Genomic DNA, 54,492 nt, shown 5'->3' with positions numbered 1-54,492 from the left:
ACTCGGACCCCATCCCTTGCGCAGACTTCCAATGCACAGGAATCATGGGACACGCAGCCATTGCGTTTCAGCAAGCTCAAACTGACCGGCTTCAAAAGCTTTGTTGATCCGACCGATTTGATCATCGCGGACGGGTTGACCGGTGTGGTGGGCCCGAATGGTTGCGGCAAATCCAACCTTCTGGAAGCTTTGCGTTGGGTGATGGGCGAAAACCGCCCCAAATCCATGCGCGGTGGCGCGATGGAAGACGTGATCTTTGCCGGGGCCGCCACGCGACCCGCGCGCAACTTTGCCGAAGTTGTCCTGACCATGGACAACTCGGAACGTCTGGCACCGTCAGGGTTCAACGACAGCGATCAACTCGAAATCGTTCGCCGCATCACCCGCGATGTGGGCAGCGCCTACAAGACCAACGGCAAGGATGTGCGCGCGCGCGATGTGCAGATGTTGTTTGCGGATGCTTCGACCGGTGCGCATTCGCCCGCTTTGGTCGGGCAGAACCGCATTGCCGAACTGATCAACGCCAAGCCGCGTGCCCGTCGGCGCATTCTGGAAGAGGCCGCCGGGATCTCGGGCCTGTATCAGCGTCGCCATGAGGCCGAGCTCAAGCTGAAAGGCACCGAAGCCAACCTGACCCGCGTCGATGACGTGCTGGAGCAGTTGGGCGGACAACTGGCCCAGCTTGCGCGTCAGGCCCGTCAGGCGGCCCGCTATCGTGAAATTGGCGAACAGCTGCGTCAGGCCGAGGGGATGCTGCTTTATCGACGTTGGAAAGAGGCCGACATGGCCCGCCAGCAGGCCGAAGAAAAACTCCGTGAGCGGATCACCGAAGCCTCCCGTGCCGAGGCTGAAGCCCGCGCCGCCGCCGCAAAACGTGCCGAGATCGAGGAAACCCTGCCGCCGCTGCGCGAGGAGGAGGCCATTGCCGCCGCCGTGCTGCAACGCCAGCAGGTGCAGCGCGATCAATTGTCCGATCAGGAAACCCGCGCCCGTCAAACGATCGAGACGCTGACCAACCGGATTCAGCAGCTGGCCAACGATATCGAACGCGAAGCTGGATTGAACCGCGATGCGGGACAAATGATTGAACGGCTGGAATGGGAAGCGCGCGAATTGGCCAAGGCAGCAGAAGGTCACGATGAGAAAGTGGCCGAAGCGGCGGAAATCGCCCGCGAGGCAGCCTCGATCTTACAGGAACGCGAAGACCACCTGTCGCAGCAAACCGAGGATATGGCCCGTCTTGTCGCCCGGCACCAGTCCGCCCAGCGTCTGGTCGAAGACAGTCGCAAGACACTGGCTCGATCCGAGAGTGAAGAAGAAGAAGCCCGGAAAGCCGTGGACGAGGCCAAGACGGCCCTGATCCGCGCCAGCGAGGCGTTTGAAGACGCCCAATCGGGCGAAGAAGAAGCCCGTGAAGCGGTGGAAGCCGCCGAAGAGGCGCTTGCCGCGGCGGATGAACTGCGCAACGAAACGCAAGCGCGCGAGGCCGAGGCCCGGGCAAGACGGTCCGAGGCAGAAGGCGAGCTGGGCGCGATCCGGGCCGAAACCACGGCGCTGGCCAAGCTGGTGGAGCGCGACACGGCGGAAGGCGGTCAGGTGCTGGACCTGCTGCGCGTCGAACCTGGTTTTGAAAAGGCTTTGGGTGCTGCTCTGGCCGACGATCTTCGCGCGCCGCTGGTCGAGGGTGACGGGCCATCCGGCTGGGTGCAGGTGGCTGGATATGACAGCGACCAGCCATTGCCTGAAGGGGCCGAGCCTCTGGCGCTTCATGTATCGGGCCCCGATCGTCTCAGCCGACGCATTGCGCAGATCGGGTTGGTGGATGCGGATCAGGGCGGACGGTTGCAGGCATCGCTGAAGCCGGGCCAGCGGCTCGTGTCCCGCTCGGGCGACCTTTGGCGCTGGGACGGGTTCCGTGCCTGGGCCGAAGACGCGCCAAGTGCTGCTGCTCTGCGGTTGGAGCAGCTCAACAGGCTGGAAGCACTGAAACAGGACCTTGCCCGTGCCGAAGCACAGGCTGACGGTGCCCGGGCCGCGCATGAGGCGCTGTCACAGCAATTGGCGGACGTGACCGAAGCAGACCGGCGCGCGCGTGAGGCCCGCCGTGCTGCTGATCAGCGCATGGCCGAAACCGCGCGCGCACTGTCGCGGGCCGAGGCCGACCGCAATCTGGCCCAGGGCAAGCTGGAAACCCTGACCCTCGCCGTTGACCGCCACAAGGACGACGCCATGGCCGCCCGCGCGCAACTGCGCGAGGCCGAAGCGGCTTTGGCCGGTCTGGGTGATCTGGACAGTGCCCGCGCGCAGGTCGAAGACATCAAGCAGACGGTCGAGGCGGCGCGGATCACCATGCTGACCCACCGCTCGACCCATGACGAGCTGCGCCGTGAGGGGGACGCCCGCACGCGTCGCACCCAGGAGGTCGCGAAAGATCTCAGCGGGTGGCGCCACCGTTTGGAAACGGCTGAAAAGCGGATTTCCGAACTTGCCGAGCGCAAGGAAAGTTCGGAAGAAGAGCTGACGGAGGCCATGGCCATGCCCGGCGAAATCGCCGAGGCGCGTGAGGAGCTGAACGAACAGATCGAAGCCGCCGAAGCACGGCGCGCCGAAGCCGCCGACAAATTGGCCGAAGCCGAGGCTATGCACCGTGAAATCGTTCTGGCCGAACGGGAGGCCGAGCGTCTGGCATCAGAAGCGCGCGAAAGCCGTGCCGCGGCCGAGGCGCGTTGTGACGCGGCCAAGGAAAGTGTTGTCGCGGCGGCCGAACGGATTGCCGAGGATCAGCAACTGACCCCAAACCAATTGCTGAACCAGCTGGACGTGAACCCCGACCAGATGCCAGCTGCGGACGTTCTGGAATCCGAAGTGAACCGTCACAAACGTCAGCGCGACGCGATGGGGGCCGTGAACCTGAGGGCCGAGGAAGACAGCAAGGAAGTTCAGGAAGAATTCGATACGCTCAGCAGCGAAAAAGCCGATCTGGAAGAGGCAATCAAGGCGCTGCGCAGCGGGATCGCTAGCCTCAACCGCGAAGGGCGCGAGCGGTTGCTGACTGCGTTTGAACAGGTGAATTCAAACTTTGCGATGCTGTTCAAGCATCTATTTGGGGGTGGCGAGGCCAATCTTGTGATGGTCGAAAGTGACGACCCGCTGGATGCGGGCCTTGAGATCATGTGCCAGCCGCCTGGCAAGAAACTGTCGACTCTCAGCCTGCTGTCGGGCGGAGAACAGACCCTGACGGCGACCGCGCTGATTTTCGGCGTCTTCCTTGCCAATCCAGCTCCGATCTGCGTGCTGGACGAGGTTGATGCGCCTCTAGATGATGCAAACGTGACGCGTTTCTGTGATCTGCTGGACGAGATGTGCCGCCAAACTGACACGCGGTTCCTGATAATCACTCACCATGCGGTAACGATGGCGCGCATGGATCGCCTGTTCGGTGTCACCATGCAGGAACAGGGCGTCAGCCAGCTGGTTTCGGTCGATCTGAAGAAGGCCGAACAGATGGTCGCCTGACCGCTCACTGCAAATTTATGACGATTGCGGCTTTATCGCGCTAACCTGAGCGCATGACGCGCTTTCTGATCCCCGCCCTCATCGCCGCCGGCCCTGTCTTTGCAGCCGACTGGCCCGTCAAAACCGGGGATACGCCCCTTACAGCCGCAGAGCTTGATGCTTTGGCGGGGCAGACGCTGACCTTTTTCGACGACGGACAGGCCAAATTCTCGGCCGGGGGCGCCTATTCCTATACATATGCAAGCGGAGATTCTGCCTTTGGAACTTACGCGATTGCCGATGATGGCAGCGTGTGCATCGCTTACCGCAATGGGTTCAGCCGATGCGATTTGTACGTACGCAACGGGGACAGGTTGATCCTGATTGACGAAAAAGGCGATCGGTATCCGGTGCGTAGTAAGTGAAATTGATCTGAGATTCTTGCAGTTTCTGCACATTTGATTGGGGAAATCCGAAAAATCAGATAATGTATGGGAGAAAATCTGATAACCAAGGTGGTATTGTCCCAAAAATTATTACTGACGGACGGAGACAGGCAATGTGCCGATTCTTGGCTTGGGTTGGGCGGCAGCGATACCTGGACGAACTGGTCCTTGAGCAAGAACAATCGCTTGTCATTCAAAGCCGAAATGCATTGATCGGAAAAACGCCGGTAAACGCGGATGGGTTCGGTCTGGCATGGTATTCTGATCGTGATACGCCGTGTTTTTACAAGGACACCCATCCGGCGTGGTCCGATGCCAATCTGAAGCAATTGGCGCATCACACGAAATCCCGGATGTTTCTGGCCCATGTACGGGCCTCGACGGGTACAGCGACCTCGCGCAACAACTGTCACCCCTTTGGCGTCGGCAGGTGGAGTTTCATGCATAACGGTCAGGCCGGGGGTCATGAACGAATCCGGCAAGAGCTTGATGCCATGATCCCGGCGCATCTGTACCAGCATCGTATGGGCGCAACCGAGAGCGAGGCGATCTTTCTCATCGCTCATGGCGAAGGGCTGGACACCGATCCTGTGGGTGCAATGGCCCGTGCGGTCGGTCGGGTCGAAGCCCTTTCCAGGCGCCGCGGAGCATCACCCTATCTTCGGTTTGCCGCCTGCTGGTCGGACGGCAAACGGGTTTTTGCGGCCCGTTATGCCTCGGATCGGTTTGCCCCCAGCTTGCACTACAAGGCCTGCAAAGACGGTATCATCATTTCGTCCGAGCCATTGGATGCCAACAACGAGGGATGGCTCGAGATACAGCCCAACACGGCAATCGAAACCGAGGGTGCCACGGTGACGACGCACGCCTTTGCGCCCTGTGTTCCGCAGCAACGGGAATGGGTCGCGTAAGCGTGGTTGCCGCCTAAAGCCGGTTTAACAGATCCACTGTCGGCCATGCATCGGCCGGCAGGCCAAGCCGCTTCTGTTCCGCCTGCACGGCCGCCCGCGTGCCAGCGCCCAGGATCCCGTCGACCTTGCCAACGTCATACCCCTTGGCCTGAAGCTTGCTTTGCAGCTGCTTCATCTGTGCACCGTTCAGACCCTGTGCGGGATTGCCGGCATCATAGATCTGTGCCCCTTCCAGACGTGTCCCGAAATAGGCGGCGGTCAATACATAAACAAAGCTCTGGTTCCATTCGAAATAGACGTCGAAATTCGGATAGGCCAGAAAGGCCGGGCCCTGGTGCCCCTGGGGCAGGATCAGCGAGGCAGGCAGGTTTGCCAGCGACCCGCTGCGTGCCTGAACGCCCATGGCCTGCCAATCGGCCACCGACCGGGGCTTGCCGGGGCCGGACAGCGACCAGTCCATCTGCGCGGGCACAGTGACCTCTTGCAGCCACGGTTCGCCTGCGCGCCAGCCCAGATGCGACAGCATCTTGGCGCCAGACATCAGTGCATCGGGGGCCGAGGTTTTCAGGCGGACATGCCCGTCGCCGTCACCATCGACACCGTTTTCAAGAATGTCCTGCGGCAGCATCTGGACCATACCGATTTCGCCGGCCCATGCGCCCGTTGTGCGGGCCGGGTCGAAATCACCATTCTGATAAAGTTCGATGGCGGCGAAGATTTGAGGGCGGAACAGGTCGGGGCGACGGCAGTCATGGGCCAACGTCACCAGCGCATTGCGGGTGTTGAAGTCGCCCTGAAATGATCCGTAATCGGTCTCGAACGCCCAGAAGGCCAGCAACACCCCGCGTGAGATTCCGTATTGCTTTTCGATCCGGTCAAACACCGCGTCGTATTTGCGTGACATCGCTTGCCCGCGTTCGATCCGGTTTTGCGAAATCAGACGACGGGAAAACTCGATAAAGGGTTTCTGAAACACCCCTTGCGCCCGATCGGCCTTCAGCACGGCGCTGTCCTGCTGCACGCCTTTGAAAAACGCGTTCACGGTGGATTTGTCAAAGCCTTGCTGCGTGGCCTCGGCCTTTAGCCCTTTGACAAAGGAATTGAAGCCGCCACCACATTGGGCCAGGGCAGGTTGGGCAAACAGGGTGGCGGCGATCAGGCCGGAAAGAAAACGCATGACAAATGTCCGTCAGTAAATCAGGTCGATCCCAACCGACACCGACACGAGCCCAAGCGCAAGCCCCCAAACACGCCACAACATGCGACATGCGCGGAAAATGTCCAAGGCTCCGATTTCGCGCTGAGCATTGCCATTGACCCATGCCAGATCCCGCACCTTGCCGTCATAGCTGCGCGGCCCGGCCAGGGCGACGTTCAAGGCGCGGGCCATGGCGGCCTCGGGCCAGCCCGCATTGGGCGAGATGTGACGGTGCGCATCAGCCAAGATTTCGCGCCAGCGCGACCACTGGCCCGACAGCGCCACGATCATCACGCAGGTCAGGCGGGCCGGGATCAGGTTCATCAGGTCGTCGAACCGGGCCGAAGCCCAGCCAAACGCGCGGTACGTTTCATTGCGATACCCGATCATGCTGTCGGCCGTGTTCACCGCCTTGTAGACCAGCAGCCCCGGCAACCCGGCAATCAGAAACCAGAAAGCAGGCGCGATGACGCCGTCGCTGAGGTTTTCAGCGGCGCTTTCGATGGCCGAGCGTGCCACCTGTGCCTCGGTCATGTCCTGTGTATCGCGTGAGACGATCATGGCCACCCGTGCCCGCCCCTCTGACAGCGAGGCCATCAGCCCTTCGCCCACGGCGCGCACATGGGTGACCAACGATTTTTGCGCCAACAGGATCGCGCAGACCAGGATTTCAATCACCGGCCCCAACAGGGACAAACCCCAGCCAAGCGCCCCTGCGCCGCAAACCAGCAGGACAAGCACACCCACCCCTTTTGAACGGCGCACGGCCCCGTGGTTCAAGCGTGTATCCAGCCAGCCGATCAGGTTGCCGATCATCACCGCCGGATGCCTGATGCGCGACCAGAACCAGTCGGGTTCCCCCAGTGCTGCGTCCAGACACATGGCACAGACCAGCATCAGGCCAGGGCTCACAGGGCGGCCTCCAACCTGTTCCATCCATCCTCGGGCGGGAGCCCAAGGCGCAGATAGGTTTCAGAATAGGGGAAGATGCGGCTCCAGATGTGGGACCGTGCCAGACGACCTTGCCAATGGGCGGCGTTGTCGACCTGATAAAGTCGGAACAGGCTGGTGCCGCCGATCACTTTGGCCCCTTTTCTCGTGACCAGCGCATCCAGCCTTGAGGCCTCGTCAGCCAGACGCGCATGCGTGGCTTCCGCCCAACGGTTGTCCATCAAAGCCTGTGTGCCGATCCGCAAGGCCGGACCGGATACCGACCAAGGGCCGGTCAGATCGTTCAACCGGCTGATCATATCCGGCCGTCCGATGGCAAACCCCAGCCTTACCCCGGCCAGCCCCCAGAATTTGCCAAAACTCTTCAGCACGATCACGCCGGGGCGGTCTGCCAGATGGATCAGGGACTTGTCAGGCATGACGTCGCAAAAGCTTTCGTCAATCACGGTAAGTGGTGCCGATACGTCGCTTTCCTGCCAGATACGCCCGTCCGGGTTGTTTGGATGTACGATCACGCGGGCGTCGCTGGGCCCGTCTTGCCGTACCTTCCACCCCTGCGCCGAAAAGGCGGCGGCGTGTTCGTTATAGGTGGGCGGCGTGATCTGTACCGTACCCGTCGCGGCCAGAGCCGGCAGACGCGCGATGATCGCCGACGCTCCGGGCGCGGGCAGGATCGCGGCACGCTGCGGCACGTTCCAGAACCGGCGCGCGGCATCGCTGAGCCGTTCGAACGCCCCGTGATCCGGCAATTCGGCCCAATCCCCGGCCGTCAGGCCGGACACGGGATAGGCATGTGGATTGATGCCGGTGGACAGGTCGATCCAGTCGGTGCGTTGCCCACCATATTTGACAATTGCCTTGTCCAACCCGCCGCCGTGGTCACGAACCGCGCGTGGATTCAGACTTTCATCGAATGTGCTCATCTGCTCTCTCTGCGAGAAATTACCGCTTTTGGACCGCTTCAAGCGGATTTTCGCCTCTTACACAAGCAAATCCGCCTGTTCACGGGCCTGTGGGGCTGCTGTTAACACTTTGTTAAGGAAATAACGAGATCACGGACCATGGGGGTCGGCACCACTCACCATACCAAGTGCCGAGGTTGTTGCAAATGAAAGTTCTGATTGTTGAGAGTAATCCCGACCTTGGTCGGGTCTGGAAAAGGCATCTGGAACGGCAGGGCGCCGAGGTCACGCTGGTCGAGACGCAGGAAGCCGCCATTCTGGCGCTGTACGGCACGGATTTCGAAATCATCGTGCTGGATCTGGTTCTGGAAACTGGCAGTGCACTGGCTGTGGCCGATTTCGCAAGCTATCGCCGCCCCCAGGCGCGGGTGATCTTTGTCACCAACACCACCTTCTTCTCGGATGGATCGATATTTGCCCACAGCCCGAACGCCTGTGCTTATGTGCAAAGCGAAACACCGCCAGAGGATCTGGCGGCGATGGTCGAGCATTACGCAGCAGGGCGCTGATCGCGGCGGTGCGGTTCTGTGTAATCCAGCACCGGGTTAACCGGAATGATCCGGTGCGGATTGATGCTGTCATGGCTGTAGTGATAGTGGCGCACGATATGGTTCATGTTCACCGTGGGCGCCACGCCGGGCCATTGGTACAGTTCACGCGTATAGGCCCATAGGTTCGGGTAATCGATCAGGCGCCGCTTGTTGCATTTGAAGTGCAGATGATAGACCGGATCAAAGCGGATCAGCGTCGTAAACAGCCGCCAGTCAGCCTCGGTAATCCGATTACCCATCAGGTAACGGTTCCGGGCCAGACGATCTTCCAGCCAGTCCAGCGTGTCAAACAACGGGCCCACGGCGGCGTCATAGGCCGCTTGCGAAGTGGCAAAGCCGGACTTGTAGACGCCGTTGTTGACGTCTGTATAGATGCGCGCGTTGACCTCTTCGATTTCATCGCGCATCGCTTCGGGCCAGTAGTCATCGGTATTGCCGGTGACCCCGTCGAAGGCCGTATTGAACATGCGGATGATTTCCGAGCTTTCGTTCGACACAATGGTTTCCTGCCGCTTGTCCCACAGGATCGGCACGGTCACGCGCCCCGAATAGGCTGGATCGGCTTTGGTATAGATCTGGTGCGCAAAACCCAGCCCGTAAAGGTCATCTCCCGTCGCGCCGTGAGCGTCTGTTTCAAAGGTCCAACCCTGATTCAGCATGTCCGGATGCACGACCGACACCGAGATCAGATCGCTCAGCCCTTTCATCTCGCGAAAAATCAGCGTGCGATGGGCCCAGGGGCAGGCATAGCTGACGTAAAGGTGATAGCGCCCGGGTTCTGCTTTGAACCCGCCTTTGCCTGATGGCCCCGCCTCGCCGTCAGCTGTCAACCAATTGCGAAACTGCGCTGCGCTGCGCTTGAATGCACCGCCCGTGGACTTGGTATCATACCAGGTATCGTGCCATTTTCCGTCGACCAGCAGGCCCATGTCTTTTCCTCCGCATGTGCGTTTCGAAAAACATAGGGCCAGGGCTTGCATCTTCCTATGCGAGCGCCCGCGCAAATGCTCTGCATCCGCGCACAGTCGAGTTCGGGATTTCTGTGCAACAAACCTCGGCTGGATCGTGTTTCTGTGACGTGGTTCACTGGATTTTTACAACTTATCCCGCACAATAGAAGTCATTCACGGGGGAACGGATTAATGAGTACCTATGTTTCAAAGGAAATACGCGCCGAGTTGGACGCGGCCCGAATCGCCACATTGAAAAAAGCCAGCCGTTTACGAGTGGAGATGGGCGACAATACCTACAAAATACTCAAATTGTGGAAAGACGGTTTTACGGTTGAGGCGGAAACCACGCCGCGCCTGCGCGGGCTCGTCGATATCTTTGACGGGGCCAACCACCTCTATCAATGCCTCATCGTCGCGGATGAGGATGAAGGCGGTGAGATGCGGTATGAATTCAAACGCAGCACGGCCGCCCATGACAGCGCGCCGCTTGACTTTTACCGCGCGCCCGATGCGCCGATCGCCCTGCTGGGGCGGGACGACTAGGGGCGAATTTCAACCGGTATTCCGATTTGGCCCGGGTTTGGTCGATGCCAAAAGCCAGCGGTGCCAGCCTAAAGACAGGCACGCGCGGGCCAAAGCGGCCTCAACCAAGTCAACCGGCACCTGTGAAAACAGGGCAGGGCTTTCAAGCTCTGGCCGGCACGTACTTATTGCAGATCCCCGAAAGCACGTTTCAGCCGCAGGCAAGCTTCCTCGACCCGCGCCCGTTGAGTGGCGAGGTTGAACCGTTCAAACGTTTCTCCTCCAGTGCCGAAACCCGGACCTGACGATGTGGCGATCCGCGCGTCCTCGCGCAATCGGCGGACAAATTCAGCGTGATCCATGCCGGTGCCCGAGAAATCGACCCAGGCCAGATAGGTCGCCTGCAAGGGCATCGACCAGAGCCCCGGAATCTCGGTGATGGTCTGATCGAACAGACGCCTGTTTCCCTCCAGATGCGCGATCTGGGCATCTACCCATTCGGCCCCTTCGGGGCTGTAGGCGGCGGTGATCATCGCCACGCCCAACGCGCCGGGATCGTAATCCAATGTTTGCAGCCGTTGCTTCATGGCCGCGCGCAGTTTGGGATCGGGAATGATCATGTTGCCGGTCCGCTGCCCGGCAATGTTGAAGGTCTTCGACGCCGCAGTCAGCGTCACGGTCCACGGGCGTGCATCCGGGGCCGCCACGTCCATCGGCACAAATTTGGCGCCGGGATAGACCAGATCGTGGTGAATCTCGTCCGATACCAGGATCAAACCGTTCCGTTCGGCAAACGCAGCAACGGCTTGCAACTCGTCGGGCGTCCAGACACGACCCGACGGGTTTTGCGGCGAACACCACAGCAGCATCTTCTCGGACCCGTCCAACCGGGACTGGGCGTCGTCCAGATCCAGGCCGTAACTTTCCCCGTCCCGCACCAAAGGGCATTCCACGACCCGGCGGCCGGATTTGTTCACCTTGTGGGCAAACTCATGGTAAACGGGGGTAAAGATCACGATGCCATCACCGGGATCGGTCCAGACATCCAGCGACAGGGCGATTGCATTGCCCAAGCCCTGGGTGGTCAGAATCCAATCCGTGTCGATTTCCCAATCGTGGCGGGTTTTCATCCACCATTGAACCGAGGCCAGATAGTCCGGGTGCATCCATGAATAGCCGAACACGCCGTGATCTGCGGCTTTGCGCACGGCCTCGATCACGCAGGGTGCCGTTTTGTAATCGGAATCGGCCGTCCACATGGCCAGACCGTCCTCGGGCGAGACGCCATACAGCATCTCCATCTTGTCCCATTTTGAACTGTTGGTGCCCCGGCGGTCGATCAGGTCGTTGAAAGTCATGTCTGCTCCATTTTCTCGACCGAAAGCTAACCGCAAATCGGGCAGGTGCAAGGGGGGCGTTGCGGCGCGGGGCGGGATGGCCTAAATCAGCCTCATGAAACGCACTATCCTGATCCATCCCGATCCCCGCCTGAAAAAGGTCTGCGCGCCCGTATCCGACCTGACGGACGAGCTGCGCACGCTGGCTGACGACATGCTGGAAACCATGTATGACGCGCCCGGGATTGGCCTTGCCGCCCCGCAGATCGGTGTGCTGGAACGGTTGATCGTGCTGGATTGCATCAAGGAAGAAGGCGAGACCCCGCGCCCGCTGATCATGTTCAACCCCGAGGTCATCGCCTCTTCCGAGGAAACCAATGTATACGAAGAAGGATGCCTGTCGATCCCGGATCAATATGCCGAAGTGACCCGCCCCAAGGTGGTCGATGTCACCTGGATGGACGAGAAGGGAAACCTGCGACAGGAGACGTTCGACGGTCTTTGGGCCACTTGCGTGCAGCATGAAATCGACCATCTGAACGGCAAGCTGTTCATCGATTACCTCAAACCGCTGAAACGGCAGATGATTACCCGCAAGATGCAAAAGCTCAAACGTGAACGGGCGCGCGCATGACCGTCCGCACCTGTCTGCCCTGGCCTGACAAACGCTTGCGCACAAAGGCGGATGAGGTGACTGAAATCACCGATGACATTCGCCGGATTTGGCAGGACATGATCGACACGATGGAGGCGATGCCCGGTGTCGGTCTGGCCGCGCCGCAGATCGGAGTGATGTTGCGTCTGGCCGTGGTCGATGGGTCGGCCGAGCGGGGCAAGGCCGTGCGTCTGGCGAACCCGGAAATCCTGCACAGCTCGATCGAACTGCGTGAACATGAAGAAGCCAGTCCGAACCTGCCGGGCGTGTCGGCCAAGGTAAAACGCCCGCGCGCGGTGACTGTCAAATTCCTGAACGAGCAGGGCATGGTGGACCGTCGCGATTTTGTCGGCATCGAGGCCACCAGTGTCCAGCACCAGATCGACCATCTGAATGGCCGGATGTATTTTGACCGGCTCAGCAAGGTCAAACGCGACATGCTGCTGCGCAAAGCCAAGAAATAGGGTTAAAGATGCGCGTTGTTTTCATGGGAACCCCTGACTTCTCGGTGCCGGTTCTGGATGCGCTGGTCGAGGCCGGGCATGAGATCGCCGCCGTCTATTGCCAGCCCCCGCGCCCGGCGGGGCGGGGCAAGAAGGATCGCCCGACACAAGTCCACGCGCGGGCCCTGGCGCTGGGTCTGGACGTGCGTCACCCAACCTCGCTGAAACCGGCCGAGGAGCAGGACAGTTTTGCGGCACTGAACGCGGATGTGGCGGTGGTTGTGGCTTATGGGCTGATCCTGCCCCAGCCCATCCTCGATGCGCCGGCTCATGGCTGCCTGAACATTCATGCTAGCCTGCTGCCGCGCTGGCGCGGGGCGGCTCCGATCCACCGCGCGATCATGGCGGGCGATGCGCAAACTGGCGTCTGTATCATGCAAATGGAGGCGGGCCTTGATACCGGCCCCGTTCTGTTGCGGCAGGCCACCGATATCGGGCCCGAGGAAACCACTGCGAAACTGCATGACCGGCTCTCGGCGATGGGCGCGGCCTTGATCGTTGAGGCGTTGGCAAAGCTGCCCGGCCTGACCCCTGATCCGCAGCCCGAGATTGGTGTCACCTATGCCGCCAAGATCGACAAGTCCGAGGCCCGCGTGGACTGGTCGCGCCCGGCGGTTGAGGTCGATCGGCAGGTCCGCGGGCTGTCGCCCTTTCCCGGGGCCTGGACCGAGATCGACGGCAACCGGGTAAAACTCCTCGCTTCGCGTCTGGCCGAAGGGCAGGGCGCGCCGGGCGAAGTTCTGAATGACGATCTGTATGTGGCTTGCGGGCAGGGCGCCATAGAACTGCTGCGCTTGCAAAGGGCGGGCAAAGGCGCGCAGGATAAGGAAACGTTCCTGCGGGGCTGGCCAATCCCGATCGGCACCCGGATGTCTTCGGAGTAAAGCCATATGTTCATGGTGATGATGGGCACTGTCGTGATTGCCGGGATCGTCGGGTATCTGTCCGAACAGACCGGTTTCACCCATAACGGCTATTTGCAATCCATCATCATCTGTGTGGGCGGGGCGTTCCTGTTCTATTTCGTCCGTATCATGTTCGGTATCAGCTTTGGTCCTCCGGGGCTGGATGCGGTGATTTCCTCTGTTGGTGCCCTGATCATCGTGCCGACCCACTGGAGGAAGTGACATGCCAATCGTCGCCCTGATCATCATCGGTGCAGCGGCAGGGTTTCTGGCCACCCGCCTGATGCGGATCGAGGCGGATATCCCGACGACCATGTTGATCGGTATCGTGGGGGCCCTGATCGGAGGGGCGCTGCTGCGGTTTCTTGTTACCGTTATGGGGTGGCTGTCTGGTTTTGTCGGGGCGGTTCTGGGCGCGTTGCTTGTGATTTGGATCTGGCAGACCTACCTGCGCCGCTAACCCCTTGACCCGGTGCCCTTCCTCCGTCCAGATCACATTCAACGAAAAAGGGGAATGATGATGCCGTATGATTTGAAGCCGGGTGATGTCGCTCTGATGGGTGTTCCTTTGGATCTGCATTCCTCGTTCCTGCAAGGGCCGGCCTTCGCACCCGGACGCATCCGCGAAGCGCTGCATTCCGGTGCCGCCAACCTGACCGCCGAAGATGGTACCGATCTGGGTGAAAGCGCCAAATTCAGGGATACCGGCGATCTGGATGTGTTCGAAATGCGCGGGCAGGAACCGATTGACCGGATCGAGGCCGAAGCGGCGAAGCGGATCGCAACCGGCGCACGCCTGTTGTCGCTGGGCGGCGACCATTCCGTGGCCTATCCGCTGATCAAGGCCCATGCAGATCGGTACGAAGGCCTGAACATCCTGCATATCGACAGCCACCCGGATCTGTACGACACGCAGGATATCGGCCCGCTCGGCCATGGCTGCCCCTTTGCGCGGGTGATGGAGACCTGCCCGGTCAAGCGTCTGGTGCAGGTCGGCATCCGCACCATGAACGCCCATCAGCGCGAACAGGCCAACAAGTTCGGCGTCGAGGTGATCGACATGCGCAACTGGCGCCCCGACTTGCAGATTTCATTCGATGGCCCGGTCTATCTGTCCCTTGATCTGGACGCGCTGGACCCGGCCTTTGCCCCGGGCGTCTCGCACCATGAACCCGGTGGGCTGAGCACGCGCGAGGTTATCGACCTGATCCACCGGTTCAAAGGTCAACTGGTCGGGGCGGATATCGTCGAGCTCAACCCGCATCGCGACCCCTATGGCATGACGGCGATGGTGGCCGCGAAATTCGTCAAGGAAATCGGCGCGCGCTTGCTGAACGGTTGACTTACCGTTCGTCGCACACCGTCGCAGACCCAAGTGCCGGAGCACCCCTGGTGGTCAAATCGAACCGGTTCGCCTCGGCGGCGGTCATCCAGTGGATGCTGTCGGCCGGGGCTGCGAACAGAGTGTACCAGTAAAACTCCTCGTCCACGCCGATATCCTTGAAATAGTCCAGGTATCGGTCATGTTCGGGATCGTTCTCGGGCAAGTCGGTGGCCACCAGACCCGACCCGGCCCAGCTGTGGACACCGACACAAGCCCCCGGTTGCAGCACGCGGCGGTTTCCGGCCAGGAACAGATCGGTGCCGCCGCTGGCAACCAGACCGTTCGATGGAACAACGGTATCGAACCCGGCCCTGTGCACTTCGCGGGCGAAGATGACATTGGCGTCATCATCAACCGATCCTTCAATGTATTGCAGAACCAAAGTGCGGGCTTCGGGGTTTTGGGCTGTCACTTCCTCAAAGGCAGACAGCGTTGTCTCGTCAATCGTGCCCGAGGCGATGATCTGGTCGCCCTGCGCAACAAAACTGACAGGGGTGTAATACGCGCCGCATGAGGCGAGCAGGGCCAGGCAGGCTGTGATGGATGCAAGTCTGAATGTCACGTTGGCCTCCGGGCTGTGCTTTCAAAAGGGGTATCAGCCAGCCGCTTTGGCGTCCACTATCGGGCTCAATTGCGCGGCGGCCGGCTTTTGTAGACCGGCAATTGCCAGCCAAACATCAACGACCCGGCACGCAACGCCCAGCACACCAAGGCGCAGAGAGCCAGAGAAAACGCAGGCTCTGTCCCCAATCGGGCAGCCAGAACCGCCGTCAGGGCACCTGTAAAGGCGCAGGACACATAAAGCTCACCTTGTTTCAGCACCAGCGGCACTTCGTTGCAGACCACATCGCGCATCAGCCCGCCCAGGCATCCGGTCGTCACACCCATCAAAACGACAATGACCCCGGACTGATCCAGCGACAATGCCGCGCCGGTTCCGGCCGCAACAGCCACTGACAGTGCAAAACTGTCCAGCCAGACCAGCCAGTTATAGCGGCTTTCCACCAGATGTGCGGTAAAGAACACCAGGACCGACGCCGCGACTGCGATCAGGATGTAATCCGGCTGCCCGACCCAAAAGATCGGGTGACGGTCCAGCAAAAGGTCTCGTACAGTGCCGCCCCCGACGGCAGTCAGGCAGGCCATGAAGGCAAATCCCACCAGATCCAGCTGGGCACGGCTGGCCACCAGTGCCCCCGTCAACGCGAAGATCAGAACCGAGGCATAGTCCAGCAGCGTCAGCGCGGTCACGCCTGTGCCTTTTTCGGTTTGAACGGCGCCATTCCGGCCCGGGCCAGCTCATCAGCTTTTTCATTCTCGGGGTGGCCTGCGTGGCCCTTGACCCATTCCCATGTCACATCATGCCGTTCCTGCGCCTCATCCAGACGCTGCCAAAGATCGACATTCTTGACCGGTTTCTTGTTCGAGGTTTTCCAGCCGTTGCGTTTCCAACCGAAAATCCAGCCGGTGACGCCGTTCTTCACATAGGCGCTGTCGGTGACGACGGTTATCTTCGACGGTCGCTCCAGCGCTTCAAGGGCGCTGATGGCGGCCAGCAATTCCATCCGGTTGTTGGTCGTCTCGGCCTCACCCCCGTTCAGCTCACGCTCTTTCAGAACGCTGTCCCCGTCCATCGCGCGCAACAGCACGCCCCAGCCTCCGGGGCCGGGGTTTCCGGAACAGGCACCGTCTGTATAGGCAAACAATTCAGGCATGGGCGAACACCAGGATATATCCGTCATACGATCCGGCCAGGCCTTTGCCCATGCCATGGACTGCGCGGTCAATCGTGAACCCGGCCTTGTTCAAGGCATCCTCGATCTCGGCCTCCGTGTAATAGGAATAATAACGATCCAGATCATCCCGATGTTCACCAGTGCCCAGCTTCATCCCCAGAAACAGCTGTCCACCGGGTTTCAGAGCCCTGTGGATCGCATTCAGATGCCGCTGGAAATCAGCGCGCGGCGCGTGCAGCAGGGAAAAGCTGGCGTAAACACCGTCATATTCGGCTGTCTCGGTGACGTCATCGAACGTACCCAGATAAGCATCCACACCGTTTTCCCGCGCATGTTCGACAAAGGCCGGCGTTGCATCCAGCGCGCGAACCTTCAGCCCCTGACGCATCAGGAACCCGCTGTCCGATCCCGGCCCGGACCCCAAATCCAGCACATAGCTGCTTGGGCCGACCGCATCAGCAAAAGCCTGTCGGGCCTCAAGCTGCTCGGGCGGCAGAGGGATCTTCAGATATTCCGCCACCCTGTTGGTATAAGCGGTGATCGTACGTTCATCGGTCACAGATAGACTCCGACTGCAAGACTGGCCAATACGACCGCGGTCAGCAGGATGCGCAACCGCATCCACCAGACCGGTGTCAGGCGCCAGTAGGAAAACAGGGCATCCAGCAACAACAAACCAGCGAACCCATACATCAGATTGGTGCCCGCATTCACCGGCCCACCACCTGTCATGGCAAAGGCCCAAAGCGCGGGCAGAACCGACAACAGATAACACAGGGCCGCCTTGCTGCCCGATGTCTTGGTGGCAAAACCCCAGAGTACACCGGACATGAAGCTGAGGATGACTGATCCATAGAACAGTTGCACATAAGGGCCCACGAAACGCGGGCCAAAGGTTTGCGCGCCCCAGGCATTCAGATCGCCATTCAGATAGGTCAGGGCGCCCCAGATAAACGGGATCAGTCCCGCCAGCCCCAGATAGAGAGGCGCTTTCGGCACTCCGTTCACGCCGGTTGCCTCAACACGCGGGGAACTTTGAACTCGACGTTTTCAACGGCGGTCTCGACCGGCTCGACGGTGACATCATAATGCGCGCTGAACGCTTCGATCACCTCGTTTACCAGAACCTCCGGGGCCGACGCGCCTGCGGTGACAGCCACGGTCGAGATACCCTCGAGCGCGCGCCAGTCAATCTCGGTGGCGCGCTGGACCAGCTGCGCGTACTGACACCCCTCGCGCGAGGCAACCTCGACCAGACGGCGCGAGTTCGATGAGTTCGGCGCGCCCACTACCAGCAAGGCATCCGCCTTGGGGGCCACGGCTTTCACCGCTTCCTGCCGGTTGGTGGTGGCGTAACAGATATCTTCCTTGTGCGGTCCGACAATGGCCGGGAACCGGGCCTGAAGGGCGGCGATGATATCCTTGGTGTCATCGACCGAAAGGGTGGTTTGGGTGACAAAGGCCAGCTTATCCGGGTCACGCACCTGCACCGTGGCCACGTCGTCCACGGTCTCGACCAGCAGCACATCGCCCTCGGGCAGCTGCCCCATGGTGCCCACGGTTTCGGGGTGGCCCTTGTGGCCGATCATGATCATCTGCAACCCCGCGTCCGCGTGGCGCTGCGCCTCGACATGCACCTTGGAAACCAGAGGACAGGTGGCGTCCACATAGATCATCTCGCGCTGGGCAGCCTCGGCGGGAACGGATTTCGGAACACCATGGGCGGAAAAGATCACCGGGCGGTCATCGGGGCATTCATACAGTTCTTCGACAAACACAGCCCCTTTGGCGCGAAGGCCGTCGACCACGAATTTGTTGTGCACGATCTCGTGGCGCACATAGACCGGTGGGCCCCATTTCTGCAAAGCCATCTCAACGATTTTGATGGCACGGTCCACACCGGCGCAGAACCCGCGTGGGGCGGCAAGGTATAGTGTCAGTGGCGGCTTTTTCATCAGGCTGTCTCCTTGTGGCACAGGTAAGTCTTTTCCCGGCCTTGGTCCAGACAGGACATCGTCATTCATCTGACACGAATCGTTGTTACTCGGGTGATGTTTAAGCACCTGTACCTTGTTAAAGAAGCGCGGCCAGGACTGATGTCCTGACCGCGCAAATTTTTTCCCCATCATGACAGGCTTGTCGCCTTGTCAGCTGTTGCTGGCAACAGCGACGCTGCGATGCTCCGTCGGCATTTCACGCGGCGGGCGACCGATGACATCGCGCAGATCTTCCAGTTCGATGAAATTGTCGGCCTGGCGGCGCAGTTCGTCCGAGATCATCGGCGGTTGGCTGCGGATTGTCGAAACCACCGATACGCGCACGCCCTGCCGTTGCAGGCTGGCGATCAGCGGGCGGAAATCCCCATCACCCGAGAACAACACGATATGATCGACGCGCGGCGCCAGTTCCATGGCATCGACGGTAAGCTCGATATCCATATTTCCTTTGACTTTCCGACGCCCCATGCTGTCGGTGTATTCCTTGGCCGGTTTCGTGACCATGGTGAAGCCGTTGTAATGCAGCCAGTCAACCAATGGGCGGATCGGCGAATACTCGTCGTTTTCCAGCAGCGCTGTATAATAGAAGGCCCGAAGAAGCTTGCCGCGGCGCATGAATTCCTGCCGCAGAAGTTTGTAGTCAATGTCGAAACCGAGTGCTTTTGCCGCAGCATAAAGATTCGAGCCGTCGATGAACAGCGCTAGCCGTTCGTCTTTATAAAACATAAATGTTCCCTTCCGGTATAATCCAGTGCGTGCCGCGTTACGTGAGTGAGTGAGTGATAAAATGACGCGCTCTGGTACGCCCATAATTAGAACTTCTGTCGATTATCGCAAGTATGCAATGGGTCGAATGTAGGGTATCACATGAGCAAATCCATGCCAAATGCCGTTGTTGCGCTGGGCGCAAATCTCGATTTGAGAGGAAATGGTCCCGATGTAACACTTCAGAACGCGCTTGACGCGTTATCGCGTCACGATGTGGTGATTCGCTCCGTCAGTCGTTTTTTTTCCACCCCGTGCTTTCCCTCCGGGGCCGGCCCGGATTATGTGAATGCTGCGGCGCTGATTGCGACCGAGAAATCTCCGTCGCAGCTGTTGCAGGTGCTGCACGAGGTGGAACAGGAATTCGGGCGTGAACGGGTGCAGCGCTGGGGGATGCGGACGCTGGATCTGGATCTGGTCTGTTTCCAAGATCTGGTCCTGCCGGATCGCGCCACGTTTGATCGCTGGCGGACCCTGCCGACCGACGCGCAAAGGCAAGAGGCACCGGATCAATTGATCTTGCCGCATCCGCGCCTTCAGGATCGCGCCTTTGTCCTGGTGCCGATGGCCGATATCGTGCCCGACTGGCGTCATCCGGTTATGGGTCGCACGGTCTGCGAGATGATCCAGACCCTTCCCGCGGCAGAGGTTGCGGCGGTCACGGCGCTGTGATCCGTGCAAATGCAGCATTTCCTGCTTGTCAAGGCGCGGATTCGCGCTTAGATAAACCCCTTCCTGACATGGATTCAGAAACGGAGAGCGCCCAATGGCCCGCGTGACGGTTGAAGATTGCGTAGACAAGGTTCCAAACCGGTTCGAGCTGGTGATGCTCGCCGCCCATCGGGCGCGTGAGATTTCCGCCGGTGCAGCGATTACCGTTGACCGCGACAACGACAAGAACCCTGTCGTGTCTCTGCGTGAGATCGCCGATGAAACCCAAAGCGCGGACGAACTGCGCGAGCGCCTGATCGAGGCCAACCAGACCCAGATCGAGGTTGATGAGCCCGAAGAAGATCAGATGGCGCTGCTGATGGGTGCCGAAACGGACAAACCCGCCATGGACGACATGTCGGAAGAGAAGCTCCTGCGCGCTCTGATGGAGGCTCAAGGGCAGGGGTAAGCCCTGAAGACGAAGGTGCGGACCGGATGATTTCTGCTGACGATCTGATTGCGCTGGTCCGCAACTACAATCCCAAGACGAATGCTGACCGCATTGCGCTGGCCTATGAATTTGGCCAGCAGATGCACGAAGGGCAGTTCCGCCATTCCGGCGAGCCCTATTTCACTCATCCCGTTGCCGTTGCCGCCATCCTGACCGAACAGCGTCTGGATGATGCGACCATAATCACGGCGCTGCTTCACGACACGATCGAAGACACCAAGGCCAACTATGGCAAGGTGGCTGAACTTTTCGGGGATGAAGTCGCCAAACTGGTTGACGGCGTCACCAAGCTGACCAATCTGCAACTGTCCAGTCGCGAGACCAAGCAGGCCGAGAACTTCCGCAAGCTGTTCATGGCCATGTCCAAGGACTTGCGCGTCATTCTGGTCAAGCTGGCCGACCGTTTGCACAACATGCGGACGATCAAGGCGATGCGTCCCGAAAAACAGATCGTCAAGGCCCGCGAGACGATGGACATCTACGCACCGCTTGCGGGCCGGATGGGTATGCAGTGGATGCGCGAGGAACTGGAAGACCTGGCTTTCCGTGTTCTCAATCCCGAAGGCCGCCAGTCGATCATCCGTCGCTTTATCACCCTGCAACGCGAAACCGGCGACGTGATCCATCGCATCACTGGCGACATGCGGCACGAGTTGGAAAAGGCCGGGATCGAGGCCGAGGTGTTCGGCCGAGCCAAGAAACCCTATTCGATCTGGCGCAAGATGCAGGAAAAGGATCAGGGCTTCTCGCGCCTGTCCGACATCTATGGGTTCCGCATCATCACCCAGACCGAGGAAGACTGCTATCGAACCCTGGGGGCCATCCACCAGCGCTGGCGCGCGGTGCCGGGGCGCTTCAAGGACTACATCAGCCAGCCCAAATCGAACGGTTACCGCTCGATCCACACCACGGTGTCGGGCCGGGACGGCAAACGGGTCGAGGTCCAGATCCGCACCCGCCAGATGCACGACGTGGCCGAAACCGGGGTCGCGGCGCATTGGTCCTATCGCGACGGTGTGCGCACCGAGAACCCGTTCGCCGTCGACCCGGCCAAATGGATTTCTAATCTGACCGAGCAGTTCGACAACGAGGAAGATCACGAAGACTTCCTCGAGGCCGTCAAGCTCGAGATGTATTCGGACCAGGTGTTCTGTTTCACCCCCAAGGGCGACGTGGTGAAGCTGCCGCGTGGCGCGACGCCGATCGATTTTGCCTATGCCATTCACACCCGGATCGGTCACGCCTGTGTCGGGGCCAAGGTTGACGGGATCCGCGTTCCGCTCTGGACGCGGCTCAAGAATGGCCAGTCCGTGGACATCATTACCGCCGATGGTCAGACGCCGCAGGTCACGTGGCTGGAGATTGCAGTCACCGGCAAGGCCCGTACCGCCATTCGCCGCGCCCTGCGCGAGGTGGATCGGGAACGATTCATCAAGCTGGGCAAGGAACTTGCCCGTTCCGGGTTCGAGCACGTGGGCCGCAAGGCGACCGACAAGGCGCTCGATACCGCAGCAAAACACCTGCGCCTGAAAGACCGGCACGAGCTGCTGGCCCGCCTTGGCAGCGCCGAACTGACCGCACATGAGGTGGTTCAGGCCGTCTATCCCGAACTTGCCAAGGACGACGGCGACGCCATTCCGCTGCGCCGTGCGGTGATTGGCCTGGAGCCGGGGCAGAAGTTCGACCGGGCCCCCTGCTGTCAGCCGCTGCCGGGGGAACGTATCGTCGGTATCACCTATCGGGGCAAGGGCGTGGTCGTGCATGCCATCGATTGCGATCGGCTCAGCGAGTTCGAAGGCGAACCTGACCGGTGGGTCGATCTGCACTGGCATTCGGGCACGCACCCGGCCGTCTATGGCGCGACGCTGGATCTGACCATTGGCAACGATGCCGGGGTTCTGGGGCGTATTTGCACATTGATCGGCGAGAAAAAGGCCAATATCTCGAACCTGGAATTTGTTGACCGCAAACCGGATTTTTACCGCCTTCTGATCAATGTCGAACTGCGCGACCTTGAACAGCTTCATTCACTCATGCTGATGCTGGAGGCGGAAAGCGACGTTGCAGCGGTCGAACGTTATCGGGACCGGACCAAAACCGCGACCGCGGCTGGCTGAGAAGGGGTGATCACGGGTGGTATTCAAGCGCCGAGACCGACGCTCTCCAGTCCAGATTGCATCGGATTTCGTCTATCCGCGTGGCGGATGGACCCGCGCCTTCCATTACGTGAAACACCGCGTCCGGCGCTTGCCGGATACCCCTGACCGGATCGCGCGCGGTATAGGGGCGGGTGTTTTCGCGGCCTTTACGCCGTTTTACGGGTTGCATTTTCTTGTCGCCGCCATCGGTGCCCGGCTGATCAAGGGAAATATTCTGGCCGCGCTCAGCGGCACGTTTTTTGGCAACCCGCTCACCTATGTTCCGATCGGGGTGATCTGTCTTCAGACTGGGCATTTCCTGCTGGGGACAGAATACGAAGAAGGCGACACACAAGGGCTGATGGGCAAATTCGCCAGCGCTATAGGGGACCTCAAGAACAATTTTCTGGCGTTGTTTACGGATCGCCTGGCCGACTGGCACGGGCTGTCGCAGTTCTACGATGACGTCTTCTATCCCTATATGATCGGTGGGATCATTCCGGGCGTCGTTGCGGGGGTGATCTGCTATTACCTCAGCCTGCCGCTGATCCTGACGTATCAGCAGCGCCGCCGCGCCAGGATCAAGGCGAAGTTCGAGGAAATCAAGCGTTTGGCCGAAGATTCGGCTGCCGTTTCTTCGGCAGAGCCTCTAGGCTCGGGCAGAAACATGCAAAAGGAATCGAGTGATGTCTGAGAACCATCTGCGTCTGGGTGTGAACATCGATCACGTGGCCACCGTGCGCAATGCGCGGGGTGGGGATTATCCAGATCCGCTGCGCGCTGCCAAACTGGCGGAAGAAGCGGGGGCGGATGGCATCACCGCGCATCTGCGCGAAGATCGACGCCATATCTCGGACGCCGATATCGACGGGCTGATGGAGGTTCTGTCGGTGCCGCTGAATTTTGAGATGGCCGCGACGCCCGAGATGCAGAAAATCGCCCTGCGCCACAAGCCTCACGCGGTCTGCATCGTGCCCGAAAAGCGCGAAGAGCGCACGACCGAAGGCGGGCTTGAAGTCGCGCGCGAGGAAAACAAGCTGGCGCATTTCATCGCGCCCCTGCGTGAGGCCGGCTGCCGCGTGTCGATCTTCATTGCCGCCGATCAGCGTCAGATCGAAGCCGCGCATCGCATTGGTGCCGAAGTGATCGAGCTGCACACCGGCGCCTATTGCGACGCCCATGCCGAAGGTCGCATGGAAGATGCCGAACGCGAGCTTGAGTCGCTGCGCCAGATGTCCACCTTCGCCCATTCGCTTGGGCTCGAGGTTCATGCGGGCCATGGCCTGACCTATGACACCGTAAAACCGGTTGCCGCTTTCCCAGAAGTAAAAGAGCTGAATATCGGTCATTTCCTGATTGGCGAGGCGATTTTTCTGGGCATGACCCCGGCCATTCAGGCAATGCGTCGCCTGATGGACGAGGCGCGCGCGTGATCACCCCCGGCTTTGTCGCCATCTGGTTCGCCTGGCTGATGGCAGGGGGCTCTCCGGGCCCCGCCACGATGGGCATTGCCGGAACCGCCATGAACGAAGGCCGCCGCGCTGGTCTGGTCTTCGCGCTGGGCATCTGTGCCGGGTCCGCCGCCTGGGGCATTGCTGCAGCGCTTGGCCTGTCGGCGATCATGCTGGCCAATGTCTGGGTGTTCGAAGTGATCCGCTATGTCGGCGTGGCCTATCTGGGTTGGCTGGCCCTCAAGGCCCTGCGCCGCGCGATGACCGCGGATGAGGTCGCTTTGGGCAAACCGGTCACGGGCGCGCTGCCGACGATCTTCGCCAAAGGTGCCGCCATCCACCTGACGAACCCCAAGGCGATCCTCAGCTGGGGCTCGATCTATGCCATCGTCGCCCCCAGCGATGCCAGCCTGTCGATGCTGCTGGGCTATTTCGCCATGCTCTATGCTGGATCGTTGATAATTTTTATCGGCTATGCGTTTCTGTTTTCCTCCGAACGCCTGGTTCGAACCTACCGCCGCGCCCGCCGCTGGTTCGATTTCGCCTTTGCCGGGTTCTTCGGGGTGGCGAGTTACAAGATCCTCACGGTGCGGTTGTCATGATCCTCGGAATCGGCACAGACCTCGCAAACATCGACCGCATCCAGGGCACGCTCGACCGGTTCGGCGACCGCTTCCGCAACCGGGTCTTCACCGACACCGAACAGCGCAAGGCCGAACGCCGCGCCGATACGGCCGGAACCTATGCCAAACGCTGGGCCGCGAAAGAGGCCTGTTCCAAAGCGCTCGGCACCGGCCTGCGCATGGGCATTTCGTGGAAGGACATGGCCGTCACCAATCTGCGCACCGGCCAACCGGTGATGCACGTGACCGGCTGGGCCGCCGAGCGCCTCAAGGAAATGACCCCCGACGGGCACGAGGCGATCATCCACGTCACCCTGACCGATGATCACCCTTGGGCGCAGGCTTTTGTGGTGATCGAGGCGCGTCCGGTTCAAGATCAGCCCGCGCAGCCTTGACTTGCCCCCATCCCCCCCGCATGTAGCAGCGAAGCCAAGCAAAGAACTGGAGCGAGCAGAATGGCCGAGGACGCCAAAACCGGAAATCCCGTCTGGGAGACGATCAAGACCATCGTCTACGCGCTGTTGATTGCCGGCGTGTTCCGCACCCTCTTCTTTCAACCGTTCTGGATCCCCTCGGGCTCGATGAAGCAGACGCTGCTGATCGGCGATTTCCTCTTCGTCAACAAGATGGCCTATGGCTATTCCTACGCATCCTGCCCCAGCCTGATCATCCCCAGCGTCGGCCTGAACGTGGATGCCGAAGATATCTGTGGCTGGATGCAGGGCGAAGACAATACCCGTATCTGGGGCGGTGATCCCGAACGTGGCGATGTCATCGTCTTTCGCCATCCGGTCACCGGGCGTGATTATATCAAACGCCTGATTGGGTTGCCTGGCGACCGGATCCAGGTCCGCAATGGCCAGATCATCCTCAATGGCACTCCGGTTCCTCAGCAGCCCGACGGCGTGTTTACTGAAATTGCCGAACCGCAAGGCCCGCAGCGCCTGCGCCCCCGCTGTGAAAACGGCCCTGTTGGAATCGGTGGTACCTGTGAAAAGTCGCGCCTGATCGAAACCCTGCCCAACGGTGTGTCCTATGACGTGCTGAATATCGGCAACCAGGCATCGGACAATACCGGCATCTATACCGTGCCCGAGGGTCATTATTTCTTCATGGGTGACAACCGTGACAATTCCAGCGACAGCCGTCTGCCGCAATCTGCCGGTGGTGTCGGATACGTGCCTTACGAAAACCTGATCGGTCGTGCCGACCGGATCATGTTCTCGTCCGCGGGCCGTTCGATGCTGTTCTTCTGGACATGGCGCGGTGATCGGTTCTTCAAGGCGGTCAATTGAAGCTCTCGGCTGAAATAAAGGCGTTCCAGCGGCGATTGGGGTATGAGTTCAAAAACCCCGAACTGCTGGTGCGCGCGCTGACCCATGGCTCGGTGTCTTCGTCCACCCGCCCCGACAATCAGCGGCTGGAGTTTCTGGGAGACCGGGTGCTGGGCCTTGTCATGGCCACTGCGCTGCTTGAAGCTGACAAGAAGGCGTCCGAGGGTCAGTTGGCCCCACGGTTCAACGCACTGGTCCGCAAAGAAGCCTGCGCTGATGTGGCCCGCCAGATTGACCTGGGCGCGGTGTTGAAACTCGGCCGGTCCGAGATGCTGTCCGGTGGCCGTCGCAAGCAAGCGCTGCTGGGCGACGCGATGGAGGCCGTGATCGCTGCCATCTATCGGGATACGGGGTTTGAGGCCGCCCGCGATGTCATCCTCGCCCTCTGGGGGGACCGCATCCATAAGGTCGAGGCCGACGCCCGCGACGCCAAAACCGCGCTTCAGGAATGGGCGCAGGCGCGCGGCCAGAAACCACCCAGCTATGTCGAGGTCAAACGCAGCGGCCCCGACCACGCCCCCGTCTTCACCATCGCCGCCCGCCTTCAGGACGGAACCGAGGCACAAGCCACGGCAGGTTCCAAGCGCCAGGCCGAACAGGCGGCCGCCAAGGCCTTGCTGGAGCGGGTCGGCTGATCTCAGTTTAAGCTCGGCCTGTCACAAACTTCAATCTAACTTGAAGACTATAGAAGCCACGACAGGCGACCTGTATCTGGGTATCAGTCGTTTTGGCACCAGTCAGGCTACGGCAGGTCAAAGCACTCAGAAAACAACATAAAAAAGGCAATCTAATGCAACGTGCAAAACTCTCGCTCGTCAATATCGGCTTTCTGTTCATTGCCGGGTTTGTGGCAACCATGGCCTTCGATTTCTGGGGGCAGGTTGTCAGTCCCGGGATCGGCTGGGCCAACCTGTCACCCGAAGGTCTGGCGCAGAGTTTGCTGTCCAGTCTGGGCCTGCCCAGCAACGCTTTTCTGGGCTTCTTTGTGCATTTCTACATTGTCGGCCTGATTGCCTATCCTTTGGGTTGGTTCCTTATTTTCCAGCCAATCTGGGTCAAGGTTCTGGGTCCGGCCCACATCTTTGTAGCCTCGGCAATCTATGGTTTCGGTCTGTGGGTGTTTGCTATCGGAGGTGTCACGACCTTTGCCGGTCTGCCACCGTTCCTGAACTTTGTCGGCATCACATGGGTCGCGCTGATCGGACACGTTTTGTACGGTATCGTGTTTGTGGCCGTGCTGAACCCCATCCTGCGCCGTCACCCGTGATCTGACCCGTACTATCCGTCGGTCCGGTGTCGGGCCGACGGTTTTCATTGATCACTCCACGCGAATGAACCCGGTCAGCCCGGTTTTCTGATGTTCGATCACATGGCAATGAAACGCCCAGTCGCCGGGGTTGTCCGCCACCAGTGCGATATCCGCCACCTCATCCTTCAACAGCAGCATCGTGTCCGTCATCAGCGGTGGCAGGGTGCGCAGGTTGGATCGCAGCGGCACGAAGGCCAGCCCGTGCAGGTGGATCGGGTGCAGATTGGGCGATTCATTGCGCAATCGCAAAACATAGCTCTTGCCCCGTTGCAGCACTGCCAGCGGCCCGGTTTCCTGCGCCGCATCGCCCGGCCAGGGTGTGCGGTTGATCGACCAGAAACTATAGCCCAACGACCCGCAGAACCCGTCATTCGGGGCGCCGCCTTCCGGGGTCCAGCCGAACACGAATTCATGCAACTCGGCCTGATCAAGATCTGGGCGCGCGACAGGGTTTGCACGCAATGGGCGCAGCTCTCTCAGATCGCGCGCCGCTGATGTGCCGGTCGCCCGCAAGCGCGCCATGGCGCGATGTGGTTGACCGGGAAACTTGGCTATCAGGTCCGCCGACTGCCCTTCGCCCTCGGGCATCCGGACGGCAATATCCACCCGTTGACCGGGGCCCAGCAACAGCGGTTCGTCCGCCGTTGGCACCGGCAGATCGATCTCGACCGGATGCCCGTCCCAGGCGATGATCCGGGTCTCGGCCCCCTCAGGATGCAACCTATAGATGCGGGTCGTGTCCGTGTTGACCACCCGCAGCCGCACCAGACTACCCGCCGTGTGTTCATAGACCGCCTCGCTCTGCCAGTTGGCGGTCTGCACCGTGCCAAACGTGCCCGCCCGCGCCGCACCTCGCGCCGTATAGGCCGGCAGGAACGCGTCATTCTCGTCCAGACGGAAATCCCGCAGATTGACCACCTGCTCGCTGTCGAACCCCGGCTCGTCCGGCTCGGCAATCACCATCACGCCGGTCAGCCCGCGCGCCATCTGGTCCATCGTCATGCAATGGGGATGATACCAATACGTGCCCGCATCCGGCGGCGTGAACTCATAGGCGAAACTTTCGCCCTCGCCGATGGGCATTTGGGTCAGGTAGGGCACCCCGTCCATCCCGTTTCGAATGCGCAGCCCGTGCCAGTGCATCGAGGTATAATCCGGCAAGGTGTTGCGAACGCTCAGCCGCATAGGCTCGCCCTGCCGCCCATACAGAATCGGCGGCGGCGCATCGGGCGACAGGCTGACCATCCCTGTGGTCAGCCCTTCGCGCAGCCGGTAACTGGCGGGTTGCAGCACCAGCTCCTGCGCCGCATTGCCTGCCGCCAGCGACCATCCGCCCAACCCAAACGCACCAGCGGCGGCACCGCTTCCAAGAAGAAACTCGCGACGTTTCATGACAACCTCACTGAAAGGATTTGCTGCCGGGCTGGAACTGGCTGGGCATCTAATCCTGTCCTGCCACTGCAAGCGCAGGGCTGCAATGCGACAAATCCCTCTGGCCCGCCGCCCCTTTCTGCTATAGGGGGGCGCAGTTGCAGACAGGATTGCCAGACACATGACCACACGCGCCGGATTTATCGCCCTGATCGGAGAGCCCAATGCGGGCAAATCCACCCTCCTGAACCGCATGGTCGGGGCCAAGGTGTCGATCGTGACGCATAAGGTGCAGACCACCCGCGCGCGTATCCGCGGCGTGGCGATGGAAGGCGACGCGCAACTGGTCTTCGTCGACACGCCGGGCCTGTTCAAACCCCGCCGCCGACTGGATCGCGCCATGGTCGCCGCCGCATGGGGCGGGGCCGCGGATGCCGACATCGTTGTGCTCATGGTCGAGGCGCATCGTGGCATTACTGAAGGCGTCGAGCGCATCCTTGAAGGTCTGGAAGAGATCGGGCAGGGCCGCACGATCGCGTTGGCCATCAACAAGATCGACAAGGTGCCGTCCGAGAAGCTGCTGGCGCTGACCAGTGACCTGAACGCGCGCTACCCGTTTGCCGAAACCTTCATGATCTCTGCTGAAAAGGGACACGGCGTCGAGGACTTGCGCAAGTGGCTGGCCTCTGAACTGCCTGAAGGCCCGTGGTTGTATCCCGAAGACCAGATCGCCGATCTGCCCCTGCGCATGATCGCCGCCGAAATGACGCGCGAGAAGCTGACCCTGCGTCTACATCAGGAATTGCCCTATCAACTGACCGTCGAGACCGAAAACTGGGAAGAGCGCAAAGACGGCTCTGCCAAGATCGATCAGGTCATCTATGTCATGCGCGACGGCCACAAGGGCATCGTTCTGGGCAAGAAGGGCGAGACGATCAAGGCCGTCAGTCAGGCCGCACGGGCCGAGCTGGAAGAATTCCTCGACCGCAGGATTCACCTGTTCCTGCAAGTGAAGGTCCGGCCCAATTGGCTGGAAGAATCCGAGCGGTATTCGGAAATGGGGCTGGATTTCAAAGACGGAAACGCATGACGCGGCTGACGGCGGAATTCTGGGTTCACGCCTATCTGGCGCGGCTGCGATTTCAGGATATCCCGGCCTATGTGGTTGCCCATGGCGATGACACCGCAGGCGCAGTTCTGGTCAAGCTGAACACGCTGGACGGGCAGGCCGTTGCCTTCCAACGCAGCTTTGATCTGATGAGTGGCGAACGGAAATGGGTCGAACTCTCGTCCGGCCTTGAAGGTGACGTGGACCAGGCCATTCAGCGCCAACGCAGCTTTGACCCCGACCTCTGGGTGATCGAGGTCGAAGACCGGCAGGGGCGGCACCTGCTGGGCGAAGAAGGGCTGGAGTGACCACGGTACAGACGGGTCTTTGACGCAGAGACCAAAATGACTATTTTACCCCGGCAACTACACTGGCAGGGCTGGCTTGCCCTGTGGACAGGCGCAACCAAGAGGTGCTTTCGTGGCTAAAACGCTTGCTGAGAAACTGGAAAAATCGGAACTCGGCCACTGGATGCAGCGTTTCGAAAGCTTCATGGTCTTTGTCGGGGTTGTTGGTCCTTTTGCCACGCTTCCGCAACTGATCAAGCTCTACTTCACCCATTCCGAACACGCTACTGGTCAGTCGCTTCTGTCCTGGTCGCTTTATGCCGGGCTGTCCTTCCTGTGGTTCGCATATGGTCTGGTGGTCGGCAAGTTGCCCATCTATGTGGGCAACGGTATCTCGATGGTGCTGAACCTGCTGATGGTCATAGGAATTCTGGTTCATGCGGGTGTGACGTTCTGAACTTCACGCTGGCTTGGGTCTTTCTTGTTCGCGGTCGCAGACGATGCTCGGGGCCATCAATCCGCGTCGCCAAAATAGACAAAGCTCATCTTGTTCCCATCGGGGTCGCGTGCGTAGGCACCAAAAAAGTTTGGGCCATATTGGGGGCGGTCCCCCGGATCACCTTCGTTTGTTCCGCCATTTGCAAGCGCGGCCGCGTGCGCCTCACGCACTTCCTCTGTGCTTTGGCACAGCAGGCCAACCATGTTTCCGTTGCCGATCGTCGCGTCTTTTTTGTCGAACGGTGTCGCGACCCATATGCATCCGCCGCCGCGCAGCTCATAACATACGGCATGCGGCATATACTCAGCGACGACCTTTCCGCCGATCCGGGGCATAACCGCGTCGTAATAGCTGCGTGCCTTGGCAACGTCGTTGGAACCGATCATGACATAATTAAGAGACATTTTTTGGAATCCCACTTTAAGAACATAAGTAGAACATTAATACCTGAACTGGTTTCAAGCAACGCGTTTTTCGGAATAGTTTTGGCGACCCCCGACCTACCCGAACAGGGCAACTGACGGGGTTTCCATCGACCAAGGGGCAGCAGGCGCGTTCTGCCGGGGCACATTGGTGATCTGAGGAATGGCGGCGGGTTCATGTTGAGGCACAACGGAATCCACCGTGGTCAGGTCTGATCGCTATATCGGACTGGACCGTTGCAATGAAAAGCCGATGCTCTGCCCTTCAGTCTTTGCATGTCTTGGGATTACGCGCCATGTCCGCCGTTCCACCCGTCTTCGTACTCGCCCAACACCCTGGACAGGTGCAGCAGAGAGGCAGAAAAGCGTGCGTAGACATCCCTCGACAACATCGGCTTGTTGTCATCCAAAACCTGCACAAGTTCGACGATGGCTGACGCAAATGTCTCATAGACCTGCATGTCTGCCGCCGTTGGATCCGGTGTCCAGATTTCGAGTTCGTCGTAATATGTGGCGGGTTTCGGTTCGTCATCGATCATGCTGCGGCCCCTTTTGTTGAAGCGCAGTTGGGGGTCATAAAAAACACGTACAAGCCGGGTGGCGCGAAGTCACAAAACTATGGCAGCTTCGGAAAAGAACACGCGCTGAAAAGGGATTGAAGCACTTCCGCTCTTGCGTGCCAACGTCGCTTGGGATTTTCTGCGAACCAACCAAACCAGCAACAGGGTCAGGTTTTGGACTGGCGCGATCACGGAATACTCCTGACATTACGCCGCCATGGTGAAACAGCGGCGATCATCGAGGTCTTTACCGAAGGCCACGGGCGCCACGCAGGTGTGGTGCGCGGCGGGACCAGCCGCAAGATCGCGCCGATCCTGCAACCTGGGGCGCAATTGGACGTGCTGTGGCGTGCGCGGCTGGAAGAACATATCGGCACCTTTCAGGTCGAACCCCTGCGGTCCCGTGCGGCAGCCGCTTTTTCAGGGCGGCTGGCCTTGTCCGGGCTGAACGCGGTCGTTTCGCTGTTGTCCTTTTGTCTGCCCGAACGGGAACCACACCCCGCGCTTTATTCCCGGACGGAACAGTTGATGGATCTGTTGGGGCAGGACGAGGTCTGGCCTCTGGCCTATCTGCGATGGGAGCTCGCGTTGCTTGACGAACTTGGCTTTGGCCTTGATCTGACAGCCTGCGCCGTGACCGGTGTGACCGAAGGATTGATCTATGTATCCCCCAAAACAGGCCGTTCCGTCAGCGCCAATGGCGCCGGGGAATGGGCTGACAAGCTGTTGCCTCTGCCGCCTTGTCTGCGAGGTGAGGGCACTGCGCCCGATGCCGAGGTCGCAGAGGCCCTGCGCACAACCGGATATTTCCTGGAGCACCGCGTTGCTCCGTCTTTGGGGCATAATCCGCTGCCCGAAGCGCGGGCTCGGTTCGTGGATCAGGTCACTCGGCGGCTGTGAACACCATCTCGTGCCCATCCTCGTTTCGCAGAATCAGAACATTGCCTGACACCTCGGATTGGGTCATGGCCATGAGGGCGGCAAAGTAGACCCCTTCCGCCTCGAGTCCCGCGCAGGCGGCGCGCGTCGCGTTGAGGTTCTGAACCTCAAACCAAGGGTAAGGCGCGTTGAGTGTTCCGTCATAGCTGTTGCACGGAGCGTTGCCGGCAATCCTGCCTTCTTCCGGAAACCGCAGCAGAGCGCTCGCCTCATAGGGCTGACCATCGATCTCCTGCAGCACCCAAATCTGGTCCGCCGCACCATAGGCGGCGACGGTTTCGTCCTTGTCGCATTGGAACAGTGCCAACAAGGGCAGGGTCAGGATCAGACGAGTCATGGCTGGGTCTTAGCGCATAGGGGATGTTGTTGGAACCGGATCAGTACGGAAGAGACCCGTTCAGCAGTTGCGCACGCACTTCCTGCCGGGGTTTCCAGTTATAGCGCGTATCTTCACGCACCGGCGCCCAGAACAAGGCACCGCTGTTGCGCCATGGGTCGAGGATGATACCGTCATACATTGTGTCCCCCTTGGCGCTGATCGATGCCGAATGGTGGATGATGCGAAACGGGGTCGGCGGCGACGTGGCCCAGTTCAGGTCCAGCGTCTGGAAATTTTCCTGCCGCAAGCGTTTGGTCATCGCTTCGGCCCAGTCATTGCACAGGCCCTTTTCGCGGAACCCGTTGATGACCTTGGCGTTGTGGATGATAGCCGGGTCGGTGACATTCCAATCCCGTGCCAACTGCTGCGAGTAGGAATAGGCGATTGTGGCCGCCCTCTGAGCCTCGGCCGGATCGACATCCGACCCGAGCGCCTGGATCGACTGAGCCAGCGCATCAATATCGTTCCGGCTCACCGTCGGTTGAGACGTGGTGCAAGCCGCCAGAGCAAGAGCTGCAAGAACAGCACACATGGCAAGGAAAGATCGGGTCATGCGGTATCCCAAAAGTTAATTTCGACGTCTCGTGTCCGGCTGATGCTCTAACGGTGAAAGGGGCGGGATCAAAGGGGGAAGTTTTGAAACACGTGGGTCATTTGTGACCGTCACGCGGGCTACGAGGGGCGATGGTATGTTTTGTACAAAACACACTCTGCATGGTTCGGACCGCGTACAGATTGTACGAAACAGGAAAAAGACCCGGCGCAAGCGCCGGGCCAGTCGGGGAAACAGGGCTGCCGGAATGGGTCACCCGAGCAGACGTCGTGCGATGACCTGTGCCTGAATCTCGGCCGCCCCTTCGAAAATGTTGAGAATACGTGCGTCGCACAGAACGCGGCTGATCTTGTATTCCAGTGCAAAGCCGTTTCCGCCGTGGATTTGCAGCCCGTTGTCCGCCGCAGCCCAGGCCACACGCGCGCCAAGCAGCTTGGCCATACCGGCCTCTAGATCACAGCGCTGGCCGTGGTCTTTTTCCCACGCGCTGAAATAGGTCAGCTGGCGCGCGATCATGATCTCGACCGCCATCATTGCCAGCTTGCCCGAGACACGCGGGAAGTTGATCAGCGATTTGCCGAATTGCTTGCGGTCGATAGCATATTGCATGGCGATATCCAGCGCACTTTGCGCCACGCCGATGGCGCGCGCGGCGGTCTGGATACGGGCACTTTCAAAGGTTTCCATCAGCTGTTTGAAACCCTTGCCTTCTTCACCGCCCAGCAGGTTTTCACCCTTGACGTGAAAGCCGTCAAAGCCTAGCTCGTATTCCTTCATGCCGCGGTATCCCAGAACCTCGATCTCACCACCGGTCATGCCGGGGGTGGGGAAGGGATTGTCGTCCGTGCCGGGTGTCTTTTCCGCCAGGAACATGGACAGGCCGCGGTGATCGGTGCTGTCGGGATCGGTCCGCGCCAGCAACGTCATGACATGGGTCCGCGCGGCGTGGGTGATCCAGGTCTTGTTGCCGGTGATCCGGTAATCACCGTTCTCGTCCTTCACGGCACGGGTGCGCAGGCTGCCAAGATCCGAGCCGGTGTTGGGTTCAGTGAAGACAGCCGTCGGCAGAATTTCAGCGCTGGCCAGTTTTGGCAGCCAGTTGGCTTTTTGCTCGTCAGTACCGCCGGCAATGATCAACTCGGCCGCGATTTCCGAACGCGTGCCCAGCGAGCCGACGCCGATATAGCCACGCGACAGTTCTTCGGAAACGACGCACATGGATGCTTTGGACAGTCCGAAACCGCCAAACTCTTCCGGGATGGTCAGCCCGAAAACGCCCATTTCCGCCAGTTCTTCGATGATTTCCAGCGGGATCAGCTCATCCTTGAGGTGCCATTCATGGGCATACGGTTCGACCTTTTCCTGCGCATAGCGGCGGAACTGGTCGCGGATCATTTCCAGTTCTTCGTCCAGGCCCGACGCGCCGAACATTGTGGCGCCGGCCTGATCTTGCATCAGCTCGACCAAACGGCTGCGTGCGGCTTGTGAATTCGCCTGCGCCATCAAGGTCTGTACTTCGGACGACTGAAAGCCCGACAGCGCATCCCAGCCGAGACCCATGTCCTGAAGGCGCACGACCTCGCCCTGGTTCATCGGGATGCCACCTGCGACCTGATGCAGGTACTCGCCAAAGGCGATCTGGTGAAGCAACTGCTCGAGCTCGCCGAACTTGCCTTCGGCCTGAAGTGCTTCGGCCCAGCGCTGCATTTGTTGCAGCGACTGATTATACGTGGCCAGCCATGCCAGCCCATGCGCGGCGGTCTGGTTTGCCTCGATCAGAGCGCCAGAGATACGGCCATCCGCCGAGACCATGTCGCGCACGGATTCACGGGCTTTTTCAAAAACAGCTTCTACCGCGGGTAGGGCAGCCCGGGTCAAATTCAGAAGATCGGGCAAAACTGCAGCAGTTGTCATCTCGGTCATATCCTGTCCGTCGTGGGCCATGAATCGCGTCCTTTCCTCGGTCGTCTGGTCATATCATGCTGCACGTGCAGCGCAACAAAAATACTTATTACGCTGCGAAAAAGTTCAAAAATTACCCCACCATTTTTGCAATGCAGAAGAAAATCCAGATGATATCTAGGGGGCATGACCCTGTTTTCCATTCTTTCCCCGCAGGAACTGTTGTTGGCCATGGCAATCGCGTTTGCCTCTGGTTGGGTCAAGGGCATGGTTGGTTTCGCGATGCCCATGATTTTGGTATCAGGGTTGAATTCATTTCTGCCGCCGGATCTGACCCTGGCGGGACTTATCCTGCCGACGCTGGTGACCAATGGGCTGCAGGCCCTTCGCGGTGGCCGTGTCGCCGCGTTTGCCTCGATTCGGCGCTTTCGGGTCTTCCTTGTTGTTGGCGGTCTTCTTCTGCTGCTGAGCGCACAGTTGGTCGCATTGATCCCAGGGTCTGTCTTTCTGGTTCTGATGGGCGGCTTTGTGTCAGTTTTTGCGCTGTTACAGGTTCTGGGGTTCAGAATGGCGCTGAACCAACCCTCGACCGCAGTCGAGGCTGTGGTTGGTGGCTTGGCTGGGTTTGTTGGCGGCATGTCAGGAGTTTGGGGGCCTCCGACAGTTGCCTATCTGACGGCGCTGAACACCCCCAAGACCGAACAGATTCGAATTCAGGGCGTAATCTACGGTTTGGGGGCGGTTTTGTTGCTGGTCGCACATCTTGGATCAGGCATTCTGTATGCAGAAACACTTGAGTTTTCGGCAGCCCTGATCGTTCCGGCCCTGGCCGGGATGTGGATCGGCATGAAGCTGCAGGACCGTATTGATCAGGCAAGCTTTCGCAAGGCGACCTTGTTGGTATTGCTGATCGCGGGCCTGAACCTGCTTCGACGCGGTTTGGTGGGGTAACACGTCAGCCCGAGCGCTTGTCGGCAAACCGGAAAGCAAAATACAGGCCCAGCATCAGAAAGAACAAACCCGAGATATCGCCGATCAGGAATGCGATATATTCCACCGTCGCGCTGCCAAAAGCCAGGTTGGTCAACCCGGAGACAAGGAAGGACGTTACGATTCCGATGCCCATCACACATATCCAACAGGGTTTGCGATCCGGACGGGGAAACAGATCCCACCCGATTGCCTTGAGAAGATAGAACACGATCGGGGCCGTCAGAACCGCAATCGCCATGGCCATCAGGCGGCTGGGCAGGAACACATCCGTTTGACCCAAATAGGCAAAAACGATGAACACGCCGGGCAACAATGCGAAAACGGCGCGCCACCCCAACAGCCACGCCGACAGAACCCGCACGCCATGCGGCAGAAACAACAGGCTCGCCCTGCTTGGGTATTCCGGGAAAAACACGTTCTGCAACGGCATGAGGACGGCGAATGTAAGGAACGACGCCAGCACATAGGCCAATGAGGCCAGAAGCGTTTCAGTAGCCCACCCGCGCAAAGTAATCACGGCCTCTTGCGCGGGTGGATCGCATCATTTGGGTGCATGAACGATATACCGTCCCCGGTTGGCGCTGCCGCTTTGAGAAAGATAGCCTTTTTCGACCAGCGACTTCAGTGCGCGAAAGAATGTTGGGCGCGAAACACTTTGAACCAACGTGTGCTCGATCAGGCCGAATGTGCGCACTTCCTGATCGGACTTGGAAAGCTCTTCGGCGGCATAGTAGATGTCGCGTTCAACCGGAGATAGTTTTTCCAGGCCTAAAGTGCGCTCCATGCTTTGCATCAATTTGCGCAGTTCGGTGAGTTTCGAGATCTCAGTCATAATGTTACCTATCGTTTGCCGTGTCATTTGCCGCCTAATTGCGACTGTTTGAGCCATGCTGAATGACGCGCAAGTCAGCAGGTCTCGTGTTGACACTCATCCCCATTTACTTAGACTAGGTGACTGATTAGGTTGCTCAATCCAGCGTTGTGAGTGTGCGCACATGAGCGACCCCCAATCTAATTTCAGTCAGTGCCCGGCGCAAAAGTGCCGGGTTTTTTCGTCTCAGCGATTATCAGGGCTAGCGCAAATTTCATTTTGAAACAACGCAATTGTATGTGCTTTTTGCGACAAACAACCTTAGGGAGAAGCACAGTGAGTGTAGTAAAAAAGGGGCGCTGTGGCCCCTTTTCCTGATTTATCCGATTGCGACGGCTTTGATGTCATCGTCAATGAAGGGCAGATATTGTTCAAAGTTCTCGGCAAACATCTGCACCAGTTTTTCGGCCTGTTTGTCAAAGGCTGCCTGATCGTCCCAGGTACGGCGCGGGTCCAGCAGAACTTCGGCAACCCCCGGGACAGAGACTGGAACGTCAAAGCCGAAATTGGCATCCTTGCGGAACTCGGCGTCGCGCAGGGACCCTTCCAGAGCGGCGGTCAGCAAGGCGCGTGTCGCGCGGATCGGCATCCGGCTGCCCACGCCATAGGCGCCGCCGGTCCAGCCGGTGTTCACAAGCCAGCAGGTCGCGCCGTGCTGGGCGATCTTGTCCCGCAGCAGATTGCCGTATTCCTCAGGGCGACGGGGCATGAACGGCGCGCCGAAACAGGTCGAGAATGTCGGCTGCGGCTCGGTGATGCCGCGTTCGGTCCCGGCGACTTTTGACGTGAAACCCGACAGGAAGTGATACATGGCCTGTGCCGGCGTCAGCCGCGCGATCGGAGGCAGAACGCCAAACGCGTCGCAGGTCAGCATGATAATATTCTTCGGGTGACCACCCAGTGCGCTTTTGGATGCGTTCGAGATATATTCAAGCGGATAGGCGCAGCGCATGTTGGCGGTCAGCGAGTCATCGTCGAAATCCAGTTCCTTGGTTTCGGGGTCGAAGACCATGTTTTCGATCACGGTTCCGAACTTCGAAGTGGTGGCATAGATTTCCGGCTCTGCCTCGGCATTCAGGTTAATGGTCTTGGCATAGCAACCGCCTTCGAAGTTGAAGGTGCCGCGATCGGACCAGCCGTGCTCGTCATCCCCGATCAGTATGCGCGAAGGATCTGCGGACAAGGTGGTCTTTCCGGTGCCGGACAGGCCAAAGAACACGGCCGTATCGACCGGGTTGCCAACAGCATGGTTGGCCGAGCAGTGCATCGGCATCACGCCTTTTTCAGGAAGCATGTAGTTCAGCAGGGTGAAAACGGACTTCTTGTTTTCACCGGCATATTCAGTGCCGCCGATCAGGATCAGTTTGCGGTCGAAGTTCATCGCAATCACAGTCTCGCTGCGGCAGCCATGCTTTGCCGGGTCGGCCTGAAAGCTGGGGCAGTTGATGACAGTGAAATCGGCCGTGAACTCATCCAGATCTTCGCGGTCCGGGCGACGCAGAAGGTGGCGGATGAACAGGTTGTGCCACGCCAGCTCGGTAACCATTCGTACATTGATTGCGTAAGCCGGGTCCGCACCACCGACGAGGTCCTGCACGAAATAATCGCGGCCCTCCATGTGAGCCAGCATGTCTTCGTACAGCGCGTCAAAGCCCTCGGGGCTCATTTCGGCATTGTTTTCCCACCAGATGGTGTCGGCAACGGTGTCGGTCTTGACGACGTGTTTGTCCTTTGGCGACCGGCCGGTGAACTTGCCTGTGGTAACCAGGAACGCTCCACCATTGCCAAGCGTGCCTTCGCCGCGCTTCAGCGCCTCTTCGATCAGCGCCGGCTCCATGAAGTTGTAATAGACATTGCCCAGACCCTCGATGCCCTGATCTTCGAGGCGGAATTGCGGGTTAACCCGTCCAGATGTCATGTGTGTCTTCTCCTGTGGCGGCGCGAAGGTCGTTGGCCGTTGCGCCTTTGGGGCAGTGAGCCGGGAAAACCGGCGGCTGAGCGCGTCTTATCACGGTCGTTCATGGCATGAACAGGCGGGTTTGACGCAGTTAGCGCAACCAAGTCCGGGTTTAGCGCCATCAGAAATTCAATGTCGGAAAAGCGGGCAGATTTTTGCGGGCATAAAGGCAAATTTGCCGCAGACCTGCCGCAACAAAGGCATGATTCGCAGTTACGGATTGATTCGGCGTCTTAAAACCGCCAACAATGCCTTACAAATAAGCGAATTATTGCGCGAGTGAGCAGGAATAGGGGTGAGCCCGATGTCAAAGATTGCACTTGTGGATGACGATAGAAACATTCTGACGTCTGTATCCATGACCCTCGAAGCCGAAGGTTTCGAGGTTGAAACATATAATGATGGCCAGGCCGCGTTGGATGCGTTCAACAAGAAACTGCCGGACATGGCTGTTCTGGATATTAAGATGCCGCGGATGGACGGCATGGATCTGTTGCAACGGCTGCGTCAGAAGACGCAAATGCCGGTGATCTTCCTGACCTCGAAAGACGATGAGATCGACGAGGTTTTGGGCCTGCGCATGGGCGCGGATGACTATGTAAAGAAACCTTTTTCGCAGCGTCTGCTGGTCGAACGCATTCGGGCCTTGCTGCGCCGGCAAGAGGCGACAAGCGGCGATGCGGTCGCATCCAACAGCAATGACACCAAAGTCATGGAGCGCGGCGACTTGCGGATGGACCCGCTGCGCCATGCGGTCAGCTGGAAAGGTAATGATGTGTCCCTGACCGTGACCGAGTTCCTGCTGCTTCAGGCGCTGGCCCAACGTCCGGGATTCGTCAAAAGCCGCGACCAGCTGATGGATGTCGCCTATGATGATCAGGTCTATGTGGATGACCGGACGATCGACAGCCACATAAAGCGTCTGCGGAAAAAGATGCGCGCGGCTGATCCCGAGTTCTCGGCGATCGAAACCTTGTATGGTATCGGTTACCGTTACAACGAAGAATAGGCGCGGCCGCCTGCAAGAGGTAATGGGGTCTCGTGCGCGACACCGAACAAGCCAGCGAATTGCGCGACGGTGACGTCGTTCTTGGGGATGACTGGGTCATTCCCCAGGACCCCGAGTCAGCGGAGCTGAGGGAAAAGCGATCGCGGAGAAACCTGTTTTCGCTGCGTGGTTCTCCTCTGGCGCGCAAAATCATCACGTTCAATCTGATCGCTCTGGTGATCCTGGTCACTGGGTTGTTGTATCTGGACGACTCGCGAAAAGAGAAGGTTCAGCAGACCGCCCGCAATCTGCTGGGCGATGCGCAACTTGTCAGCAACGTTTTTGAAACCCAGTTGCGTCAGGGCGCACAGCAATCCGGGCAGAATGCCGGGAACCTGGACGTCAAGGATACCCTGTCTGGCCTCACCTTACCCGAAGGGGGCGAGGTTTTTGTTTATGACGCCAGTGGCACGCTGATCGGCTGGACACGTGGTGCCCCGCAAGCCTCTGACATGCCGGTTCTTCTGCAATCCGAGGCCGAGATGCAGACCGGCAGTACGGTGATCAGCGACACGCTGAATGCCGTTTGGACGGGTTTGTCAAACCTGCTGAACTGGTCGACTGACACCGAGGCACCGACGTTGGCGCAGCGTGTTCAGACCATTATTCCACAAGCGATTGCCGGTCAAAGCCAGGTGCAGGCGGTACAAGATGGCGAGGGTGAGACGGTCATCGTGGCTGCGGCACCAGTTCTTTATCAGGATGTACCCGCCGGCGCGGTGGCGATTACCGGCCCGGCTGGTGAAATCGACGCGCTTGCCCGCCGCGAGCAGGAGCGCATTCTTCAGATGTTTGTCGTGGCCCTGCTGGTTTCCGTGGGCCTCAGCCTTGTCCTGGCCTCGACCATTGCGAACCCGCTGGCCGATCTGGCGTCCGCGGCAGAGATGGGCAAAGACCGGGGCACGGGTGTCAATCCCGGGCGCATCCGCATTCCCGACCTCAGCGCCCGTCCTGATGAAATCGGACGTCTCAGCCGCGCTTTGCGGGGTATGGTGACCGCGCTCTACAACCGGATCGACGCAAACGAACAGTTTGCCGCCGATGTCGCCCATGAAATCAAAAACCCGCTGGCCAGCCTGCAATCCGCCGTGGGAACGCTGCGGATGGTCAAGCGCGAGGATCAGCGCGACAAGCTGCTGGACGTGATCGAGCATGACGTACGGCGTCTGGACCGGCTGGTCAGCGACATATCAAATGCGTCGCGTCTGGATGCGGAACTGGTCAAGGAAGAAGAGCAGCCCTTTGACCTGCTTAAGCTGCTGGGCAATCTCGGCCAGTATCTGGGTGAAGATGCACGCTCCAAGGGCATCGATTACATTACGGATCTGCCCTCTGAGCCAATTGTGATCAACGGGCTGGAAGCGCGTCTTGCGCAGGTCTTTGTCAATCTGATCACCAACGCCATTTCGTTCTGCGAGGAAAATGACGCAATTCGCGTTTGGGTCCGGCAGCGGGACAACCGCGTGCTGGTGGTTGTCGAAGACACTGGCCCGGGGATTCCCGAACAGGCGCTTACCAAAGTGTTCAAGCGTTTCTACTCGCAGCGTCCGGCGGAACACTTCGGCAATAACTCGGGTCTCGGCTTGGCGATCTCCAAGCAGATTGTCGAAGCGCATGGCGGGGTGATCTGGGCTGAGAACATCCGCCCGACAGAGGCCGATATCACATCGGATCCGCTGGGTGCCCGCTTTGTCGTGGGGTTGCCCGTCTAAATCCATGCATATTGATTCGTTGTCACTCGCGAAAGATCAGGACAGCGCCTGTGTTCATGCCTCCTGCGTTTCGGTTGCCGGACGCGGGCTTTTGATCATCGGTGCGTCCGGCACAGGGAAATCCGGGCTGGCGTTGCAAATGATGGCGTTCGGCGCGAGACTGGTCGCCGATGACCGAGTCAATCTAGAGATGCAGCAGAATCGGGTGATCGCTTCGGCCGTATCGCAGATCCGCGGTTTGATCGAGGCGCGCCAAATTGGCCTGATCAAAGCCGAACCCAGTGGTCCGGTTCCGCTGGATTTCGTGGTGGATCTGGATCAGCCTGAGCCCGAGCGTCTGCCCGACCCTTTGACGGTTTCCGTGCTGAGGCAAACTGTTCCCTTGCTTAGGGGCGCGGGCGTGCCCAACTTGGCTGTAGCGATGATGCAGCTTCTAGGAAATGGGCACGTAAACCCGGAATGGCCGAACACATGACATCGCAAAGACGGATCGTACTTGTCACGGGGCCCTCTGGGGCAGGCAGATCCACAGCCATTCATGTGCTGGAAGATCTGGGCTTTGAAGCCATCGACAATCTGCCGATGGGTCTTTTGTCGCGCTTGCTCGACAGTGCTGACAGCGACCGTCCGATGGCTTTGGGTATAGATGCCCGCAACCGTGATTTTTCGACGATCGGTTTCATAGAATTGGCTGAAAAGCTGGGCCGTTTGGCGCAGGTCGATCTGACGGTTCTGTACCTGGATTGCAGTGATGATGTTCTGGTGCGTAGGTTTTCAGAAACCCGAAGGCGGCATCCCGTCGCCAAGAATGCCAGCCCGGAAACCGGCGTTCAGCGCGAAAAAGAGCTGCTGGCGCCGATACGTGAGATTGCGGATACACTGATCGACACCAGCCTTCTGAACGTGCATCAGCTGCGGGAAGAGGTCGAGAACTGGTTCGCCCCGCAAGGCGGGCGGCATCTGGCGGTTTCCATCGAATCCTTTTCTTACAAACGCGGTCTGCCGCGTGGATTGGACATGGTGTTCGATTGCAGATTTCTGGCGAATCCGTACTGGCGCCCGGAATTTCGCGCAGCGGATGGTCGAAACCTTGACGTTGCGCACTATGTGCAATCAGACGCTAACTACTTACCGTTTTTTGAACGTGTGCTGGACTTGCTGACCCTGTTGCTGCCGGCTTTTCGGGCCGAGGGCAAAGCGCATCTTTCCGTGGCGTTTGGGTGCACAGGGGGCCAGCACAGATCAGTTGCCCTGGCAGAGGCCGTTGCAAAGGCCCTTGCGGAAGACGGGCAGCAGGTGGCAATTAGGCATCGCGAGATGGAACGTCGGTCGTTGAATGTGAGGTCGGATTGATCGGAATTGTGATCGTTGCACATGGTGGGTTGGCTCAGGAATACCTGGCCGCCACACAACACGTGGTCGGACCACAGGCCAGCCTCGTGGCGGTCGCGATCGAGGCTGACCATGATCGGGACGAAAAACAGGCCGAAATCTGCCGTGCCGCGGACGAAGTGGACACCGGAGATGGTGTCGTTGTTGTCACCGACCTCTTTGGCGGAAGCCCCTCGAATCTCAGCCTGCGTGCTTGCGCGCCTCAGGATCGGCGTATTCTGTATGGGGCAAACCTGCCGATGCTGATCAAATTGGCCAAAAGTCGCCACTTGCCCATTGGTGATGCCGTCCGTCAGGCAATGGAGGCTGGACGGAAGTACATCAATGCGCAGAATGTGACATTGGATTAAAAACGGATTATTGAATATGACGAGCCGAAGCCTGAAAATTATCAATGAAAAGGGCCTGCATGCACGCGCCTCGGCAAAGCTGGTTGAGGTTGTCGAGGGGTTTGATGCACATGCCGAGGTGTCAAAAGACGGACTTTCTGCATCGGGCGACAGCATCATGGGCCTTTTGATGTTGGCAGCATCGCGCGGAACAACTATTGACGTCGAGACGTCCGGGCCGGATGCTGAGGCATTGGCAGAAGCTCTGGAAACGCTTGTGAACGACAAGTTCGGAGAGGGGTTCTAAGCCACCCCGCCGGGACAGGAAGAACGGGAAGACCAGGAATTGGCGGAAACGACGCACGAGACCAAGACAAACCCGGTGGTGGATGGGACCACAGATCAGGGTGAGATCTACGACCGTAGAACGCTGACCTATGCGAATTCATTCGACGATGCCTGGACAGCGACCGCCATTCGGGCCATCGAGTGGTGCACAGGCAAGCTGACCATTTTGCGCATGGTCAACAAGTTCGAAAAAAAGAACGAATACTATCGCGGCCAGCGGTTCTGGGGCGGTGCCCTCAAGACTATGGGAATCGACCTGACCACACCGCAGGAACAGATTGACCGCATTCCCAAGACCGGCCCGGTTGTTGTTGTCGCGAACCACCCGCACGGTATGGTCGATGGCATGATTTTGGCAGAACTGATCGGCCGGGTACGCAGCGATTACCGCATCCTGACCCGTTCGGTCCTGACAGGGCTGGACGAAGCGGCCACGTCATTCATGATTCCGGTTCCGTTCCCACATGACCCCGAGGCGCAGGCCAAGATGCTGGAAATGCGCGGCAAAGCCATGGAACATCTCAAAAACGGCGGCGTTGTGGCGCTGTTCCCATCCGGTGTTGTGATGTCCTCGGATGATTGGTTCGGGCCTGCGATCGAGCGGGAATGGAACGTGTTCACCGCCAAGATGATCCGCCGTTCAGGCGCGCGTGTGGTGCCGATTTTCTTTCCGGGCAGCAATTCGCGCTGGTATCAGATCGCCAACCGTGTCTCTGCAATTCTCCGGCAGGGATTGTTGCTGCACGAGATCGTCCGATCCTGCAACAAACCTCAGTCGCCGGTGATCGGCGAACCGATTTCAGACCGCGACATGGAACTGCTGGAACGCGACCCGCGCGGTTTCATGGCCTGGCTCAGAAATCACACCATGTCTCTGGGCAAGTCGGAACAGACCTGACCCGCGTCTTCATCTGGCCAAAAATATCCCGGGGGTGAGCCTGGACAAAGTCCGGGCGAGGGGGTTGGCCCCCTTCAGCGTGTCGGTACCGGAACTTCACCACGGTAATCATAAAAGCCGCGCTCGGTCTTGCGCCCCAGCCACCCGGCCTCGACATATTTCGTCAGCAGGGGGCAGGGGCGGTATTTGGTATCGGCCAACCCGTCATGCAACACGTTCATGATCGCCAGACAGGTATCCAACCCGATGAAGTCCGCCAATTCCAGCGGGCCCATGGGATGATTCGCCCCAAGTTTCATGGACTGGTCGATGGATTGAACGTTCCCCACACCTTCATAGAGTGTGTAGACAGCCTCGTTGATCATGGGCATCAGGATCCGGTTCACGATAAAGGCCGGAAAGTCCTCGGCGCTGGCCGCCGTTTTGCCCAACCGATCCACCACCGCTTTGCAGGCCTTGAAAGTTTCTTCATCCGTGGCGATGCCGCGGATCAATTCCACCAGCTGCATAACAGGGACAGGGTTCATGAAATGAAAACCCATGAACCGTTCGGGCCGATCCGTGCGGCTTGCCAGGCGGGTGATGGAAATCGAGGATGTATTTGACGTCAGAATCGTATGCGGCAGCAGGTGCGGTTGCAGGTCCTCGAAAATCGCCTGCTTGATCGTTTCCCGCTCGGTTGCTGCCTCGATAACCAGATCGGTTTGGCCCAGTTTCGGCAACTCAAGCGTGGTCGTAATCCGTTTCAGTGCAGCCTTCATCGCCTCTTCGGTGATTTTGCCACGCGACGCCTGCCGCGCCAGGTTACCTTCGATTGTGGCAATGGCGTTGTCCAGAGCATCCTGGCTGACATCGTTCAGCAAGACGTCGTATCCCGCCAACGCCATAACATGGGCAATGCCGTTGCCCATTTGCCCCGCGCCAATCACCCCGACCGATTTAACTTCCATGTTCAGCTGCCTTTGCCCTGTAGGATACCGCGACAGTATCGGCAGACCGGGGCAGGCGGCAAGAGGATCAAGGCGGTCAATTTCGCTTCAAATGCGCGCATTAGGAAAATCTCAATATCTAAGGCCGCAAGATGGCACCGGGTGAGAAAACGGGGGCTTGATATGAGCTTTCATCAGACAAACAGCGGCGGGGAGTCCGCCTGCCAATATGCCAACTCGAAACTTTGGTTCCGGGGTCCACCCGGCACGTTGAACCAGCCCTATGTGGCCTGTCTGGGAGGAGAGGAAACTTTCGGCAGATTCGTCGATTACCCGTTTCCTGCCGTGCTTGAGAAGCGATTGGGAAAGCCATGCGTAAACTTCGGCAGCCTGTTTTGCGGAATCGAAGCGTTGTCCACTGATCCGGGGGTGCTGAATCTGGTCAATCAGTCAGACCTGTGCGTGTTGCAGGTGCCCGATCTTCTGCGTCAATCGAACCGGTTTTACCGCGTGCACCCGCGTCGCAACGATCGGTTCCTTGAACCCACCGCGGACTTGCTGGGGCTGTACCCGGATGTTGACTTCACGGAAATCCATTTTGTGCGCCATTTGTTGGAGCAGCTGAGCGCAACAGAAGACGCACGATTTGAAGTCGTAACGCAGGAGCTGCGAGAGGTCTGGATACGCGCCACCGGGGACTTGATAGAACGGATCGAACCCGGCGTGGTTCTGCTTTGGCTGCATGTGCAGCGGCAAACCGGATCGCATGTCGACCATATCGTGCCCGACGCCGCCATGATCGAACAGCTACGCCCGCTATGCGCAGATGTCGTCGAGGTTTCGGTCGCTGTATCCGCGCGATCGGATGCTCTCGAAGACGTAATGTTCGGAACGCTTCAGCAGCCAATTGCGGAACATATGATCGGCCCGTCCGCGCATCGAGAAATTGCCGAACACCTGCTAATCGCCTTGCGGAACCTGAACTGAAAAAGGCCCGCCTGTTGGCGGGCCTTTACAGATCAATCCGGATATCCGGTTCAGCCGAGCTTTTCGGTCAGTTCCGGTACCGCCTGGAACAGGTCTGCGACCAGGCCGAAATCGGCGACCTGGAAGATCGGCGCCTCTTCGTCCTTGTTGATCGCCACGATGACCTTCGAGTCCTTCATGCCGGCCAGGTGCTGGATCGCGCCCGAAATACCGACGGCGACATACAGATCTGGGGCAACAACCTTGCCGGTCTGACCCACCTGCCAGTCGTTCGGCGCATAGCCCGAGTCAACGGCCGCACGCGACGCACCAACCGCAGCGCCCAGCTTGTCAGCCAGGGTTTCGATCAGTTTGAAGTCTTCTTCCGAGCCGACACCGCGGCCGCCCGAAACAACAACGCCGGCCGAGGTCAGCTCTGGACGGTCGCTTTCGGCCACCTTGTCCTCAACCCAGGACGACAGGCCGGGGTTCTCGCCGACCGACACGGTCTCGACCGCGGCCGAACCACCTTCGCCGGCAGCGTCAAAGCTGGCGGTCCGGATGGTGACGACCTTCTTGGCGTCGTTCGACTTGACGGTCTGGATCGCGTTGCCCGCATAGATTGGGCGCTCAAACGTAGAGCCATCGACCACGCCCGAGGCATCCGAGATCACCATCACGTCCAGCAGCGCTGCAACGCGCGGCATCACGTTCTTGGCGTCGGTGGTGGCAGGGGCAACGATGTGCTCATACCCATCGGACAGGCCCACGATCAGGGCTGCGGTCGATTCCGCCAGGCGGTGGCCCAGCGATGCGTCTTCGGCGACCAGAACCTTGGATACGCCGTCGATCTTGGCGGCGGCCTCACCGGCAGCAGCGGCAGACCCGCCTGCGGCCAGAACGGTCACGTCGCCCAGCACTTTCGCGGCGGTCACGGCCTTTGCGGTCGCATCCATCGCCAATTCGCCGTTGTTCACTTCGGCAAGCAGAAGTACAGCCATTACACAGCCCCCGCTTCTTTGAGTTTCTCGACCAGCTCGTCAACCGAGCCCACGATGATGCCCGCCGCGCGCGCCGGCGGCTCTTCGGTCTTGACGATTTCCAGACGCGGGGTGACGTCGACGCCGTAATCGGCGGCGGTTTTCTCGTCCAGCGGCTTTTTCTTCGCCTTCATGATGTTGGGCAGCGAGGCATAGCGCGGCTCGTTCAGACGCAGGTCGACGGTGATGATGGCGGGCATCTTGACGCTGATGGTCTGTAGGCCGCCATCGACCTCGCGGGTGACCTTGGCGGTGTCGCCTTCGATGTCCAGCTCGGACGCGAAGGTGCCCTGGGACCAGCCCAACAGCGCCGACAGCATCTGGCCGGTGGCGTTCATGTCGTTGTCGATCGCCTGCTTGCCTGCCAGAACAATGCCGGGCTGCTCTTCTTCGACCACTTTGGCCAGGATCTTGGCAACGGCCAGAGGCTCGATATCGGTGTGTACATCGTCAGTCGCCACAACCAGGATTGCGCGGTCAGCCCCCATGGCCAGCGCCGTGCGCAGCGTCTCCTGCGCCTGCTTCACGCCGATCGAAACAGCAACGACCTCGTCGGCCTTGCCGGCTTCTTTCAGGCGGATAGCTTCTTCCACCGCAATCTCGTCGAACGGGTTCATCGACATTTTGACATTGGCGAGATCAACACCGCTACCGTCCGCTTTCACGCGGACCTTCACATTGTAGTCAATCACGCGTTTGACAGGCACCAGTACCTTCATTGTAGCGCTTTCTCCTCAAAAAAACGGTAAGCCGCGCAGGCGACTCCACCAATGCTCTCGACCGACTAGATAGCGCCTGCCGCAGTGGCACAACAGAGCAAAATCGTCACGTCATGGCGTCGGGACGTCGCGTTTTGCAATTTTTTTGCCAAGTGGCGAAAGAATATTACCCGCGACTCTGTATTTCGCGATCAGCGGTTCGCGCCCGGAACCCACAACACGTCGTCTTTGCCGTTTGCGTTTGCGCAGCGTGCTGCAACAAAGAACCAGTCGCTGAGACGGTTGAGGTATTTGACCGCCACGTCGTTGACGGGCTCCATATTCGTCAGCTCGACCGCAAGCCGTTCCGCCCGGCGCGAAACGGTCCGGCAGACATGCAGATGTGCTGCCAAGCGCGAGCCACCGGGCAGGATGAAACTGCGCAGAGGTTCCAGCGTCTCGTTCATTGCGTCGATCTCGGCTTCCAGCCGGCCGATCTGGGCAGGCACGATGCGTAGGGGGGGATAATCGGCCTCGGCGTCTTTTTCCATGTCGGGGCGACAGAAGTCGGCACCCAGATCGAACAGGTCATTTTGAATGCGCGACAGCGCGGTTTCGACATCACCTTCGGCCTCGGTCCGTGCCACGCCGACAAAAGCGTTCAGTTCGTCCACGGTGCCATAGGCTGCGACGCGACCCGAATATTTTGCCACGCGCTCTCCGTTGCCTAAGGCGGTTTTCCCGTCATCGCCAGTGCGTGTGTAGATTTTGTTGAGTACGACCATTTATTGAACTCCCTGTCCGCGCAGATACACGAAAAGCACGATCAGCAACACGGCGATGAACTGAAAGAGAATACGCAGGCGCATCATCTTGTTGCTTTTCTTGGCCGCTTCCATGCCGCCTTTGCCGAAATTCGCGATGCCTAAGGCCAGCACTACGACAACTGCCGCCATAGCCAGAAGCAGAATGACCATCACAAGGTTCATTTGAACTCACCGTCCGGTTTTTTTCGATTACCACCCATCTAGCGTCAGGGCGTCGAAAAGCGAACGGGAAATATCGTCTCAGATATCCGAAAGGATTCGATCAGAGGCGTTTGTAGGCAGAATGCGGCGCAGTATCCCGGCGATATATGTCGGAGTGGTCACATAGTAACGTGGTTTGGGGCGTCGGGCCTCGACCGCATGAGCCAGCTTGTCCGTGACGGCAGAGGCGGGCAATTCAAATCGGTCTGGCCCACTGCTTTCATAAAGGCGATTAAGCAGTGAGCCTTCATACTTCTCCCGAATGGCCGAGTTTTCCCAGTCGATGTATTTCTCGAACAATGGGATCGCCTTTTCTCGGAGTTTCGAGGTGATGGGGCCGGGTTCGATCAGGGCGACGTGGATGTCGGTATCCCGAAGTTCCAGCCGCAGCGTGTCGGTCAGCCCTTCGATCGCGTATTTCGTGGCGACATATGCGCCGCGCCACGGGAAGGCGACAAGACCCAGAACCGAGGAACACTGCACGATCCGGCCATGACCCTGTTCCCGCATGACGGGAATGACCTGTCGGGTCAGCTCGTGCCAGCCAAAGACATTGGTCTCAAATATATGGCGCAGGCCATCCGTCGGAACATCCTCTACCGCGCCGGGCAGGCCATGTGCGCCATTGTTGAACAGGGCATCCAGCGAGCCGCCTGTAGCCTCAAGAACATAAGACAAACCCGACGTGATGCTGTCTGTGTCGGTGTAGTCGATTCTGGGGCTTTCGAACCCCTGCGCACGCAGGCGATCACAGTCGCGTTGCTGGCGGCAGGATGCAAAAACACGCCAGCCTCGTGCACGCATACCGTGTGCCGCGTCCAGACCGATGCCTGACGAGCATCCCGTGATAAGAATCGATTTCTGCATATGCCTTCCGAGCCTGATCCCCACCCATAGCTATGGCGGGGTTTGCGGCAGGGCAATGACACTTCGATGTCAGTTCGTTGTTTTCCGGACGAGTGATGCCGAAATCCACCCAACCTGTTGCCCCGGCAACACGCGCAGGCGCAACCAGCCGGTACCTGAATCCCCAAAGACTTCAACCTGCTGACCGATCCTGGCCTTGCCGATGATCGGATAGATCGTTCCCGGCCCATCGCGCAGGTTCACGCGGGTTCCCGATATTTCGCGGATATCCTTGGCGGCCTCGACAGGGGCGGGCAGTTCAACCGTTGGCAGCTCGGCGTCGGTGGTTACCTGTTCGAGAGAGGCCAGACCCTGTTCCAGCGACGCAAGGGTCAGAGTGACGTTTTCGTCAGCGAACAGTGAGGGGTTTGCCTTCAGGCCAGCTGCGACTTGCGACAGCAGCGCTTTGGTTTCTGCTTCGTCCAGCTCGGCCACGGGTTCAGTGACCGGTGCGACTGGCGCCGGAGGCTTTACCGCAGCACGCGCGACCAGAGTTTCGGCGGGCGCGGATTCGATAGCCGGCCTTGAAGGTCTCGGGGCAATGGCAACACGCTCGGGCTCCGCAGTGCGGACTCCGCGCGGCTCAAAGTCAGGACCTCCGCTCATCACGTAAAAAGTCCAGCCGAGTGCGGCGAAAGTAACAAGTACAAGGCGCGTCATGGCGCATCCCCCAATTCAATCGTAACAACAAAATAGGCAGCAATCATTCAATTGTTGGAATGGTAGCATAATAGAAGGGCAGAGTCGAAAATTCGGGGAAAACACCGACTTGCCTCCCCCTGTTGCAAAAAGCCCGACTTGTCCCCAGTAAAATACGCGTTGCTTGCTTTACCAAAGCGTTCTTGCGTCGTATCACATCATATATGAACGATACGATCGACGACCCCAACATGGAGGCCCCCGACCACGGGGGTGAGGTTGCAGAACCGCTGCGCCGCGCGATAGGCGAGCGTTACCTGACCTATGCGCTGTCCACCATCATGCACCGCGCCCTGCCGGACGCGCGGGACGGATTGAAGCCGGTGCACCGGCGAATCCTCTATGCGATGAGAGAGCTGCGACTCAGTGCAACCGGAGGTTTTCGCAAGTCCGCCAAGATTTCCGGCGACGTGATGGGCAATTACCACCCGCATGGCGACGCCGCGATTTACGACGCAATGGCGCGCCTGGCGCAGGACTTCAACGTGCGTTACCCGCTGGTCGACGGGCAGGGGAATTTCGGGAATATCGACGGCGACAACCCGGCGGCCTCGCGATATACCGAGGCGCGGATGACCATCGTGGCCGAGGCGCTGCTGGAAGGTCTGAGCGAAGACGCCGTGGATTTCCGCGACAACTATGATGGCACGCTGACTGAACCGGTGGTGCTGCCTGCGCAGTTTCCGAATCTCTTGGCCAACGGCGCCAGCGGTATCGCCGTCGGCATGGCGACCAACATCCCACCGCACAACATCTCGGAGCTTTGCGACGCCTGCCTGCACCTGATCAAAACACCGGACGCGCGGGACGACACGTTGCTGAACTATGTCCCCGGCCCGGATTTTCCGACCGGTGGCGTGATCGTCGAACCGCCCGAGAACATCGCGCAAGCCTATCGCACCGGGCGCGGCTCGTTCCGACTGCGCTGCAAGTTCGAGGTCGAGGATCTGGGCCGTGGCCAGTGGCAGATCGTGGTCACCGAGATTCCCTATCAGGTTCAGAAATCCAAGCTGATCGAAAAGATCGCGGAACTGATCCAGACCAAGAAAATCCCGATCCTCGCAGATGTGCGCGACGAATCCGCCGACGATATCCGTCTGATCCTCGAGCCACGCTCCAAGAACGTGGACCCCGAGGTGCTGATGGGCATGTTATACCGCAACTCGGACCTCGAGGTGCGGTTCAGCCTGAACATGAACGTGCTGATCGATGGGGTGACGCCCAAGGTCTGTTCGATGAAGGAAGTTTTGCGAGCCTTCCTCGATCACCGGCAAGAGGTGCTGCTGCGCCGCTCGCGTCACCGCATGGCCAAGATCGACCACCGGTTGGAAGTGCTCGAAGGCTTTATCGTCGCCTTCCTGAACCTCGACCGTGTGATCGACATCATCCGTTATGACGACGACCCCAAGGCCGCGCTGATGCGCGAGGATTGGTGCATCGACCACGTTCGCGCCACCGACGAATCTGACTACGTCACGCCTAAGCCGGGCGAGGGCGAGCTGTCGGAAGTTCAGGTCGACGCCATCCTCAATATGCGCCTGCGCTCCTTGCGCCGTCTGGAAGAGATGGAGCTGGTTCGCGAACGCGACGCGCTGATGGAAGAACGCGCCAATCTCGAAGATCTGCTGGCCGATCCCGCCCTGCAATGGGCCAAGATTGCCGAGCAATTGAAAGAGACGAAAAAGACCTTTGGCAAAGATTATGAAGGCGGTGCGCGCCGCACCCGGTTTGCCGAGGCGGGGCAGGTCGAGGAAGTTCCGCTTGAGGCGATGATCGACAAGGAACCGATCACGGTCGTCTGCTCGCAGATGGGCTGGATTCGCGCCATGACCGGCCATATCGACCTGAAGCGAGAGTTGAAGTTCAAGGACGGCGACGGCCCGCGTTTCATCTTCCACGCGGAAACGACCGACCGGTTGCTGGTCTTTGCCTCGAATGGCCGATTCTATACCGTCAGCGCAGCCAACCTGCCCGGCGGGCGCGGCATGGGCGAGCCCTTGCGCCTGATGGTGGATCTGCCCAACGAGGCGCAGATCATCGACATTCTGATCCACAAGCCGGGGCGCAAGCTGCTGGTGGCCTCGGACGCGGGCAACGGCTTTATGGTGCCGGAAGATGACGTGCTGGCGCAGACGCGCAACGGCAAACAAGTGCTGAACGTCAAGGGTGATGAGACGGCCATGATCTGTAAGCCTGTGGAAGGCGATCATGTCGCTGTCGTGTCCCAAAACGGCAAATTCCTGGTCTTCCCCACGGAAGAACTGCCAGAGATGGGTCGCGGCAAGGGCGTGCGTTTGCAGAAATACAATATGGCGCGGGGCCGTCAGGGAACGCTTGAACTGGATGGGGGCTTGTCCGACATCACGACGTTCAACTGGGAAGACGGTCTCAAATGGTCCATGGGCGGCGACAAGACCCGACATGAGGCGGATATGACGCAATGGCTGGCAAAACGCGCCAGTGTCGGGAAAAAACCGCCCTATGGCTTCCCGCGCGACTATAAGTTTTCGTGATCGCGCTGCTGCGCGGGTGAATTTCCGCCGATACGGCTTTGCACAACCCGTATCGGTGCGCTAGATCAACAAAAAACAGGCCTATCGAGACGACACATGTTGCGCATTCTGACGCTGATCACCGGACTGGCCCTGATGGCCGCTTGCACACAGACACAGGTGTATGAGCCGCCTGAATCCCTCGGAGAATTCAAGCTTCGTGTGAATTATGCCTTTGCGGACAAGGCCGTTCAGGGACCTGTATCGCGGGACGCCACACCTGACGAATGGACAAAAGCGATCCAGAACGCGGTTGATATTCGTTTGGGGCGTTACGAAGGCTCACAGGAATATGACCTTGGCATCAGCCTTGAAGGTTACATGCTGGCCCCGCCGGGGATCCCTGTGATCTACAACCCCAAAAGCACTGCGATTGTGTTGGTCAACGTCTATGACGTGAAGAAAAAAGAGTTTCTGGCCAAGGGTAAGCAATTCCAGGTGCTGGAAGACACCACCGGCGGAAGTGCCCTCAAAGGATCGGGGCATGAGCGCACAAAAGAAGAACAGATGAGCGGTCTGGCCCTCAAGATAGCCGACCGGGTCGAGGAATGGCTGGCTGAAGAGCACAAGGAAAATGGCTGGTTCGACAAACGGCCGGACCTTATCCAGCCGTTGGAATCTGTCGAGGTCACGCAAAATCCGGCAGGATAAGCGCTTTTCCCTCAGGATGTGCTTGATTTTCCCCTTTGAACCAAATATCTCGCGCGCGCAGATGTAACCACGGGACCAAGGGTCCCCCAAATCGCAAAAGGGCGCCTGAGGAATGGCAAAGGAAAAGTTTGAGCGTACAAAACCGCACGTCAACATCGGCACGATTG

The 54,492-nt window shown here is 59.4% G+C and carries 65 protein-coding genes; 36 read left to right on the top strand and 29 right to left on the bottom strand.

Annotation, left to right across the window (positions count from 1 at the left end; translation table 11 throughout):
- Window positions 1–60 precede the first annotated feature (60 nt).
- The 3 genes from GS611_RS17540 to GS611_RS17530 all read left to right on the top strand — a co-directional run bounded on the left by GS611_RS17540 (window position 61) and on the right by GS611_RS17530 (window position 4,852).
- A complete protein-coding gene (locus GS611_RS17540) occupies window positions 61–3,516 on the top strand; it encodes a chromosome segregation SMC family protein (protein WP_171637602.1) in 3,456 nt (1,151 codons plus the stop codon).
- Window positions 3,517–3,569: 53 nt separating this feature from the next.
- The gene (locus GS611_RS17535) at window positions 3,570–3,920 is read left to right on the top strand and encodes a hypothetical protein (RefSeq protein WP_171637600.1); all 351 of its coding nucleotides are present in this window, start codon (window positions 3,570–3,572) and stop codon (window positions 3,918–3,920) included.
- Window positions 3,921–4,054: 134 nt separating this feature from the next.
- Complete coding sequence (locus tag GS611_RS17530) at window positions 4,055–4,852, top strand: class II glutamine amidotransferase (RefSeq protein WP_171637598.1); 798 nt, start codon at window positions 4,055–4,057, stop codon at window positions 4,850–4,852.
- Window positions 4,853–4,865: 13 nt separating this feature from the next.
- Here GS611_RS17530 and GS611_RS17525 read toward each other — a convergent pair whose 3' ends face one another.
- The 3 genes from GS611_RS17525 to cobD are packed head-to-tail and all read right to left on the bottom strand — an operon-like array spanning window position 4,866 to window position 7,924.
- A complete protein-coding gene (locus GS611_RS17525; RefSeq protein ID WP_171637596.1) occupies window positions 4,866–6,029 on the bottom strand; it encodes a lytic murein transglycosylase in 1,164 nt (387 codons plus the stop codon).
- A gap of 12 nt (window positions 6,030–6,041) precedes the next feature.
- Complete coding sequence (gene cbiB, locus GS611_RS17520) at window positions 6,042–6,962, bottom strand: adenosylcobinamide-phosphate synthase CbiB (protein ID WP_171637594.1); 921 nt, start codon at window positions 6,960–6,962, stop codon at window positions 6,042–6,044.
- On the bottom strand, window positions 6,959–7,924 hold the full coding sequence (cobD, locus tag GS611_RS17515; protein ID WP_171637592.1) for a threonine-phosphate decarboxylase CobD: 966 nt from the start codon (window positions 7,922–7,924) through the stop codon (window positions 6,959–6,961). The genes cbiB and cobD overlap by 4 nt, the downstream gene beginning before the upstream one ends.
- Window positions 7,925–8,109: 185 nt before the next feature.
- On the opposite strand from cobD, the gene GS611_RS17510 reads away from it, so the two are divergent.
- The gene (locus GS611_RS17510) at window positions 8,110–8,472 is read left to right on the top strand and encodes a response regulator transcription factor (protein ID WP_117869888.1); all 363 of its coding nucleotides are present in this window, start codon (window positions 8,110–8,112) and stop codon (window positions 8,470–8,472) included.
- Here the strand turns inward: GS611_RS17510 and GS611_RS17505 are convergent.
- On the bottom strand, window positions 8,454–9,443 hold the full coding sequence (locus tag GS611_RS17505; RefSeq protein WP_171637590.1) for a glutathione S-transferase family protein: 990 nt from the start codon (window positions 9,441–9,443) through the stop codon (window positions 8,454–8,456). The two genes, GS611_RS17510 and GS611_RS17505, sit on opposite strands and share 19 nt — an antisense overlap.
- A gap of 213 nt (window positions 9,444–9,656) precedes the next feature.
- Here GS611_RS17505 and GS611_RS17500 point away from each other — a divergent pair, with 213 nt between their 5' ends.
- The gene (locus GS611_RS17500) at window positions 9,657–10,010 is read left to right on the top strand and encodes a hypothetical protein (protein ID WP_171169191.1); all 354 of its coding nucleotides are present in this window, start codon (window positions 9,657–9,659) and stop codon (window positions 10,008–10,010) included.
- Between the two features lie 164 nt (window positions 10,011–10,174).
- On the opposite strand, the gene GS611_RS17495 is transcribed toward GS611_RS17500, so the two are convergent.
- Complete coding sequence (locus GS611_RS17495) at window positions 10,175–11,347, bottom strand: MalY/PatB family protein (RefSeq protein ID WP_171637589.1); 1,173 nt, start codon at window positions 11,345–11,347, stop codon at window positions 10,175–10,177.
- A 94-nt stretch (window positions 11,348–11,441) separates the two neighbouring features.
- On the opposite strand from GS611_RS17495, the gene def (GS611_RS17490) reads away from it, so the two are divergent.
- Genes def (GS611_RS17490) through speB form a run of 6 tightly spaced genes read left to right on the top strand, consistent with a single transcriptional unit; the run spans window position 11,442 to window position 14,731 of the window.
- The gene (gene def, locus GS611_RS17490; RefSeq protein WP_171637587.1) at window positions 11,442–11,960 is read left to right on the top strand and encodes a peptide deformylase; all 519 of its coding nucleotides are present in this window, start codon (window positions 11,442–11,444) and stop codon (window positions 11,958–11,960) included.
- Entirely contained in the window at window positions 11,957–12,445 is a 489-nt protein-coding gene (def, locus tag GS611_RS17485; protein WP_171637585.1) for a peptide deformylase, read from the top strand. The genes def (GS611_RS17490) and def (GS611_RS17485) overlap by 4 nt, the downstream gene beginning before the upstream one ends.
- Before the next feature lie 8 nt (window positions 12,446–12,453).
- Window positions 12,454–13,368, top strand: coding sequence for a methionyl-tRNA formyltransferase (gene fmt / locus GS611_RS17480; RefSeq protein ID WP_171637583.1), 915 nt, complete (start codon window positions 12,454–12,456; stop codon window positions 13,366–13,368).
- A gap of 6 nt (window positions 13,369–13,374) precedes the next feature.
- Complete coding sequence (locus GS611_RS17475) at window positions 13,375–13,611, top strand: hypothetical protein (protein ID WP_170344822.1); 237 nt, start codon at window positions 13,375–13,377, stop codon at window positions 13,609–13,611.
- A gap of 1 nt (window position 13,612) precedes the next feature.
- Window positions 13,613–13,849: a GlsB/YeaQ/YmgE family stress response membrane protein gene (locus tag GS611_RS17470; protein ID WP_171637580.1), complete on the top strand. Its 237-nt coding sequence runs from the start codon at window positions 13,613–13,615 to the stop codon at window positions 13,847–13,849.
- A gap of 54 nt (window positions 13,850–13,903) precedes the next feature.
- On the top strand, window positions 13,904–14,731 hold the full coding sequence (gene speB / locus GS611_RS17465; protein ID WP_253285120.1) for an agmatinase: 828 nt from the start codon (window positions 13,904–13,906) through the stop codon (window positions 14,729–14,731).
- Between the two features lies 1 nt (window position 14,732).
- Here the strand turns inward: speB and GS611_RS17460 are convergent, their stop codons facing one another.
- The 7 genes from GS611_RS17460 to GS611_RS17430 form a co-directional block, all read right to left on the bottom strand.
- Entirely contained in the window at window positions 14,733–15,335 is a 603-nt protein-coding gene (locus tag GS611_RS17460) for an alpha/beta hydrolase (RefSeq protein WP_171637578.1), read from the bottom strand.
- A 65-nt stretch (window positions 15,336–15,400) separates the two neighbouring features.
- Window positions 15,401–16,024 (bottom strand): trimeric intracellular cation channel family protein, encoded by a 624-nt coding sequence (locus GS611_RS17455; protein ID WP_171637576.1) that lies wholly within the window; start codon window positions 16,022–16,024, stop codon window positions 15,401–15,403.
- Window positions 16,021–16,488, bottom strand: a complete 468-nt coding sequence (rnhA, locus tag GS611_RS17450) for a ribonuclease HI (RefSeq protein WP_152457071.1) — start codon at window positions 16,486–16,488, stop codon at window positions 16,021–16,023. The genes GS611_RS17455 and rnhA overlap by 4 nt, the downstream gene beginning before the upstream one ends.
- Complete coding sequence (locus GS611_RS17445) at window positions 16,481–17,068, bottom strand: methyltransferase domain-containing protein (RefSeq protein ID WP_171637575.1); 588 nt, start codon at window positions 17,066–17,068, stop codon at window positions 16,481–16,483. Before GS611_RS17445 ends, rnhA begins: the two co-directional genes overlap by 8 nt.
- Entirely contained in the window at window positions 17,065–17,517 is a 453-nt protein-coding gene (locus GS611_RS17440; protein ID WP_171637574.1) for a DUF3429 family protein, read from the bottom strand. Before GS611_RS17440 ends, GS611_RS17445 begins: the two co-directional genes overlap by 4 nt.
- Complete coding sequence (gene ispH / locus GS611_RS17435; RefSeq protein ID WP_171637573.1) at window positions 17,514–18,464, bottom strand: 4-hydroxy-3-methylbut-2-enyl diphosphate reductase; 951 nt, start codon at window positions 18,462–18,464, stop codon at window positions 17,514–17,516. Before ispH ends, GS611_RS17440 begins: the two co-directional genes overlap by 4 nt.
- 192 nt (window positions 18,465–18,656) lie before the next feature.
- Window positions 18,657–19,232 (bottom strand): NYN domain-containing protein, encoded by a 576-nt coding sequence (locus GS611_RS17430; RefSeq protein WP_117869875.1) that lies wholly within the window; start codon window positions 19,230–19,232, stop codon window positions 18,657–18,659.
- Between the two features lie 141 nt (window positions 19,233–19,373).
- On the opposite strand from GS611_RS17430, the gene folK reads away from it, so the two are divergent.
- From folK to GS611_RS17380, 10 genes are all read left to right on the top strand, one after another.
- Window positions 19,374–19,943, top strand: coding sequence for a 2-amino-4-hydroxy-6-hydroxymethyldihydropteridine diphosphokinase (gene folK / locus GS611_RS17425; protein WP_171637572.1), 570 nt, complete (start codon window positions 19,374–19,376; stop codon window positions 19,941–19,943).
- 94 nt (window positions 19,944–20,037) lie between these two features.
- On the top strand, window positions 20,038–20,391 hold the full coding sequence (gene rpoZ, locus GS611_RS17420; RefSeq protein WP_117869873.1) for a DNA-directed RNA polymerase subunit omega: 354 nt from the start codon (window positions 20,038–20,040) through the stop codon (window positions 20,389–20,391).
- Between the two features lie 26 nt (window positions 20,392–20,417).
- Window positions 20,418–22,550 carry a bifunctional (p)ppGpp synthetase/guanosine-3',5'-bis(diphosphate) 3'-pyrophosphohydrolase gene (locus tag GS611_RS17415; RefSeq protein WP_171637571.1) on the top strand — a complete coding sequence of 711 codons (2,133 nt, stop codon included), beginning with the start codon at window positions 20,418–20,420 and terminating at the stop codon, window positions 22,548–22,550.
- A gap of 16 nt (window positions 22,551–22,566) precedes the next feature.
- Window positions 22,567–23,265 carry a DUF2062 domain-containing protein gene (locus tag GS611_RS17410; RefSeq protein ID WP_171637570.1) on the top strand — a complete coding sequence of 233 codons (699 nt, stop codon included), beginning with the start codon at window positions 22,567–22,569 and terminating at the stop codon, window positions 23,263–23,265.
- Window positions 23,258–24,004, top strand: coding sequence for a pyridoxine 5'-phosphate synthase (locus GS611_RS17405; RefSeq protein ID WP_171637569.1), 747 nt, complete (start codon window positions 23,258–23,260; stop codon window positions 24,002–24,004). Before GS611_RS17410 ends, GS611_RS17405 begins: the two co-directional genes overlap by 8 nt.
- Window positions 24,001–24,624: a LysE family transporter gene (locus GS611_RS17400; RefSeq protein ID WP_171637567.1), complete on the top strand. Its 624-nt coding sequence runs from the start codon at window positions 24,001–24,003 to the stop codon at window positions 24,622–24,624. Before GS611_RS17405 ends, GS611_RS17400 begins: the two co-directional genes overlap by 4 nt.
- Window positions 24,621–25,040 carry a holo-ACP synthase gene (gene acpS / locus GS611_RS17395; protein WP_171637565.1) on the top strand — a complete coding sequence of 140 codons (420 nt, stop codon included), beginning with the start codon at window positions 24,621–24,623 and terminating at the stop codon, window positions 25,038–25,040. The genes GS611_RS17400 and acpS overlap by 4 nt, the downstream gene beginning before the upstream one ends.
- Window positions 25,041–25,100: 60 nt before the next feature.
- Window positions 25,101–25,940 carry a signal peptidase I gene (gene lepB, locus GS611_RS17390; RefSeq protein WP_171229134.1) on the top strand — a complete coding sequence of 280 codons (840 nt, stop codon included), beginning with the start codon at window positions 25,101–25,103 and terminating at the stop codon, window positions 25,938–25,940.
- Window positions 25,937–26,614, top strand: a complete 678-nt coding sequence (gene rnc, locus GS611_RS17385; RefSeq protein ID WP_171637563.1) for a ribonuclease III — start codon at window positions 25,937–25,939, stop codon at window positions 26,612–26,614. The genes lepB and rnc overlap by 4 nt, the downstream gene beginning before the upstream one ends.
- Window positions 26,615–26,769: 155 nt before the next feature.
- Window positions 26,770–27,246 carry a hypothetical protein gene (locus tag GS611_RS17380; RefSeq protein WP_171637561.1) on the top strand — a complete coding sequence of 159 codons (477 nt, stop codon included), beginning with the start codon at window positions 26,770–26,772 and terminating at the stop codon, window positions 27,244–27,246.
- 51 nt (window positions 27,247–27,297) lie between these two features.
- Here the strand turns inward: GS611_RS17380 and GS611_RS17375 are convergent, their stop codons facing one another.
- On the bottom strand, window positions 27,298–28,680 hold the full coding sequence (locus GS611_RS17375) for a multicopper oxidase family protein (RefSeq protein WP_171637559.1): 1,383 nt from the start codon (window positions 28,678–28,680) through the stop codon (window positions 27,298–27,300).
- A 160-nt stretch (window positions 28,681–28,840) separates the two neighbouring features.
- On the opposite strand from GS611_RS17375, the gene era reads away from it, so the two are divergent.
- The 3 genes from era (at window position 28,841) to GS611_RS17360 (ending at window position 30,511) form a co-directional block, all read left to right on the top strand.
- Window positions 28,841–29,749, top strand: coding sequence for a GTPase Era (gene era, locus GS611_RS17370; protein ID WP_171169156.1), 909 nt, complete (start codon window positions 28,841–28,843; stop codon window positions 29,747–29,749).
- Window positions 29,746–30,075, top strand: a complete 330-nt coding sequence (locus tag GS611_RS17365; protein ID WP_152457087.1) for a DUF1491 family protein — start codon at window positions 29,746–29,748, stop codon at window positions 30,073–30,075. The genes era and GS611_RS17365 overlap by 4 nt, the downstream gene beginning before the upstream one ends.
- A gap of 112 nt (window positions 30,076–30,187) precedes the next feature.
- The gene (locus GS611_RS17360) at window positions 30,188–30,511 is read left to right on the top strand and encodes a SemiSWEET transporter (protein WP_171637557.1); all 324 of its coding nucleotides are present in this window, start codon (window positions 30,188–30,190) and stop codon (window positions 30,509–30,511) included.
- Between the two features lie 56 nt (window positions 30,512–30,567).
- Here GS611_RS17360 and GS611_RS17355 read toward each other — a convergent pair whose 3' ends face one another.
- Together GS611_RS17355 and GS611_RS17350 are read right to left on the bottom strand one after the other, a co-directional pair.
- Window positions 30,568–30,957 (bottom strand): VOC family protein, encoded by a 390-nt coding sequence (locus tag GS611_RS17355; RefSeq protein WP_171637555.1) that lies wholly within the window; start codon window positions 30,955–30,957, stop codon window positions 30,568–30,570.
- Between the two features lie 305 nt (window positions 30,958–31,262).
- Window positions 31,263–31,514: a hypothetical protein gene (locus tag GS611_RS17350; protein ID WP_171637553.1), complete on the bottom strand. Its 252-nt coding sequence runs from the start codon at window positions 31,512–31,514 to the stop codon at window positions 31,263–31,265.
- Window positions 31,515–31,709: 195 nt separating this feature from the next.
- Here GS611_RS17350 and recO point away from each other — a divergent pair, with 195 nt between their 5' ends.
- Entirely contained in the window at window positions 31,710–32,435 is a 726-nt protein-coding gene (recO, locus tag GS611_RS17345; RefSeq protein WP_171169330.1) for a DNA repair protein RecO, read from the top strand.
- Here recO and GS611_RS17340 read toward each other — a convergent pair.
- The 3 genes from GS611_RS17340 to GS611_RS17330 form a co-directional block, all read right to left on the bottom strand.
- Window positions 32,419–32,811: an META domain-containing protein gene (locus tag GS611_RS17340; protein ID WP_171637551.1), complete on the bottom strand. Its 393-nt coding sequence runs from the start codon at window positions 32,809–32,811 to the stop codon at window positions 32,419–32,421. The genes recO and GS611_RS17340 overlap by 17 nt on opposite strands.
- 40 nt (window positions 32,812–32,851) lie before the next feature.
- On the bottom strand, window positions 32,852–33,406 hold the full coding sequence (locus GS611_RS17335; protein ID WP_171637548.1) for a hypothetical protein: 555 nt from the start codon (window positions 33,404–33,406) through the stop codon (window positions 32,852–32,854).
- A 252-nt stretch (window positions 33,407–33,658) separates the two neighbouring features.
- Window positions 33,659–35,350: an acyl-CoA dehydrogenase family protein gene (locus GS611_RS17330; protein WP_171637546.1), complete on the bottom strand. Its 1,692-nt coding sequence runs from the start codon at window positions 35,348–35,350 to the stop codon at window positions 33,659–33,661.
- A gap of 144 nt (window positions 35,351–35,494) precedes the next feature.
- On the opposite strand from GS611_RS17330, the gene GS611_RS17325 reads away from it, so the two are divergent.
- On the top strand, window positions 35,495–36,259 hold the full coding sequence (locus tag GS611_RS17325) for a sulfite exporter TauE/SafE family protein (RefSeq protein ID WP_171637544.1): 765 nt from the start codon (window positions 35,495–35,497) through the stop codon (window positions 36,257–36,259).
- Between the two features lie 4 nt (window positions 36,260–36,263).
- On the opposite strand, the gene GS611_RS17320 is transcribed toward GS611_RS17325, so the two are convergent.
- From GS611_RS17320 to GS611_RS17310, 3 genes are all read right to left on the bottom strand, one after another.
- Window positions 36,264–36,818 (bottom strand): hypothetical protein, encoded by a 555-nt coding sequence (locus tag GS611_RS17320; RefSeq protein WP_348539545.1) that lies wholly within the window; start codon window positions 36,816–36,818, stop codon window positions 36,264–36,266.
- Between the two features lie 24 nt (window positions 36,819–36,842).
- Window positions 36,843–37,133, bottom strand: a complete 291-nt coding sequence (locus GS611_RS17315; protein ID WP_152457096.1) for a hypothetical protein — start codon at window positions 37,131–37,133, stop codon at window positions 36,843–36,845.
- Window positions 37,134–37,491: 358 nt separating this feature from the next.
- Entirely contained in the window at window positions 37,492–39,090 is a 1,599-nt protein-coding gene (locus GS611_RS17310; protein ID WP_171637542.1) for a phosphoenolpyruvate carboxykinase, read from the bottom strand.
- Between the two features lie 343 nt (window positions 39,091–39,433).
- Between GS611_RS17310 and GS611_RS17305 the strand changes: the two genes are divergently transcribed.
- From GS611_RS17305 to GS611_RS17275, 7 genes are read left to right on the top strand one after another with little or no spacing between them, the layout of a single operon-like run.
- Entirely contained in the window at window positions 39,434–40,138 is a 705-nt protein-coding gene (locus tag GS611_RS17305; RefSeq protein ID WP_171169148.1) for a response regulator transcription factor, read from the top strand.
- A 32-nt stretch (window positions 40,139–40,170) separates the two neighbouring features.
- Window positions 40,171–41,889, top strand: coding sequence for an ATP-binding protein (locus tag GS611_RS17300; RefSeq protein WP_171637540.1), 1,719 nt, complete (start codon window positions 40,171–40,173; stop codon window positions 41,887–41,889).
- Between the two features lie 19 nt (window positions 41,890–41,908).
- Entirely contained in the window at window positions 41,909–42,364 is a 456-nt protein-coding gene (locus GS611_RS17295; RefSeq protein ID WP_253285118.1) for an HPr kinase/phosphorylase, read from the top strand.
- Window positions 42,361–43,242, top strand: a complete 882-nt coding sequence (gene rapZ / locus GS611_RS17290; protein WP_171637535.1) for an RNase adapter RapZ — start codon at window positions 42,361–42,363, stop codon at window positions 43,240–43,242. The genes GS611_RS17295 and rapZ overlap by 4 nt, the downstream gene beginning before the upstream one ends.
- Window positions 43,239–43,631, top strand: a complete 393-nt coding sequence (locus GS611_RS17285; RefSeq protein ID WP_152457103.1) for a PTS sugar transporter subunit IIA — start codon at window positions 43,239–43,241, stop codon at window positions 43,629–43,631. Before rapZ ends, GS611_RS17285 begins: the two co-directional genes overlap by 4 nt.
- Before the next feature lie 16 nt (window positions 43,632–43,647).
- Entirely contained in the window at window positions 43,648–43,917 is a 270-nt protein-coding gene (locus tag GS611_RS17280; RefSeq protein ID WP_152457104.1) for an HPr family phosphocarrier protein, read from the top strand.
- Window positions 43,918–43,956: 39 nt separating this feature from the next.
- Window positions 43,957–44,856, top strand: coding sequence for a lysophospholipid acyltransferase family protein (locus GS611_RS17275; protein ID WP_171637533.1), 900 nt, complete (start codon window positions 43,957–43,959; stop codon window positions 44,854–44,856).
- Between the two features lie 74 nt (window positions 44,857–44,930).
- On the opposite strand, the gene GS611_RS17270 is transcribed toward GS611_RS17275, so the two are convergent.
- Window positions 44,931–45,806, bottom strand: a complete 876-nt coding sequence (locus tag GS611_RS17270) for a 3-hydroxybutyryl-CoA dehydrogenase (protein ID WP_171637532.1) — start codon at window positions 45,804–45,806, stop codon at window positions 44,931–44,933.
- Window positions 45,807–45,968: 162 nt separating this feature from the next.
- On the opposite strand from GS611_RS17270, the gene GS611_RS17265 reads away from it, so the two are divergent.
- Window positions 45,969–46,772 carry a DUF6473 family protein gene (locus GS611_RS17265; protein ID WP_245218197.1) on the top strand — a complete coding sequence of 268 codons (804 nt, stop codon included), beginning with the start codon at window positions 45,969–45,971 and terminating at the stop codon, window positions 46,770–46,772.
- Window positions 46,773–46,822: 50 nt separating this feature from the next.
- On the opposite strand, the gene GS611_RS17260 is transcribed toward GS611_RS17265, so the two are convergent.
- The 6 genes from GS611_RS17260 to GS611_RS17235 form a co-directional block, all read right to left on the bottom strand.
- Entirely contained in the window at window positions 46,823–47,752 is a 930-nt protein-coding gene (locus GS611_RS17260) for an electron transfer flavoprotein subunit alpha/FixB family protein (RefSeq protein WP_171637530.1), read from the bottom strand.
- Entirely contained in the window at window positions 47,752–48,510 is a 759-nt protein-coding gene (locus tag GS611_RS17255; RefSeq protein WP_171637528.1) for an electron transfer flavoprotein subunit beta/FixA family protein, read from the bottom strand. Before GS611_RS17255 ends, GS611_RS17260 begins: the two co-directional genes overlap by 1 nt.
- Window positions 48,511–48,701: 191 nt before the next feature.
- Window positions 48,702–49,274 carry a cob(I)yrinic acid a,c-diamide adenosyltransferase gene (locus GS611_RS17250; RefSeq protein ID WP_171637526.1) on the bottom strand — a complete coding sequence of 191 codons (573 nt, stop codon included), beginning with the start codon at window positions 49,272–49,274 and terminating at the stop codon, window positions 48,702–48,704.
- Window positions 49,275–49,478: a twin transmembrane helix small protein gene (locus GS611_RS17245; protein ID WP_171637525.1), complete on the bottom strand. Its 204-nt coding sequence runs from the start codon at window positions 49,476–49,478 to the stop codon at window positions 49,275–49,277.
- Window positions 49,479–49,556: 78 nt separating this feature from the next.
- Window positions 49,557–50,384 (bottom strand): SDR family NAD(P)-dependent oxidoreductase, encoded by an 828-nt coding sequence (locus GS611_RS17240; RefSeq protein ID WP_171637523.1) that lies wholly within the window; start codon window positions 50,382–50,384, stop codon window positions 49,557–49,559.
- Window positions 50,385–50,453: 69 nt separating this feature from the next.
- Entirely contained in the window at window positions 50,454–51,083 is a 630-nt protein-coding gene (locus tag GS611_RS17235; RefSeq protein ID WP_253285116.1) for an SH3 domain-containing protein, read from the bottom strand.
- A gap of 203 nt (window positions 51,084–51,286) precedes the next feature.
- On the opposite strand from GS611_RS17235, the gene parC reads away from it, so the two are divergent.
- Together parC and GS611_RS17225 are read left to right on the top strand one after the other, a co-directional pair.
- The gene (parC, locus tag GS611_RS17230) at window positions 51,287–53,635 is read left to right on the top strand and encodes a DNA topoisomerase IV subunit A (RefSeq protein ID WP_171637521.1); all 2,349 of its coding nucleotides are present in this window, start codon (window positions 51,287–51,289) and stop codon (window positions 53,633–53,635) included.
- 96 nt (window positions 53,636–53,731) lie between these two features.
- On the top strand, window positions 53,732–54,325 hold the full coding sequence (locus GS611_RS17225; protein ID WP_171637519.1) for a hypothetical protein: 594 nt from the start codon (window positions 53,732–53,734) through the stop codon (window positions 54,323–54,325).
- Here GS611_RS17225 and GS611_RS21035 read toward each other — a convergent pair.
- Window positions 54,303–54,492 (bottom strand): hypothetical protein (locus GS611_RS21035; protein WP_210093764.1); only part of this gene is annotated, 190 nt, incomplete at its 5' end. The genes GS611_RS17225 and GS611_RS21035 overlap by 23 nt on opposite strands.

Source organism: Ruegeria sp. HKCCD6119 (genome assembly GCF_013110585.1).
Taxonomy (GTDB): domain Bacteria; phylum Pseudomonadota; class Alphaproteobacteria; order Rhodobacterales; family Rhodobacteraceae; genus Ruegeria.
This window is presented reverse-complemented; position numbering and strand designations above follow the sequence as displayed.

Excerpts from the sequence above, each read along its gene's own strand:
- GS611_RS17375 (WP_171637559.1), bottom strand. The coding sequence starts at position 28,680 with ATGAAACGTCGCGAGTTTCTTCTTGGAAGCGGTGCCGCCGCTGGTGCG.
- GS611_RS17475 (WP_170344822.1), top strand. The coding sequence starts at position 13,375 with ATGTTCATGGTGATGATGGGCACTGTCGTGATTGCCGGGATCGTCGGG.
- def (WP_171637587.1), top strand. The coding sequence starts at position 11,442 with ATGAAACGCACTATCCTGATCCATCCCGATCCCCGCCTGAAAAAGGTC.
- GS611_RS17350 (WP_171637553.1), bottom strand. The coding sequence starts at position 31,514 with ATGATCGATGACGAACCGAAACCCGCCACATATTACGACGAACTCGAA.
- GS611_RS17315 (WP_152457096.1), bottom strand. The coding sequence starts at position 37,133 with ATGACTGAGATCTCGAAACTCACCGAACTGCGCAAATTGATGCAAAGC.
- GS611_RS17335 (WP_171637548.1), bottom strand. The coding sequence starts at position 33,406 with ATGACCCGATCTTTCCTTGCCATGTGTGCTGTTCTTGCAGCTCTTGCT.
- GS611_RS17510 (WP_117869888.1), top strand. The coding sequence starts at position 8,110 with ATGAAAGTTCTGATTGTTGAGAGTAATCCCGACCTTGGTCGGGTCTGG.
- fmt (WP_171637583.1), top strand. The coding sequence starts at position 12,454 with ATGCGCGTTGTTTTCATGGGAACCCCTGACTTCTCGGTGCCGGTTCTG.
- GS611_RS17305 (WP_171169148.1), top strand. The coding sequence starts at position 39,434 with ATGTCAAAGATTGCACTTGTGGATGACGATAGAAACATTCTGACGTCT.
- rpoZ (WP_117869873.1), top strand. The coding sequence starts at position 20,038 with ATGGCCCGCGTGACGGTTGAAGATTGCGTAGACAAGGTTCCAAACCGG.
- GS611_RS17525 (WP_171637596.1), bottom strand. The coding sequence starts at position 6,029 with ATGCGTTTTCTTTCCGGCCTGATCGCCGCCACCCTGTTTGCCCAACCT.
- GS611_RS17500 (WP_171169191.1), top strand. The coding sequence starts at position 9,657 with ATGAGTACCTATGTTTCAAAGGAAATACGCGCCGAGTTGGACGCGGCC.
- GS611_RS17265 (WP_245218197.1), top strand. The coding sequence starts at position 45,969 with ATGAGCTTTCATCAGACAAACAGCGGCGGGGAGTCCGCCTGCCAATAT.
- GS611_RS17235 (WP_253285116.1), bottom strand. The coding sequence starts at position 51,083 with ATGACGCGCCTTGTACTTGTTACTTTCGCCGCACTCGGCTGGACTTTT.
- GS611_RS17355 (WP_171637555.1), bottom strand. The coding sequence starts at position 30,957 with ATGTCTCTTAATTATGTCATGATCGGTTCCAACGACGTTGCCAAGGCA.
- GS611_RS17415 (WP_171637571.1), top strand. The coding sequence starts at position 20,418 with ATGATTTCTGCTGACGATCTGATTGCGCTGGTCCGCAACTACAATCCC.
- GS611_RS17310 (WP_171637542.1), bottom strand. The coding sequence starts at position 39,090 with ATGACATCTGGACGGGTTAACCCGCAATTCCGCCTCGAAGATCAGGGC.
- era (WP_171169156.1), top strand. The coding sequence starts at position 28,841 with ATGACCACACGCGCCGGATTTATCGCCCTGATCGGAGAGCCCAATGCG.
- GS611_RS17225 (WP_171637519.1), top strand. The coding sequence starts at position 53,732 with ATGTTGCGCATTCTGACGCTGATCACCGGACTGGCCCTGATGGCCGCT.
- cobD (WP_171637592.1), bottom strand. The coding sequence starts at position 7,924 with ATGAGCACATTCGATGAAAGTCTGAATCCACGCGCGGTTCGTGACCAC.
- GS611_RS17405 (WP_171637569.1), top strand. The coding sequence starts at position 23,258 with ATGTCTGAGAACCATCTGCGTCTGGGTGTGAACATCGATCACGTGGCC.
- parC (WP_171637521.1), top strand. The coding sequence starts at position 51,287 with ATGAACGATACGATCGACGACCCCAACATGGAGGCCCCCGACCACGGG.
- GS611_RS17495 (WP_171637589.1), bottom strand. The coding sequence starts at position 11,347 with ATGACTTTCAACGACCTGATCGACCGCCGGGGCACCAACAGTTCAAAA.
- GS611_RS17250 (WP_171637526.1), bottom strand. The coding sequence starts at position 49,274 with ATGGTCGTACTCAACAAAATCTACACACGCACTGGCGATGACGGGAAA.
- GS611_RS17280 (WP_152457104.1), top strand. The coding sequence starts at position 43,648 with ATGACGAGCCGAAGCCTGAAAATTATCAATGAAAAGGGCCTGCATGCA.
- folK (WP_171637572.1), top strand. The coding sequence starts at position 19,374 with ATGAGCAAATCCATGCCAAATGCCGTTGTTGCGCTGGGCGCAAATCTC.
- GS611_RS17255 (WP_171637528.1), bottom strand. The coding sequence starts at position 48,510 with ATGAAGGTACTGGTGCCTGTCAAACGCGTGATTGACTACAATGTGAAG.
- GS611_RS17260 (WP_171637530.1), bottom strand. The coding sequence starts at position 47,752 with ATGGCTGTACTTCTGCTTGCCGAAGTGAACAACGGCGAATTGGCGATG.
- GS611_RS17380 (WP_171637561.1), top strand. The coding sequence starts at position 26,770 with ATGCAACGTGCAAAACTCTCGCTCGTCAATATCGGCTTTCTGTTCATT.
- acpS (WP_171637565.1), top strand. The coding sequence starts at position 24,621 with ATGATCCTCGGAATCGGCACAGACCTCGCAAACATCGACCGCATCCAG.
- GS611_RS17340 (WP_171637551.1), bottom strand. The coding sequence starts at position 32,811 with ATGACTCGTCTGATCCTGACCCTGCCCTTGTTGGCACTGTTCCAATGC.
- GS611_RS17245 (WP_171637525.1), bottom strand. The coding sequence starts at position 49,478 with ATGAACCTTGTGATGGTCATTCTGCTTCTGGCTATGGCGGCAGTTGTC.
- rapZ (WP_171637535.1), top strand. The coding sequence starts at position 42,361 with ATGACATCGCAAAGACGGATCGTACTTGTCACGGGGCCCTCTGGGGCA.
- GS611_RS17430 (WP_117869875.1), bottom strand. The coding sequence starts at position 19,232 with ATGTTTTATAAAGACGAACGGCTAGCGCTGTTCATCGACGGCTCGAAT.
- def (WP_171637585.1), top strand. The coding sequence starts at position 11,957 with ATGACCGTCCGCACCTGTCTGCCCTGGCCTGACAAACGCTTGCGCACA.
- GS611_RS17240 (WP_171637523.1), bottom strand. The coding sequence starts at position 50,384 with ATGCAGAAATCGATTCTTATCACGGGATGCTCGTCAGGCATCGGTCTG.
- GS611_RS17365 (WP_152457087.1), top strand. The coding sequence starts at position 29,746 with ATGACGCGGCTGACGGCGGAATTCTGGGTTCACGCCTATCTGGCGCGG.
- GS611_RS17530 (WP_171637598.1), top strand. The coding sequence starts at position 4,055 with ATGTGCCGATTCTTGGCTTGGGTTGGGCGGCAGCGATACCTGGACGAA.
- lepB (WP_171229134.1), top strand. The coding sequence starts at position 25,101 with ATGGCCGAGGACGCCAAAACCGGAAATCCCGTCTGGGAGACGATCAAG.
- rnhA (WP_152457071.1), bottom strand. The coding sequence starts at position 16,488 with ATGCCTGAATTGTTTGCCTATACAGACGGTGCCTGTTCCGGAAACCCC.
- GS611_RS17270 (WP_171637532.1), bottom strand. The coding sequence starts at position 45,806 with ATGGAAGTTAAATCGGTCGGGGTGATTGGCGCGGGGCAAATGGGCAAC.
- GS611_RS17330 (WP_171637546.1), bottom strand. The coding sequence starts at position 35,350 with ATGGCCCACGACGGACAGGATATGACCGAGATGACAACTGCTGCAGTT.
- GS611_RS17505 (WP_171637590.1), bottom strand. The coding sequence starts at position 9,443 with ATGGGCCTGCTGGTCGACGGAAAATGGCACGATACCTGGTATGATACC.
- GS611_RS17470 (WP_171637580.1), top strand. The coding sequence starts at position 13,613 with ATGCCAATCGTCGCCCTGATCATCATCGGTGCAGCGGCAGGGTTTCTG.
- speB (WP_253285120.1), top strand. The coding sequence starts at position 13,904 with ATGATGATGCCGTATGATTTGAAGCCGGGTGATGTCGCTCTGATGGGT.
- GS611_RS17325 (WP_171637544.1), top strand. The coding sequence starts at position 35,495 with ATGACCCTGTTTTCCATTCTTTCCCCGCAGGAACTGTTGTTGGCCATG.
- ispH (WP_171637573.1), bottom strand. The coding sequence starts at position 18,464 with ATGAAAAAGCCGCCACTGACACTATACCTTGCCGCCCCACGCGGGTTC.
- GS611_RS17535 (WP_171637600.1), top strand. The coding sequence starts at position 3,570 with ATGACGCGCTTTCTGATCCCCGCCCTCATCGCCGCCGGCCCTGTCTTT.